Annotated in this window: 12 protein-coding genes (2 of these 12 running past the window's edge); all 12 read right to left on the minus strand. The window is 45.4% G+C overall.

The annotated features are described in order from the left end of the window. Window positions 1-15,167 carry the 5' portion of a right-handed parallel beta-helix repeat-containing protein gene (locus WC848_00865; GenBank protein MFA5961216.1) on the minus strand. 3,607 nt of this gene lie to the left of the window's left edge, so only the first 15,167 of its 18,774 coding nucleotides appear in the window; its start codon is at window positions 15,165-15,167; the stop codon falls past the left edge of the window. A 446-nt stretch (window positions 15,168-15,613) separates the two neighbouring features. After that, window positions 15,614-16,276, minus strand: a complete 663-nt coding sequence (locus WC848_00870) for a hypothetical protein (protein ID MFA5961217.1) — start codon at window positions 16,274-16,276, stop codon at window positions 15,614-15,616. A gap of 232 nt (window positions 16,277-16,508) precedes the next feature. After that, window positions 16,509-17,891: an ATP-binding protein gene (locus WC848_00875; GenBank protein MFA5961218.1), complete on the minus strand. Its 1,383-nt coding sequence runs from the start codon at window positions 17,889-17,891 to the stop codon at window positions 16,509-16,511. 503 nt (window positions 17,892-18,394) lie between these two features. Further along, entirely contained in the window at window positions 18,395-24,259 is a 5,865-nt protein-coding gene (locus tag WC848_00880) for a DUF2341 domain-containing protein (GenBank protein MFA5961219.1), read from the minus strand. A 57-nt stretch (window positions 24,260-24,316) separates the two neighbouring features. Next, window positions 24,317-24,706, minus strand: a complete 390-nt coding sequence (locus tag WC848_00885) for a GxxExxY protein (GenBank protein ID MFA5961220.1) — start codon at window positions 24,704-24,706, stop codon at window positions 24,317-24,319. Between the two features lie 96 nt (window positions 24,707-24,802). Then, window positions 24,803-30,121 carry a DUF2341 domain-containing protein gene (locus WC848_00890; protein ID MFA5961221.1) on the minus strand — a complete coding sequence of 1,773 codons (5,319 nt, stop codon included), beginning with the start codon at window positions 30,119-30,121 and terminating at the stop codon, window positions 24,803-24,805. Window positions 30,122-30,438: 317 nt separating this feature from the next. After that, window positions 30,439-31,737, minus strand: a complete 1,299-nt coding sequence (locus tag WC848_00895; GenBank protein MFA5961222.1) for an ATP-binding protein — start codon at window positions 31,735-31,737, stop codon at window positions 30,439-30,441. Between the two features lie 188 nt (window positions 31,738-31,925). Then, on the minus strand, window positions 31,926-37,385 hold the full coding sequence (locus WC848_00900) for a DUF2341 domain-containing protein (protein ID MFA5961223.1): 5,460 nt from the start codon (window positions 37,383-37,385) through the stop codon (window positions 31,926-31,928). Window positions 37,386-37,614: 229 nt separating this feature from the next. Beyond that, on the minus strand, window positions 37,615-38,901 hold the full coding sequence (locus tag WC848_00905; protein ID MFA5961224.1) for an ATP-binding protein: 1,287 nt from the start codon (window positions 38,899-38,901) through the stop codon (window positions 37,615-37,617). 86 nt (window positions 38,902-38,987) lie between these two features. Further along, window positions 38,988-44,177 (minus strand): DUF2341 domain-containing protein, encoded by a 5,190-nt coding sequence (locus WC848_00910; protein MFA5961225.1) that lies wholly within the window; start codon window positions 44,175-44,177, stop codon window positions 38,988-38,990. A 76-nt stretch (window positions 44,178-44,253) separates the two neighbouring features. Next, the gene (locus WC848_00915) at window positions 44,254-44,598 is read right to left on the minus strand and encodes a four helix bundle protein (protein MFA5961226.1); all 345 of its coding nucleotides are present in this window, start codon (window positions 44,596-44,598) and stop codon (window positions 44,254-44,256) included. 176 nt (window positions 44,599-44,774) lie between these two features. Then, a protein-coding gene (locus WC848_00920; GenBank protein MFA5961227.1) for a hypothetical protein crosses the window boundary here: on the minus strand, window positions 44,775-57,671 show its 3' portion. It continues 8,100 nt past the right edge of the window; 12,897 of the gene's 20,997 nt are visible here — the last part of the coding sequence; the start codon falls outside the window, past its right edge; the stop codon is at window positions 44,775-44,777.

Here is a 57,671-nt window from a genome sequence, read left to right on the forward strand (position 1 = left end):
CCGGTTTTATGATCCGTGGTATTTTGCCCGACAGAATAATAGACCGCAGTCGCGCCTTCGTCGGCGCCGATGTCAAAAGCGCCGGTGTGCGAGGAGGTTGAACGAGTGTGGCCGTCGATGTCGTTCGTAATTGCAAGATTAGCATCCGCCGAAAGATCCGCGCCCATGTTTCTGGCGGAAGTGTCAGTGGAGGCGAGGTGGAAGTCTTTGTTGGGTTCGTCGGCGAATGTGATAACTTTAGTATTTTGTGGATTCAATCCCGGCGCATCATTTTGTGTCGGGCCGGAGAGGTTGTTGGTGGAGGAAGCGTCAAAATTACCACTATAATTATCTACGTTATTATATGAAATATTATTCTTAAGTTTGATCTGGGTGGAATAATCAGAACCACCGACTCCAAACGTCCAGCCGATTATGCTATTATTATAGACTTGAAAATCTCTGACAAACCCATCGGTTTCGGCCAAGGCAAGTGCAATAGCGCCAACTGATCCTGATTGGACGGAATAAATAATATTGTTCCAAATTTTCCCTCTATTATTGGAACTATATGGCACTCCTATTCCGTAACCATAGCTTGTCAGTCCGGTAAAGTCTGCGACTGCCAAATTATTCGATAACTGAATGTCTGAATTGGCATTATTAGCATTAATATAGACAATTTCTGGATTAGAATTTCCGGCCGATACTCTTTTGATTTGCAAACCATCCACTCTCACAAACTCATTTGTAATTGTCATTGTTGACCACCAACCGCTAGTATTTGAAACTAAGCTATATTTCCCATCATCCCACTTTCCCTGATGCCTTTGGGAAAGATTCACCTCCGTCGCCGTATTGTTTGGTGTATAGATTTTAATATAGTTATTCGCTGCAGTTGTCCAGCCCTCGACGGCGACTGCCGTTGTGTCTGCTCCGGAATCATAGTAACAAGGAATATTTAGTTGATAGTTTCCGCTGGTGAGATCTTTCGTGTTGAGGTGCGTCGCGTCAAAAGCACCAGATGCTGTGTCAGCATCGACGGCGCCTTCGAGCGAAGCAAAAGCGTGCGTGATAGAAACCACGGCTGAGTCGGTGATATCGGCCGGGGTCGTGCCGGTGGCAGTTGCGACGCGCCAGACTGAGGTGGAAGTTTTGGCGGTGATGTAGGCCACGTCAGTGTTGTTATAGGTCACTTTATCCCCTACGCCCAGATTGGTCGCTGTTTGCGCTTCGGAAAAAGTCGCCACGCCGCTCGCGATTGACACGGTCGGATTCGTGCCAGTTTTGTGGTCATTCGTGTTTTGGCCAACACTGTAGTAGATGCCGATCGCGCCTTCGTCCGCGCCGATGTCCCAAGGAGTGGTGCGCGTTCCGCCGTCGATATCAGTAGTGAAAGGCAAATTAGTATCAACGGAAAGATCCGCGCCCATACTGTTTGCACTGGTATCTGTCGCGGATAGATGGAAATCCTTGTTGGCGACGTCGGCAAAATTAACCACTTTAGCATTTTGCGGATTCGATCCCGGCGCATCAGTTTGAGTAGGACCAGAGAGGTTGTTGGTGGAGGAGGCGTTGTATCCGTTCAAGTTAAAATTAATGGCATTATTATATGAAATATTATTCTTATAGGTCAAACCATTAACTCCATTAGTATAAAATCCCATAACACTACAGCCATAAACAGTATTATTATAGATATAGCTAGCCCTTTCTTGATAAGTATAAATACCTTCGTTGCAATTATAAATAATGTTGTTCCAAATATTGACACCGGTATTAGACCCGTAATTATTAACGATTCCGGTTCCGGAATTTTTTATGATATTATTTGATATGTTTGCTTGCCCACTCGAAGTATTCTGAATAGCAATTGCCCAATCGTTTGTCGCCACAGCCTGGACACCATCAATGCTAACGTTGGCATAAGCATCAATCGGCCGTCCACTGACCTCCATCCGAAACTTCGAATCATCCCACTTCCCGCTATGCCTCTGCGAAGTATTTGCTTCACTAGTTGTGTTGTATGGCGTATAAATTTTAATAAAATTCGTCGGCGCAGTCGTATAGCCATTAACAGTTACAGCAGTCGTGTCCGCTCCGGTGTCGTAGTAGCAGGGGAAATTCAACTGATAGTTGTTAGTGAGAAGATCGGACGTATTGAGTAGTGTCGCTCCGGTCGCACCTGCTTCGGCGGAACTTAGTGATGAGAATACACGTTTGATGGAATTGACTGTCGCATCTGTTACGATCGCTGGCAATGCACCGGTGTTCGTTTGGACATTCCAATTTGACTGATCAATTTTGGATACGATATAGGCTTTTTTATTATCACTGTCATAATCAATTACATCACCGACTCCGATGTTGCCGGTTTGCGGTGCGCTGAAAGTGGCGAGGCCAGCTGAATTAATACTAACTGTTCCGGTCACTTTTCTGTCCGTCGTCCCGTCTTGTCCGACGGAATAATAGACCGCCGTTGCCGCTTCGTCTGCGCCGATGTCCCAACCACGGCCGTTGATATTTCTCGTGTTGCCGTCAATATCTTTCGTGAAAGCAAAATTACTATCCGCACTTAAATCCGCACCGAAGTTTTTGGCGGCTGTGTCGGTGGAGGCGAGGTGAAAATCGGCGTTGGCAGAATCAACAAAAGTAACTGTTTTTGCATTTTGCGGATTAGTCCCCGGCGCATCCGTCTGCGTCGGACCGGAAAGGTTGTTAGTGGAGGATGCATCAAAGTAGGGTTCATAATAATTGTCATTATTGTTATAAACTATGTTATTTTTAATAACGTTAAGCCCATTACCAAGAGATATTCCATAACTATTATTGTAAATTGTATTATTAAGAACATATGTCGGATAAACATACGATGAATATAGTACAATCCCAAATGAATTAGCTACATTGAATCCATATATTATATTGTTATAAACTATTATATTGCAACCATATGAACCGCCGTCCGTATCAATTCCAGCTGCTTCACTGCCATTTGAAATATTTCCTCTAATTATATTATTTGATATTTTTGCGCCACCATCATGCTGAGGCCATGCTAAAATTCCCCTAAACCGACCAGATCCATTGTTAGCAGTTACGTCAATTTGTATCCCATCGATCACAATGTTTCCAGCGTTTCGCATATCAAAACCATAGCCCCAATCATTTGTGATTTTCATATTAAATTTTGTATCATCCCATTTACCCCAGTGCCTCTGTCTTGAATTGGCTTCGGTATTAATGTCAGTCGGAGTATAATATTTTATAAAATTCGACAAAGATGTGATCCATTGGCCAATATTGGCGCTGGTCGTGTCCGATCCTGAATCATAGTAGCATGGAAAATTCACTTGATAGTTATTAGTCGCTAAATCATACGTATTGAGATAACCAGCTCCAGTGGCATCATAAGTATCATAAATTCTAGAAAAAACATGTGCAATAGAAACCACTGGCGAATCGGTGATGTTTGCTGGAATTGTTCCTGTGGCCGTCCGCACTGTCCAAATACTCGTCGTTGTTTTGCCGGTGATGTAAGCGACGTCAGTACTGTTGTAAGTAACTTTATCGCCAATTCCCATATTCGTTGCCGTTTGGGCGACATCAAAAGTGGCCGTTCCACTAGCAATCGTCACCGTCGGCGAACCAGTCATATGATCCGTGATATTTTGCCCGACAGAATAATACACCGCTGTCGCGCCTTCGTCCGCGCCGATGTCGAAAGCGCCGGTGTGCGAGGAGGTTGAACGAGTGTGGCCGTCGATGTCGTTCGTAATTGCAAGATTAGCATCCGCCGAAAGATCCGCGCCCATGTTGCGGGCGGAAGTGTCAGTGGAGGCGAGGTGGAAGTCTTTGTTGGTCTCATCTGCGAATGTAATAACTTTAGCATTTTGCGGATTCAACCCCGGCGCATCAGTTTGAGTTGGGCCGGAGAGGTTGTTGGTGGAGGAGGCGGAAAAAGCATTAGCATAATTATCAGTGTTATTGTAAGAAATATTATTTTTTATTACACTATCACCTTGAGAATTAATGCCCACATTATTACCATACAGGGTATTATTATAACCATAACCCGTGCCCCAGCCAGTATGCGTAACATTTAATCCAGAGCCGGAAAAATTATATATAACATTGCTCCAAATTTTCGCGACTCTAGTGCCAGGTGTACTGAAATACGTAATTCTCACTCCGTCTTGACCGCTACTTGTTCCACTTATTGAGGCAGAAATAATGTTGTTGGAAATATCAATCGTTGTCCCATCATCAGGCTGTGACAAAATCGCATATCCACCAGTTCTATTATTCCAAATTCCTCTAACTTGAAGACCATCAATCCTTACATTTCCGTCATAAAGCACTATTACGGCAGAATGATCAACGGGTGCAGTAAACTCTAATCTGTATTTCCCATCATCCCACTTCCCCTGATGCCTCTGCGAAACACCAACCTCGGAAGAAAGAATCGGCGTATATGCCTTGATATAATTGGTTGGATATGTCGTCCAGCCATTAATCCATGCCTGCGCCGTATCCGCCGTCCCTCCATTCCCATAAGCCGCCAAATTATACTGCTGATTGCTGGCATAAATATCTTTCCCGCCGGAAATCGAGCGATCCACATCAAAATGCTCTAAATTATCCGCCACGCCGCTGTTTTCCGTGCCGGCTTCGGCGTTTGAAAGCGATGTATGCGCCCGGAAAATCGACCAATTCTGATCCGCCGAACTTGTAGGGACAGGGCTCGCCCCTGTCCGATCCTGCACGGAATAAATCGTCGATGATGTTCTCCCCGTAATGAAAGCAATCGCATCAATGGAATCATTTCCGTCGGAGTCATATTGCACAACATCACCAACACCAATATTGTCAGGAGTGGCATTGACCACTGTCATCGTCGTGCCAGAAATAGAAAGATTATTCGCATCCGCCGAACCAGTGTCGAGCGCCCCAGTCGCCGAAGGTGCCAGCGAACGATAAATCGGCACCGCCGCCTGATCCGCCCCGATGTCTACATTGGAAATTTGATCATTCGGATTTGTTTCAAAATTCAAAATTGGAAATTTGATATTTTGCCCATCAATGTCTTTGGTCACTGGCAGATTCTGATCTTTGGACAGATCTTTGCCAAATCCTCTGGCCCCGGTGTCAGCTGGCGAAAGATGGAAGTCTTTGTTGGTTGCATCGACGAATTGGACGGTGGTGGAGTTTTTGGAGTGGGGGCCGGGTGCGTCGGTAGCAAGATTAGATAGATTATAGTCAGAGGCAATATTAAAAGAACCATAATTACCGTTTACGCAATTCTGAGAAAGTGTATTTTTTAAATACATATTTGCAGCGACTCCACCGTCATTCCAATAACCAATAGTACAATTATATAAAGTTGTATTGCTAATACGCCAACGAGCAGTTGACGAGCTCAGTGCAATGCCATAACCATAATCTCCAGTAAAATCATAAATGATATTATTAGAAAAATAATTATCTATCGCAACACTAGAAGTTATTCTAGAGGCAGAATGATACAAGGTACTTGCCGTATTAGGACCTCTAATTATACAATTTCTAATATTAGTTCCACCTCCGTCTGTTATCCAAAAGCCATAAGCGTATTGAGAAACTGGCGCTTGACTGACAAAAATCTGTAGGCCGTCAATTTTAGTATAATTTTCTCTAATAAAGATAGCGCTACTATTTATTGGTGGATTGATGCGATATTTGCCATCATCCCACTTCCCCTGATGCCTCTGAGAAATCCCAACCTCGCTCACTAAATACGGTGCATAAACTTTAATAAAATTTTGTGGTGCCGTATTCCACCCATCAATTGTAACTGCCACCGTATCACTCGCCGTCCCATTCGCATAAGCCGCAATATTCCACTGCTCCGAACTGGCCGCAATATCTTTCCCACCTGACCAACTATCGAAGTTTCGCAAATTAGAATCAATCGCTGTGTTTTCTGTGCCGGCTTCTGCATTACTTAGCGAAGTGTAGGCCCGGAAAATCGACCAATAAGTATCGCCTGATCTGGCGACTGGCGCAGTGCCACTGGCGGTTTTGACAGTAAAGTTTCTTGAGTCGGTTCGCCCCGTGATAAACGCCAGCGTGTCACCAGCACCAATGGAGCCGTTGTTGTTGGAATCATATTGTAAAACATCCCCGACACCGATGTTGTCGGGTAATTCATTGGTGAAAGTGGCGAGAGATGTGGTGGCGCTAACAGTAAGTGAGTTAGCTTCACCAGTGGCAATGGCTGAGAGATTATTATCCGTATCATTGTCCGGCGCGACAGAGCGATAAATTTTAGTAATCACTTCATCCGCGCCGATATCGAACAATGTTCCGCGCGGACGAGTATTGCAATCATCCCCTGTAGAGACGAGGCACTGCCTCGTCTGTACATCATATCCAGTCGAATCAATGTCAGTATTCAAAGGCAAATCCAAATCATTAGAAAGATCCGCCCCAAAATTCCGCGCGCCGGTGTCGGAGGGGGCGAGGTGGAAATCTTTGTTGGCTTCGTCGACAAATGAGAAGGTTTGGGAAATTTTATCATGTGCGCCACCAGTGGTTGTAGTACCACCTGAAGAATTATAATCAGAATTAGAATTGAAAGTACTCCAAAACGAAGATGAAGTTGTTTTGACCAAATTATTTTTCGCTGTCACCCGACTTGTCCCAACAATACCCATAATATCTGGAGCAGAGGCAAAAATTGTATTATTATAAACAAATGCATATGAGCTTGATCCAGGAATGTTTATTCCGTAGCTCCAGCTCTGTGTCATCCCATAGATTATATTGTTATAAATATATGCAGTGCCATAAAGTGAAGAATTTTCTCCAACTCCTGTCATGTAAGAATCTAAAATATTATCAACCACATAGAGTGTTTTGTCTGTAGTTGTGCTATAGGCAATTTCTATGGCACCGCCATTTTCACTCCTAACCTGCAATCCTTCATACCTAATATTTTTTACAGCTGTTCTAATAGACTCACCAGAAACAACATCCAGCCTATATTTATTTACATCCCATTTTCCTTGATGCCTTTGACTGACTCCCACTTCGTCGGAATTAGTTGGTGTATAAATTTTGAGATAGTTATTAGGCGCCGTTGTCCAGTTATCATTGATTAATCCACCTACCGTATCCGCCGTTGTCCCATTGGCATAACAAGCCACATTCCACTGCTCATTCCCTGCAGTCAAATCTTTCCCTCCAGACCATGCATCAAAATTTGAAACCGCTGCGGCAATACCAGAATTCTCGGTTCCGCCGTTAGTATAGTCAGTGGCATTATTCAGACTCGTATACGCCCGATAAACCCCAAAATCCGCATCTGGCGCAATCGTAGCGACAGGGCTTGCCCCTGTCGAGGTGCGAACCGAAAAATGCGCGCTATCCCAACGCTTGGTGATGAAAACGACATGGTCGATCGAACCATTGTCGTCCGCGTCATATTGCACCGCGTCGCCTACTCCAACATTTTCCGGTAGTGGTCTCCAGAATGTCGCGACATAATCCGTGATTCTGGTGGTGGAGTCAGGCAGATAAGTTGGTTTGATTTCGAGGTTGCCGTAGTTACTGCTTCCGCCCACAGCTAAAGCAGTTGTGGCGGACGGGCCTACACTACGATAAATTTTCGCCACATTCTCATCCGCGCCGATGTCCCAGGTGCCGGCGCTGTCGAGGCGGGTATCGCCATCGATGTCGGTGGTGAAATTTAGATTAGCGTCATCGGATGAGTTGTATAATTTGATGCCTTGATTTTTTGCACCGGTGTCGGCCGAGTCCAGATGGAAATCATTGTTGGCTTCATCGGCGAAGTGGACAACTTGCGCGTTCCTCGGGTTAGTCCCTGGAGCGTCCGACTGATCAGGGCCGGAGAGGTTATTGGTAGATGAGGCGTTAAAGCTGTTTACATAATTATCAGTGTTATTATAAACAATATTATTTTTTGCAATAACATTACCTGCCGAGTCTAGTATTCCCTGGTCACAGTTTGTAATCGTATTATTATAAACATACTCCATCCATGTTCCGTTTGCATTAATTCCTCCTGAGGTTGAAAATCCATACACGATATTATTCCAAAATTTTCCAGTTCTCATCCCTGAGGCATTCCAGCCAAAGACAACCCCCCAATTATAATTTGCTCCGCTACCCAATGTCCCCTTGATAATATTATTAGAGATTTCAACACTACCACCGTCACCGGAAGCTAGATAAAGTGCATCGCCATAGGTTTCAGAAGTAACAATATTAAATTGAAGACCGTCAATTTTAATAAAATCTTCATTGACAAGCACCAAATCCTCACTTGGGTTCGTAGCGCTTAACTGATATTTCCCCTCATCCCAAACCCCTCCATGCCGATAGTGTTCCTCCGGATCCGTCCAAATCTTGATGTAGTTACTGGCCGATGTTGACCAACCGTCAACCGTCACTGCACTGGTGTCTGCTGAGCCAGTCGAAGCCCGACACTTCGCCACCGCAATCGCACTGTCTCCGCCGTTGGAAATGGTGAAATAGTTGGCACTGTTACAAGTGTTGTTGGTATACCACACATCCCCGCTCGTTTCCGTCGCACTGCCAGTGATGGCGTCAACAAGAATTTGCCCAGCAGTAGCATGCACGACTGTGCCGGAGTGCGTTTGATAGGCACCACCTCGACAAAGATAAACGGTCGCATTGTCCGCAATCGCTTGAGTGCGCGCCCCAGAAAAAACCTGTGTCGTCCCAACAGTCAGATCAGTTTGCACTCCAGTTTCCCAAGACGCCAAAGAAGTATAATCCGTGTCCGCGCCATTGCCGGTGTCGACGACCGAAACAAATTCGACCGGGGTTTGATCCGCTCCGATGTCCCACGCATCAGCCGAACTGGCCCCCGGACGAGAACCGCCATCAATGTCAGAAGCAAAAGCGAAATAGGGATCCGCGGCCAGGTTGGTGCCGAAACTTTTGGCGGCTGTGTCGGCTGAAGAGAGGTGATAATCCGCATTGGCCGAATCTTGGAAACTGAAAGTCTGGCTATAGCGATTACCTGTGCCGGCAGGGATGCCCGAGGATTGATTGGTGGTGTTGTAGGTAAAACTTGGAATGGTGCCACCCTCATTAACAAAGTCAGTCGTGTTTCCTAAAAATATATTATTGCTGACTTGAGACGGATTGTTCATCCAATTCAATCTAATACCAACTCCGTTATTAACCAATGTATTATTGTAAAAAGTGCAATCTGGACAATTTTGTGAGTTTACAGCATCCTCTGCTCCATAAATAATATTATTATACACTCGCCGACTACCCCCTAACGTCATCCCGACACTAAAATTCCTGATTATATTATTGCTTATTTCCGAAAAATTCTCATAGGAAATAATTCCGACATAACCATCGTCACTTTTGTCTATCTGTATTCCGTCGAATTTGGTATTCGGCACAGAAAATCTAATACCATGACCATAAGCTGCCTTCATCGCAAAAGCTGTTGATGTCCACTTACCCAAATGCCGCTGGCTCTGATTCGCTTCAGTCATAGTATTCGTCGGTGTATAGATTCTGATATAATTCGGAATAGCGGTCACAAAACCATTGACTTCCGTACCGATTCCTGAATCCGCTCCGGTGTCATAGTAGCAAGGAATATTCAATTGATAATTATTAGCATAAAGATCTTCAGTGTTTAAATGCGTCGCGTCAAACGCGCCAGTCGCCGTGTTCCCATCCACTGCGCCTTCAATTGAAGAAAATGGATGGGAGATAGATTGAACCGAAGTGGTTGTTCTATCAGGCGCTACTGTTCCTGTGGCGGTAACAACTCGCCACTCCGATGTGGAAATTTTTTGCGTAATATATGCTTCATTTAAAAAACCATTATAAACAATTTTATCGCCAACGCCCATATTAGTGGCGGTCTGGGGAATAGTGAACGTGGCTATGCCGTTGGAAATAGAAATGTTAGGCTCGCCAGTCCTATGGTCATTAGTATTTTGCCCGACGGAATAATACACCGCCGTCGCCCCTTCGTCGGCGCCGATGTCCCACGCTCCGGAATGTGATGCCACATTGCGCGTGTGCCCGTCGATATCTTGTAGAGACGCATTGAATGCGTCTCCGCTCAAATTCGCGCCCATGTTTCTAGCGGAAGTATCATTGGCGGCGAGGTGGAAATCTTTGTTGGTTTCGTCGGCGAATTGGACTGTCGCGTTGCGATAATATGCACCAAGAGCCGGAGCAGTGGCGTCTTTGGAAAGGTTGTTAGTGGAAGAGGAATCAAATGTGCCGGAGTAATCAGTTGTGTTATTGTAGGAAAGATTGTTTTTGGCAATAACCCTCCCGGTGCCCCTGATAATACCACGCTCACTACCGCTAATTGTATTATTATAGAGATAAGCATTTGAGCCATCGATAAAAATCGCGGCACTCGTACGCAATGCATTTAATGACAAATATCCGTAATATATATTATTTACGAATTTTTCATTGACCAAAGATCCATAGGGCTGATTGAACCCAGACGCACTAGAATTTCCTATAATTCCCGAAAAAACACCTTGAAAAATATTGTTAGATATAACAAGATTGGAATCTATTGAGTTTATAGTTGAATATATGGTATTGGCATAAAAATCACCCGAACTGGTGTGCTTGACCTGTATTCCATCTATCCGAACATGTCTTGAAACAATCGATATAACCCCCGTTCCGGTTCTTTCCATTCTATACCGCCCTTCATCCCACTTACCCTGATGCCTCTGCGATATTCCCACTTCGGTCGAAAGATTGGGCGTATAGATCTTAATATAATCTGTCGGATAAGTATTCCACCCGTCGATACTTACAGATGATGTATCCGCCGTCCCCCCATTCCCATACGCCGCCAAATTATACTGCTGATTGCTGGCGTAAATATCCTTCCCGCCCGTGATTGAGCGGTCGATATCAAAATGCTCCACCCCGTCCGCTATTTCGGTATTTTCTGTGCCGGCTTCGGCATCGCTTAGCGCAGTGTGTGCCCGGAAAATCGACCAATTCTGGTCATTGATCACCGGAACCGGCACGCCCCCTTCGCGGTTTTGGACGGAATATTGTGAAGAAGATGTCCGGCCAGTGATGAAAGCGATGGCATCAATGGAATCATTTCCGTCGGAGTCATATTGCACAACATCTCCCACGCCAATATTATCAGGAGTGGCATTGACCACTGTCATCGTCGTGCCAGAAATAGAAAGACTATTCGCATCCGCCGAACCAGTGTCAAGCGCCCCAGTCGCCGAAGGCGAAAGCGAACGATAAATCGGCATCGCTGCTTGATCAGCGCCAATGTCTGCATTGGAAATTTGATCATTCGGATTTGTTTCAAAATTCAAAATTGGAAATTTGAAATTCTGCCCGTCTATATCTTTTGTCACTGGCAGATTCTGATCCTTCGAAAGATCCTTCCCAAACCCCCGCGCCCCGGTATCACTCGGTAACAAATGAAAATCTTTATTGGTCGCGTCGACGAACGAGACAGTCGTGTCTAGCTTAGGATTTTTTCCCGGCGCGCCATAACTAGTGCCGAGACCAGAAAGATTATTTGTTGATTCGGTAACATTTGTAGAATTATAATATGCATAGGGAGAATTTTGTACAATATTGTTTTTCAAAACCGCCGTGCTTGCATAAATCGCAAACGCACCGCCAATTACGGTATTATTATAGGCATATCCGCTTGAAGCCAATGTTAAGACAAAGCTTCCTCCAAGATTTGTCGTATCAAAATCATAAAACAAATTATTCCAAACTTTTACTATAACGCTCGCGGGCATTGCGTTGCCAGAAATCCCCATTTCTCCATTTGTATTATTATGGCCTTTGTAAATGTTATTACTGACATTTATTTCTCCCGCTCCGCTTTGGCCAAAAATCATAGTTGCCATAGCATAGGTCGCATACACATTCGTAATTTGCAAACCATCGACTCGGACATAGTTATCCCAAATCCAAAGATTCATATCTTGACTAGTCACTTCAAGTCTGTATTTATTATCATCCCATTTCCCCTGATGCCTTTGACTTATCCCAACTTCAGTTGACAGGTAAGGTGTATAAATTTTAATAAAATTTTGTTTTCCCGTTGTCCAATCATTAATGTCAACTCTTGTCGTATCCGCTGTCGTCCCATTCGCATAGCAAGCAATGTTCCATTGTTCCGATGAGGCGGCAATATCTTTTCCATTTGCCCAACTGTCAAAGTTTTCTACTGTATCATTAAGGCCTGTGTTTTCAATTCCCGCTTCGGCATTGCTGAGCGATGTGTAGGCACGATAAATATACCAAGCTTGCGAGGCGCTGACTGCGGTTGGGATTCCTCCCGATGCACTGTTAACAGTGTAACGAGTGGCATCAATCCGTCCGCTGATGAAAGCGACGTAGTATGTTCCGCTAATGTTATATTGAACTACATCGCCAACGCCGATATTGTCAGGGACGGCTGATGAAAAAGTTGCCATTATTCCAGCAATGGTCACGGTATGGGACGAGCTTCCCGTATCAATCGCACTAATCGCTCCCGGCGCCACCGAACGATAAATTTTCGTAATCACTTCATCCGCACCGATGTCGAATAATGTCCCCCGCGGACGGGTATTACAATCATCCCCCGTAGAGACGAGGCACTGCCTCGTCTGTGCATCATATCCAGTCGAATCAATATCCGTGCCAATCGGCAAATCCAAATCATTAGAAAGATCCGCCCCAAAATTCCGCGCACCGGTGTCGGAAGGGGCAAGGTGGAAATCATCATTATCCAAATCAACAAATGAAAAAACTTGATCACCCCTATTTCCAATTCCGCCAAAATTATCAGCGGTACTATCAGCTGATGCAGAGTTGCTCATTATAAATGGATCGGTAAAATCCTCATAAATATTAGCGGCTAGGCAATTTTTCAAAACGTAAGACCCTGTTGCACCAGAATAATTCATAAACCCATAATCGTTATTGATTGTACTGATGTTATAACCCCACAAATTCTTGCCATCTCCTCCTGCCACAAATACACCGGCAAGGTTTGAATAAATCAATGTGTTCCAAATTTTTGCTCTCATTCCCGCACTATCAAGATTCACGCCATAATGATTATCCATGTCCCCCCTTATTATGCAATTACTAATCTGAATTTCATTTTCATCCTCAGTTAAATTATTGATCCAAATATCATCATACAACCCTCTATGAAAAATCTGTAAACCATCAATTCGCACATAATCACTGTCGAGTCCAATAGCGTCATTACTGTCTTCGGCTGTTTCAAGATAGAATTTACTCTCATCCCATTTCCCATTCTGTCGTTGCGTCGTCCCAACTTCATCCGCGTTAGTTGGTGTATATATTTTTAGGTAATTATGCGACGCTGTTCCCCAGCCATGGATTGTGAAAGCATCCGCATCAGGCATTCCGCCCTGCCCCGCATAACAAGCCACATTCCACTGCTCATTATTGGTCGTCAAATCTTTTCCGTCCGACCAAGTGTCATAGTTTTCGATTGTGTCGCTAAGCCCGGTGTTTTCTGTTCCTGCCTCCGCATTAAAAAGCGAAATATATGATCTGAAAACCCCAAAATCCGCATCCGGTGAAATTGTGGATGTCGGCGCTCCTCCGCTCGCCGTACGCACCGAAAAATGCGCACTGTCCCAGCGTTTAGTGATGAAAACGACATGGTCGATCGAACCATTGTCGTCCGCGTCATATTGCACAGCGTCACCCACGCCGACATTGTCCGGCAGTGGTCGCCAGAACGTGGCGACGTAGTCGGTGATTCTGGTGGTGGAGTCAGACAGATAGGTTGGTTTGATTTCTAAGTTGCCATAATTACTGGCTCCCCCTGTGGCCAGTGCACCTGTGGCGGACGGAGCGACCGAGCGATAAATCTTGGCCACATTCTCATCCGCCCCAATATCCCACGTCCCGGCACTGTCAAGCCGAGTATCACCATCGATGTCAGTGGTGAAATTTAAATTAGCATCGTCACTGGAATTATATAATTTGATACCTTGGTTTTTTGCTCCGGTGTCCGCCGAGTCCAGATGAAAATCATTGTTGGCTTCGTCGGCGAAATGGACAATCTGCGCGTTCCTCGGATTTAAGCCGGGGGCGTCGGTTTGGGTCGGGCCGGAGAGGTTATTGGTGGAACTTGAATCAATCCAACCGTCATAACCAATTACATTGTTATATGCAAGATTATTTTTAACTATAGACGGCCCATTAGCAGAATTTATACCTCTATAACAATTATAAAAAGTATTATTGTAAATATAACTATTATAATTTCCATTTGAAAAAATTGCAGTCGGATTTGTACCGACATTAAAATCATAGAAAATATTATTCCATATTTTAGAGTTTTTTGTCCCAGAAGCGCTCCATCGCAACATTATACCGTAAGGGTAATCACCTGAAACAAAATTGCCTTTAAAGATATTATCACCTATTTGAACTAATCCACCATCAGCGATATCCACGTCCATTATTATTGACGGGTTTCCTGCTGATTTTCCCAGCAATTGTAAGCCTTGGATTTTTACAAAATCTTCATTAACACTAATAACATCACCCACTCTAAACCTCCCTTCATCCCAAACCCCACTATGCCGATAATTCTCACTAGGATCTGTCCAAATCTTGATGTAATTCGTCGCCGAAGTTATCCAGCCATCGACTCCTATCGCATTAGTATCCGCCGACCCATTACTCGTACGACATTTAGCGACAGCGATGGCGGAATTACCGCCGTCAGTTACGGTGAAATAATTAGCACTGTTGCAAGTGTTATTCGTGTACCACACGTCTCCGCTCGTTTCCGTCGCACTGCCGGTGATCGCGTCAACAAGAATTTGCCCAGCCGTAGCATGGACGACTGTACCGGAATGGGATTGATAGGCTCCCCCTCGGCAAAGATAGACCGTCGCATTGTCGGCAATAGCGGCCGTGCGCGCCCCAGAAAAAACCTGCGTCGTCCCGGCAGTCAGATCAGTCTGCACACCGGTTTCCCAAGATGCCAATGAGGTATAATCCGTGTCCGCGCCGTTGCCGGTGTCGACGACAGCAGTAAACTCCGTTGCAGCAAAAGCACGACTAAAACAACCCAAAGAAAACAGGCCAGCAATGAGATAAATTGTGAATTTTTTTTTAACAGTCACTGAGGGGGTGGTAATTTGAAATTTTAAGTCCTTTTTTCTATCTTTATTTCTTCTAAATTATACCACAAATAATCCCAAAAAAGAAGCAACAAAAAACAGCGACAATCAGTCACGATTAGCCACTTACTTTGAGCGATTTATTGATTCACTTACCAGCGCAAACTGAGCTATTTTCAAATCCTAAATTCTTTCTCATTAATCCACGCTCAACCCTCGCGGGGCGGTTGGCCGTGATTAAATCACAAAACCGTCCAAATCTTCGGGGGAAATAAGTTGAAAAAGTTTGTCCATTATTTGCTCTTTGATAAGCCTTTTATACATAATATGCGTAATTTAGTGATTATGATTAACTACCTAGAGGTCAAGTGCCAGTCATGCACGCGTCACATCCACAAATTTTCCGGCAGGTTGCGATCACGCTCCCAACTTTCCGGATTGGTTTCGATTTACTCACGGATTTTGTTTAATGATTCGTCGTTACTAATGATGTGGTCGTGAAATGACCGTTGCCAAATTTTTGTAATATACGGCATGTTTCTCGATTTCATCAATTGAATATATTCAACCGTTGATTTTGATTTGAATATTTGTGCGAATCTGGATATCCCTGGCTTTTGTAATTTTCCTGAAATCCGGACAGACGCAAGGTCTGTCCCTACGGGGTTATTGTTTTGTAGGGACAAATCTTGTATTTGTCCTGCACCCGAAATTTGTCCTACACCCGGGTTTTGTCCTGCGCCCGGGTTTTGCGATTTCCCTATATTCTGTGATTTACCTGGTTTCCGGACAGACGCAAGGTTCCGGACAGACACAAGGTCTGTCCCTACGATTTCCGTTTTTGTGTGATTGTTATTTATTATTTCCAAAATCATGTGGGTATGATTAGGCATTATTACATATGCATCTAAAAATATATTTTCAAAATAATTCAACACGCCTATCAAATTTTTATCAACAATTCTACCTAATTCATTCAGAACCATATTTCCGTTTTCAATTTCTCCAAATAATTCCTGTCTGTCTTTCGTGCAAATGGTGATGAAATATAATCCGTTTTGGGAATAATCGTAATTTTGCAGGCGATTAGATTTGCGGTTTTTGTTTAGCATTTTTTTGTAGGGACAAATCTTGTATTTGTCCTCCCCTTGGATTTTGTTTGTCCTGAAATTTGTGTTTATCCTGATTCAAGGACAGACGCAAGGTCTGTCCCTACGATATTATGGGAAATTGAAAACGTGGATTGTTTTTGGGTTTGACTCCTCAAACCCCTACAAAATCCTGCCAATCATTCAACCCAGAAAACCACAGTTTCGGACAATCAATCCGCACTCATTGCATTGTCTATTTCAACATCCAAACCGGAACCAGCACTAAATCTTTGTGCACCATAAAATCGTTTTTGGTAACGACAACTAACTTGTTACCACTTTTTTTTGCCAACTTCGTGGCAAATTTAAATTTATTGAGCGCAATCTGCTCGCGATATTTCACTTCGACGTATTGATACGTTTTCGCGTCCAAAATATTATCCGTCGCTAAAAAATCCACTTCATCTTTCCGAACCCGCCGGAAAGAAACTGCGGAATAGCTTTTTTGCAAAAGTTGCAAACAATAATTCTCCACCAAAAACCCCATTTTGTAGTTCCCTTGCGCCTCATCTGACCAAGCATAGAACGCCGAAACAAAATTGGGACTACCCAGGTAGATTTTTTTACCCAAGCGCCGGGATTTTCTGGCCGATTTAGTGAAATTATAGACAAGCTGAATGAGAAAACTTTCAGCGAAATAGTTGAGGTATTTTTTGACCGTTTTTTCGTCGATGCCAATTTCGCGCGCGATGTTGCCCGTCTCAATCACCGATCCGATTTCACCGGCCAAAACTTGAAACAAAAATTTAAGTTCGTCCACTTTTTCCACTCCGAAAATTCGCACAATATCATATTCAATGGTTTTTTTGTAGATCGCATCGGTGAGATATTTTTTGACCACCGCTAGATTATTTTCCCCAACGATTTCCGGAAATTGACCATAGCGAAGATAGTGTTCAAATTCTTTTTCCATTTCCGCGCCGTATTTTTGGAAAAATTTTTCTTGTGTTGATGAATTTTTCAAGACGAGGCATTGCCTCGTCTCTACAGCGGATGACTGATAACCGGCAAGCAGTTCTTTTTTGACCTTTTTTAATTCCAAATATTCTTGAAAATCCAACACCGGCAAAGAAAATTCATAGATCCGACCCACCAGACTCTCGGTGGTCTTTTTGCGTAAAAACAAAGAGGAAGAACCACTGATAATGAATTTTATCCGCGCGTCAGTGTCATAATAGCGTTTCAAAATATGTTGCCATTTCGGGTTATATTGAATTTCATCAAGAAAAATATACAGCGAACCACTTTTTGGTGCGCTTTTTTCCAAGTACGCATTCAGGTAATCCGCAATAGTAATCTTTCCGGGAATAATCGCTTCGTCAAAAGTCAAAAAAAGAATCGCCTCCGGTTTCACTGTCACGAGCAGTTTTTCAATCAATTGTTTCAGGAGAATCGTTTTTCCCGTACGCCGGAGTCCGACAATGGAAATGATCTGTTTTTTGGCTAAATAGGGCAAAATTTCACCAAACAACTTCCGCTTATAGCTGATATTTTTCAACTCGGCCAAAAACTCATCCGGCGAATCCCAGTGTTTGTTCTGTCGATAAATTTCGGCTATAATAAAGGATTTTTTCATATTTTTACATTTATAGGTATTATTATTACCAATAATGTAACATCTATTAGGATGAGTGTCAATTTAGATGTATTTTGCCAATCATTCAATCCAGAAAATCATGGTTTCGGACAGCTAATCCACACTCAACCCTTGCGGGGCTATTGGCCGTGATTAAATCACAAAACCGTCCAAATCTTCGGGCGAAATAAGTTGAAAAAGTTTGTCCTTTATTTGCTCTTTGATAAGCCTTTTATACATAATAGGCGTAATTTAGTGATTATGATTACTATTTTACGCCTAACTATCTAGATGTTAAGCGCTTGAGCGTTACCATTGCCCCGAAAACACCTATAAATATTGCGTTTGATTTTTATGTTTTTTATTACCCCGTAGAGACGAGGCAGTGCCTCGTCTAGACGCCATAGGATTGCGCCATAACGTTTTTAGTCTTAGACGTGGCAGTGCCACGTCTCTACAATAAAATCATGTCAATCCTTTAATCAGAAAAATCATAGTTCAGACTACTGAAAATTCAACGCACTAGAATTATTATACAATTGCTTCACTTGTTCGGCGGTGAGGGCGTAGTTGAAAATTTTGACTTCGTCGATTTGGCCGGAGAAGGGATATGACGGATTCATAGATCCTACTGATACATCACCAGCGTGAAGGTTCCAGTATTTATCTTCTGACGCCATAAATGCTCCATTTTTATATAAATAAACATCTACGCCGTCATAAACAGCAACAACATGGGTCCAAGTGTTCAAGGGTTGAGTGCCAAAAGATGTGGGATAATAATCATCACCATAGCTTATAACTCCCAGATAATCATTATCATTAATGGCAATTCCAAATATACCAGCATACCCGGTTTCCCCATACCAAGCCAATGCTTCAGTATAATTCTGGTCAGCGGTTCTATTAAACCATAATGACATAGTTCTTGGAGCAAAACCTATAGGCAAGTTACTTCCTGATGCTGTCACATAATCATCCCCCCCATCAAAATTCAAACTGGCGCCGTATTTTCCGGTTCGGCCGTTGTACCAGGGGGTGTTGGCGTTGGCGGAGCAGGTGCCGGCGGTGGTTTGGCCGGAAGCGCCAAGATTAATCGTGCCATCGTTGCCGTTGCCGGATTCGTCGTGCACTGTGCTTCCCTGACATTCATTAAACCGCCACGCCGCGACCGGTTTGCCTTGATTATATTCCCAAGCAATCTGCGCCGGTGTGCGGGCGTAGTCATAGATGCGGACTTGGTCGATTTGGCCAGGGAAATAATAAGAACTGCCAAGAGAGTTTCCAAAACGCACCGGATAACCTCCAGTATCAAGCGTTTCCGTCGCACTGCCGGCACTTTTTCCATCAACATAGATTTTTTGCGCGTTACTCGTGCTAGTAAAAGCGACATAGTGCCATTTATTATCCAGCACATCAATGCTGGAAGTCGCACTGCCAGAAGAATCCCCATCAGCAATACAAGTGATTGTGTTTCCGCTATACCCAGCTATGCAAGATACGCCAAGCTTACTAACAGTTCCTCCGTATGCGCCGGGCGATCCCTTAAGCCAGAAAGAATATGTTGCACCGTTTACAAAAGCAAAATTGTTAGCAGACTCAATATAATCATCCACCCCATCAAACGCGCAAGCTGAGCCGTATTTGCCTTGGGCGGCGCAGTTCATTCCGGTGGCATTGGCCCCATAATGCGTCGTGCCGTTGTTGCCGTTTCCGCTGGTGTCATAGATCGTTTGATTGTCGCCAGCCACTTTTTCATCCATCTTCCATTCCCCCACCGGCGTGGCGCAAGCGGTTGTGTCGCCCGGGACACAATATTTTCCGCTCGAGGCATTAGTCGGCGCGCCGGTCGTCGAGACCGATCCGCCAGCGCCCATCTGCGCCGACACTCCGGAGTTGTAGTCGGTTTTGATTTCGTCTTCGGTGAGAGCGTAGGGGTAGATTTTGAGATCGTCGAGTTCACCGTTAAAATAATAGATCGGAACAGCTTCGGAGCTATCTCTTCCAATACTCAAAGGCATCGCTGAATAACTTAGCGCTTGCCCCGGGCCATAGCCATTGGCAGTATATATCATTGAAGTTTCTTTTCCATCCAGATACGCTTTTGCATCTGAAGAATTTCCATTTGTCGGAGAAAATGTCACGACAAGATGGTGCCAAACGCTATCGGTCACTGAACCAGTCGGCAAGTCCCAATAGGGATAGGCTGATCCTGTCATAATTTCAAATCGCGCATGACCATCATTCATCACGAGCAGTGAATAACTTTTATTAGAGCTTGTATCCACCGGCTTGTTTACAATTATGCCCGAATCATTTGGAGCCCTTTTTAGCCAGGTAGAAATTGTCAGCGAACTTGGTCGAAGCGCTGTGCTATCTGACACGTTCACATAATCATTCCCATCAAAACTAAGCGCCTTGCCATTTTTGCCGTCATTGGTCCAAGTTGGCGAGGATGAGCCGACGCCTAGGTTTCCGGCCAAACTTGTTCCGCCAAAACCGGAATTATGCGCCAAAGAGCCGTAGCCTTCGTTGAAATCATACACAGCGACTGGGTTGTGTTCGCCATTGTTCATGTCCTCCAAAATCTGCTGTTGCGTGCGGGCATAGTTGTAGATGCGGAAATCATCAATAGCGCCATCAAAATACCTACTTCCAAATTGCGCACCAATTTGCATACTACTACCATCATCAACCGTCCCCGCCACCTGGCTATTTTGAAAAACTCCATCAACATAAAGACTGTTGTTAGTACCCGCATGCAGAAATTCTATGTGATGCCAGTTTCCACCACCCACAGCCACATTGGAGACAAGATCACTTCCACCGGGTATAGCAAAAGCAATTTTATTGCCATAGCCCATGGAAGAATTTAAAACTGCATAGAAATACCAGCCTCTAGTAAATAGCACCGAATTGACTGTTGTATCTTTGCTTTTTGTCCAGAACGAAATTGAAAAATTAGGTTCCAAGGAAAATGCCGGAATATCCACAACATCATCCACCCCATTAAAGCTCAGCGCCGTGCCGTATTTCCCTGATACAAATGGCGCTGTTACATTCTCAACATTTCCGCCTTCCCAATCATCAATCCGTCCGCTAGTTCCGTACAGTAAAACAAAACCTGACGAACCGCTGGTCAAATTGCTGTCGACATAACTAGTTTTTTCCACGCCGTTGATATAGCCTTTGAGTGTATTCCCCACGACTGCGAACTTAAAGATATCACCATTGGCCGGCGCAGATATGACCACATTTGCAAGTGTCGAATTGGAACCGCCAAGTGAGCGACCAAGTATCATCCTCCAACTTCCATCATAAAAAACAAATGCGTAGTAAGTATTTTGAGTAGACCCATCTGATCGACTCAGGAGACTATATTCCGTGTCGGCATTAACTGTATCTAGTTTTATCTGGGAATATTGATCGGCATTTAAGCTATTAGCATTCCAAATAAAAACACTCGCGTCACTAGTCGCAGTCTGCCCAACCGTCGTGCTGGAAATAATCTGCGCTGCGCCGCCGTTATAGACTTCAGTCCAGTTAGAACCAAGTGTTGGTCCGGCTCGATTGAAATCATCCGTCGCAACTGACGTGTAAGAATATGTGACGTCTGAGCCTTGATAATTTCCATCGTTGCCATTTTCGCTCGAATCGCTTATGGTTGTTCCATTGTGATCATCCATTTTCCAGTGGCCGACCGGGCCGGGTGCCCACTGATAGAGACGCTCCACCTCATCGGCGGACAAGGCGCGGTTGTAGATGCGGGTTTCGTCGATCGAGCCATTAAATGGATAGGCACCATTGCTACTATGCGCTCCGATTCGAAGAGGATAATCATTGGCTCCGATTCCGCCAGCATATATCGTTGGCGTGCCAACAGGCGAGCCATTGGCATAAAATTTGATAGTAGCACCATCATATGTTAAAGCTACATTAGTCCACACTCCATCCGGAACGAGATAGCCACTACTTAAATCACTTGAATCTGAGGCGGGCGAAGAGTTTCCTAAAAAACATCCCAGATTATTGTCTATAAGATCAAGAAAATAATTACTTTCATCATTATTTCCATATCCTTTATTAACTATCATAGCATAACCGGGGTTATTGCCATTTCTTTTTATCCAAGCGGAAATCGTAATATTTGACGGATCCAAACTCCCATTGGCCGGGTCGCCCGCATCTATATATTTACCATTCGTTCCAGTGAAAACTCCCCCATTACCAAATTTTCCTCCGGCGGTCGTCGCTCCTCCAGCGGATGTTCCGTTATTGTTGTTGCCACTAGCATCTTTCACTTCTCCGCTCGTGCCGTTCCAACTCGCTTCGTCCATTTTCCAATAGCCAACTAGACCATCGGTCATCCACTTGTCGGAACTGCCCCCGAAAGTAGCGCTCGCTCCGGTTTTGGCTTGACCCATACCAGCGAGCCCAGCATTGTAGTCGGCTAAAATTTGCGCTTGCGTGCGGGCGTAGGGGTAGATTTTTGGTTCGTCGATGGAACCAGTGAAATAATTGCCACCGCCACTATAACCACCAACCGTAAAATAAGTATCATTATACAGTGTAGCTGGAATTGTTCCGGTATAATTAATACTGACTTGAGTTCCGTTTTTATACAATTTTAAGCGCCCAGAATTTCCTGATTGCGTGCCATCAAAAACCATCGTCAAATAAATCCATTGGTTGTCTTCCAAGATATTTGAATCCGACCAGCCATAGTTATTTCCATCCGAGAATAATAACACATCATCTTCCCCACCTTCACCAGCGTAAGATGTTTCTATTCCCATTCCAGTGGATGAACCAAGATATGAACCCAAAATCAGCTTAAACTCGCCGGGATTATTCGGTTTCACCCATGCAGACATCGAAACATAAGAATCTCCCGACAGCGGAGCATTCCAAGATGTAGTTACAATACTGCTTGTCCCATCAAACCCCAAACACTTCCCACTCACACACTCGCTCTCCGGCTTCCAGGTTGCGCCGGTGATGGTGCCGTCGTTTCTGTTTGAAGTTTCGTCGTGCGCAGTTGCGCCTTGGCCTTCGTCAAATGACCAATAGCCGACCGGAGCTGGCGATATTTCTTCGGTGCCTAGCGCGCCGACGGAGTAGGTTGACGCTTCAGTGGAAAAATTGGTGGGGAAGATTGTGTAGGTATAATTAGACTCGTCATTGCGATTAAATCCAGTTTCTTCACTGACCCAATTGAAAGTCGATCCGTTTTGGGTTGAAGTAATTGTCGCGCCGGTGGTGGAGGGGGTGAGGACTTGCCGAATGTAAAGATTATCTATATAAACAGTTCCTGTACAAATCCACCCGTTGGCCGTTCTAACATAAGTGCCCGTATTTGTTAGATATGCGTTATATGTCGTCCAATTACCTCCACCAGCAAACTGATACCATCCGCTTGAATCCCAGTCAGAATCAATAAATTGAAAATAGCAATTTTCGCCACTAGCTGTTCTAGCATCAAATGTCGCTGAATATAGAGCACCAGTTGTTGCTGGAACATCGCTTGAATAAGCATATAAATAATCAATACCCAGAGAAATAGCATAACTCCCAACATGCTGAGCTCCTCCGCCGACAATACCAATAGCTCCCCCAGCATCCACATACCAAGAACCATAAGTATTGGCTTCTGTCTGCTGATCGCTTGCCGCCGTATTGTTGGACGATATATCACTTCCATATGTCTCCCCACTTCCCGCCGCTTTAACGTAGCCGGTCAACTTTAATCCCGCATGATCAGCAATAATTAATTTGCTATTCAAATTATTAGTGAGCACATTCGCTGCGGAGAAATCGACAAAAGCTGTGCCGTTGACAATCGACAGTTTCATATTAGCTTGTGTCACTGCCCCGGTCTGCGTCTGAGCAAAACCATTTTCCGCGCTGGTATTGCCATAATACTGCCAAATGGCTTGCTGGCCAGCAGGGAAAGAGTCAAAGCTGACATAGACGGAAGTATTGGCTGTTCCGCAGCCGGAAACAATCAGATAGGGCATAATTTTGCCATCATTCTTGGTGAAACGTAAATCTCCGCAATCGGCTTGGAATTTGGTGGTGTCCGAAGTGTCCACGGTGAGAGCCACATAGACATTTGTTTGCACACTACCACTGTTGGTCAGTTGGATCGATTTACGAAAAGCCCATTTTTCATCCCACCAAGAAGCTTCGGTTTTTCGGCCGGAGAACCAGAAGTAAATTGGTAAAATTATGATGACAAGCAGAATGGCCAGGGCGAGGGTTTTGATTTTTTTGGAACGGAAAATTCTTTTGCCAAATTTGGCAAATCTAAATAGGCCACGGAGAATGGTTAGCAGTGTGCGTTGGAATTTTTGTTTCAACTTTGGCATATGTCTGAACCACTGATTCGCACGTGATTTTCCTGATTACACGTGATTAAGAGGAACTTACTTAATATATCTTCTAACTTCCAAACTTTTTGCTCCGAAATTAATCAATAGTCCTACTTTAACTTTATAGGCTTCAATGTAATTTATCAACTGAGCAACATTTACTTCTTCCAGTTTTGTGATGGCTTTTAGTTCTACCATGATGTCACCATCAACTAGGAAATCGACTCTTCTTTTACCAATCATCGCGGATTCGTAAAAGATATCCATTTCTTTCTCTCTTTCAAATTTCAAATCTTCTTTGCTAAATTCTATTTCCAGTGCGCGTTGGTAGATTACCTCTTGAAATCCATTGCCTAGATACTGATGAACTTTTTGCGCACAGCCGATAATCTTTCCGGTTATGTCGGATTTGTAGTATTTATTGTTGGCATATGTCTGAACCACATGATTAGCACGTGATTTTCCTGATTACACGTGATTTAATTTAAGATTTCCCCAATCAGTGAAATCAGCGTAATCAGTGATAATCAGTGGTTCAGACTACTGGAAATTCAACGCGCTAGAATTATTATACAGTTGCTTGACTTGTTCGGCGGTGAGGGCGTAGTTGAAAATTTTGACTTCGTCGATTTGGCCGGGGAAAAAATAGCCATTATTTGAACTACCTAAATAAAGAGGAACTGAATCGCTGGATACAATATTGCCAGTAGCAGCGGCATGATTTCTTGCGATGCCATCAACATAAATATAGACATTCGCTCCATCATAAATTCCCGTAATAAAATGCCAACTATTGTCCCAAACAATATTTCCTGAATCACCAGAAATAACTCCTCCGCTATTCGTAGTATGGACTCCGAACTGTAAATTTCCCGCACTTCCGGTGTACAATAAGTACCCATAGCTCAAAGGAGCATCGCTTTTCCACACTAACCCTTCCCAATTTCCTGGGCTACTACTTTTTGCCCACATTGATACTGTCATACTATTCCCTGTTATGTTCAAACTTGAACTATTGCTCACCAATGCCCAATCATCCCCCCCATCAAAATTCAAACTGGCGGCGTATTTTCCGGTTCTTCCATTATACCACGGTGTATTAGCATTGGCACTACAGGTGCCGGTGGTGGTTTGGCCGGAGGCGCCGAGATTTAATGTGCCGGTGTTGCCATTGCCACTGTCATCATGAATCGCCGTTCCCTGACACTCATTCATCCGCCACTCGGCAATCGGCCGCCCTTGATTATATTCCCAAGCAATTTGTGCCGGCGTGCGGGCGTAGTTGTAGATGCGGACTTGGTCGATCTGGCCGCCATAAGGATGCTCCCCGATCTGGCTATTGCCGATAGCGAGACCATAGCCGGTTACTGGAGTTCCGGTGTTTGAAGATCCTGACTGGGCGCCGTTTATATATAAGGTTCCTGTACCATTGCTTAAGCGCACTCCACAAACATACTGCCAAGTATTCAAATTTAAAGTTTTATCCGAAATTACAGCGCTAGATCCGTCATCGCTAGTTAAAGCCAAATTAGCTCCGTGATTATAGCTCATGAAAACAAATCTTGAGTTGCTGACTATCCCATCAAAAACATTCTTGCCCTGTGGTTTTATCCAGGCGCAAACAGTGACGGTGTTGGTGGAAATCAGATCAGTTCCGAGAGCCGCATAATCATCCACCCCATCAAACGTGCAGGCTTTGCCGACTTTTCCCGGTTGGGTGCAATCCATCCCGGTGTTGTTGGCGCCGTCAACGGTTGTGCCGTTGTTGCCGTTGCCGGAAGTGTCGTTGAGGTTTTTAGCGTCGCCAGATACTTTTTCATCCATCAGCCATTCCCCCACCGGTGCTGAGCATGTCGAAGTGTCGCCCGGCACGCAATACTGGCGTGAGTCGGAATTGCTAGGAGCGCCAGCCGAAGTCGTCCCGGAACTCCCCACCACTGCTGAGTAGCCGGAGTTGTAGTCGGATTTGACTTCGTCTTCGGTGAGGGCATAATTATATAATTTGACATCATCAAAAACCCCGCCAGCGTAGGCTGGTGAATTATCGAGCGATCTTCCACCAATAATTATTTTTTGGGCTGTTAGGGATTCAATGTCTCCCGAAAGAGCAAGGCTCGCTTCCAATTTTCCATTAATAAATATTTTTTTAGTATCACTACTGTCAAAAGAAAATACAAAATGATACCATTGTCCGCTTTGCATAACTGTTGTCCCAGTAGTATCGTGATAACTACCAATCCAATCACTGAAATGAGCTTTATGATCAGGATCTACAGCAACGACCCACTCACCACCCCAATCACCGCCATTAAAATATTTTGATATTTCACATGATTCCCCTGCGGTCGGCTTGCACCAATAGGAAACGGAAAATTCCGGACGAGCGCCATATGTTCCTGCATCGACATAATCATTCGTCCCATCAAAACTAAGCGCCTTGCCGTTTTTGCCGTCATTAGTCCAAGTCGGCGCGGATGATCCGACACCTAAGTTTCCAGCTAAACTTGCACCGCCATAACCGGAATTATGTGCTACAGAGCCGTAGCCTTCGTTGAAATTGTAATTGGCGATTGGTTGACTATTGCCTCCTCCGCCTGCTGGCTCCGGCGTGCCAAGCATATCATCCAAAATCTGCTGTTGGGTGCGGGCGTAGTTATATACACGGACGTCGTCGATTAATCCTAGAAAAGGATCCTCGGAAGGACCACTCGCGATATAAAGATCATAGCTAGTATTACCCACCGCCAAATAACTGCCCCAATCATAAGTGTAGGTATTTACACCGTCTACATAATAGACAACCTTATAGCCATCATAGGTGGCAGAAACAAAATGCCATTTTCCATCCGTCACAACAGTTGGCGCATTTTGCGCTCTGAACGTTCCGCCGGAAAGAATATACAAATACAACCTGCCCAGAGTATCCGTTCCAAACCACCAGCCATTGTCGTTATAGAGTTGCTTTTTGGCAAATAAATTCCAACCTGCGTGAGAACTATTAATCCACATGCCGACCGACACGGTGCCGGAACTTTGCAAGCTGGAACCATTGCCACAATTTATCCAATCATCCACCCCATCAAAATTGCAAGCTGAACCAAACTTGCCCGGCACAGTGCAATCCATTCCAGTGGTGTTGGCGCCGTAGTGGGTGGTGCCGTTATTGCCATAAGTCGAATCATCAGCAATCGTTTTTGCGTCCCCTTGTACTTTTTCATCCATCTTAAGATGCAAGACCGGCCCGGGTGCCCATTCGTAGAGTTTTTTAATTTCAGAAGGAGAAAGCGCGCGGTTGTAGATACGGGTTTCGTCGATTTTTCCCGGAAAATAATAATTACCTCCACCAATATATTCCCCCATTCTAACATTTGGGGTGAGTAAAGATAACGTAGCCGAAGTTTGATTATTTTTTTCGCCGTTTAGGTACATAATCAGATTCTTTCCCGAAAAATCATACACTATTGAAAAATGATACCAAGTATTCTGGGTAATTGTTCCGGTGCTTGAAAGATATAATCCATCAGCGGGGTCTTGAAAGTTTAACTGATTTGAAGTAATATGAATTTGTTTTTGAAAATCTAAATCAATAATATGATCTTCGGAAGTATCATTAACATTTCGATAGAACCAGCCAGAAATCGAAAAACTATTGTCGAATGCTGTTGCATCATTTAAAGCACCTACATTTACATAATCATCCCCCCCATCAAAACTCCCCCCATTGCCAAATTTTCCTCCCGCAGTCGTAACGCCTCCGGCGGATGTTCCGTTATTATTGTTGTCACTAGCGTCTTTCACTTCCCCGCTCGTGCCGCTCCAACTCGCTTCGTCCATTTTCCAATAACCGACCAGGCCGTCGGTGAGCCATTTTGTTGATTCGGAGCCAAAGGCAGCCGACGCGCCTTGGGGGGCGCTTTGGCTTGCCAAGCCGGCGTTATAATCCTGCAAAATCTGCGCTTGCGTGCGGGCGTAGGGGTAGATTTTTGGTTCGTCGATGGAGCCTTGAAACAATGAATCTGTATTAACTGCTCCACCACCAAACCAAGCGCCTATCCGCAATTTATCACCTGTAGGAATTGAAGCAGAACTGGAATCTGTCCCTTTACTCACACCGTCTAAATACATTTCAAAGTCGTTGCCACTCCGGGTTAAAATGATGTGATGCCATTGATTAGTGGATGGGTCAACTCCGAGAGAAAAATACAACTGGCCTATTCCGCTGGTTCCAAACCAAAACTCCATGGCCGAATCTCCGCTATTATAAAACCATTCCCAGTCCATACTACCATATTCATCCCGCTTGCTCATCAATGTTTTATATGCGGATCCCGTTGTCCATGTTTTAGAATTAAACCAAAGAGAAAGAGTAAAATCTCCTGTCATATCAAGACTGCTATCGTTGCCCATATCCACATAATCACTCGTCCCATTAAACGAAAGACACTTCCCACTCACACAATCACTCTCCGGCTTCCACGTCGCCCCGGTGATGCTGCCGTCATTTTTGTTGGCACTTTCATCGTGCGCGACCGCGCCTTGACCTTCATCGAATGACCAATAGGCGACCGGGGCTGGCGATATTTCTTCGGTTCCCAGCGCGCCAACAGAATAGGTTGACGCTTCGGTGGAGAAATTGGTGGGGAAAATTGTGTAGGTATAGTTAGAAGTATCATTGCGATTGAAACCACTTTCCTCACTCGTCCAATTGAATGTCGAGCCATTTTGGGTCGAAGTGATGGTGGTGCCGGTAACAGAGGGAGAAATAATCTGCCTAGCAGAGGCATCATCCACTCTAAAACTCTTGCCGACTGGTGAGATGGGGCTCCACCAGTTTGGATCAATGCCTTGAGCTATATCTGCTTTTGTCCTGTACCCACCACAACTAGTCCAGGCTGTATCGCCACTGTCAATAGAACATAAGTTATAATAATCAAAAGTTTGGAAAAGACAAGCACCATCTGTTTGATCAACATTGCGCAGCCAGATACTCATATAGTAAAGTGCACCGGACGTAAATATGATATCCGATGAGGCCCCTGCCGTATTGCCAGTTGCCAAAACATTCAACGAATACGCTCCTGAGCTCCCCGGCCTCGGATCAGTCACTCGACTGAGTGTCGCGTACCAGGCATGCCAATCGGAAGGCGGATCGCCAGTTTCAAATCCGGGATTTAATACTAATTCGCTTCCCAGCGACTCCCCTGACCCCGCCGCCTTGATATAGCCAATCAATTCTAATCCTGCATTATCGGCAATAAACAGTTTGCTATTCAAATTATTAGTGAGAACGTTGGCAGCAGAAAAATCGACAAAAGCGGTGCCGTTAACAATGGATAGTTTCATATTCGCTTGCGTCACTGCTCCCGTCTGCGTCTGAGTAAAACCATTTTCCGCACCGGGGTTGCCATAATATTCCCAAATGGCTTGCTCACCTGCCGGGAAAGTTTCAAAGCTGACATAGACCGAAGTATTGGCCGTTCCGCAACCGGAAACAATCAGATAGGGCATAACCTTGCCGTCATTCTTGGTGAAACGCAAATCTCCGCAATCGGCTTGGAATTTAGTCGTGTCGGAAGTGTCCACGGTGAGCGCGACATAGACATTCGTTTGCACTGCTCCGCTGTTGGTCAGTTGGATTGATTTGCGAAAGGCCCATTTTTCATCCCACCAGGAAGCTTCGGTGCTTCTGCCAGAAAGCCAGAAGTAAATTGGTAAAATTATTATCACTAATAAAATGGCCAGGGCGAGGGTTTTGGCTTTTTTGGATTGAAAAATTCTTTTCAAAAATTTGGCGAATTTAAACAGGCCACGGATGAGGTGGAGCATTAGGCGTTGGAATTTTTGTTTGAGGGTTGGCATTTTCAAATTTTATTATTCCCCCGTAGAGACGAGGCACTGCCTCGTCTTGGGCATTATTTTTCACCTCGTCTTGGGTTAAATTTTTCTGCGTTTTGCTGTTGTTGGTTTGCGCATTGACGTTGTTAGTTCTAGACGTGGCAATGCCACGTCTCTACAATTAGAATATAACGTATTAGAATATGCATATATTATACCGTAATTTTCACTATTTTACAAAACAAAAAATCCTTAAAAAACAGGTTTTCAAATAAAAATTGGGCGTGGTAATTCGGGCGGTTTGAGTTTGCTTTTTTTGCTGTTAATTGAGCGCGCTAAAATTATTTTAAATCTAAAAGCCATTTCCAAACCGGAACTATTTTGATTTTTTTGCCTTTTATCTCTCGCTTCTCTTCCTGATTCTCGGTGATAATCAGTCCATTTTTAAGCTTAAACTTTTCCATCGCTTCCAAGAGTCCCGCCAATTCCCTTTTTTCGTTATTATTATCCAACACCTTCGTCACCTGAATCGCTTCTGTTATTTTTCGTCCTTCTCTGACGACAAAATCACATTCATGTTTTTCAAAATGGTAATAGATTTCTTTTCCCGCTTCTAAAAGGCCCAAAAAAACTGTGTTTTCCAAAAAACGGCCAAAATTTTCACTAAACGAAAATGAGACTGCACTGATAAAGCTATTGTCGATCGCATAGGCTTTTTTGGGATAATTTTCCTGCTTTTTAAGCGAGTATTGATAGTTAGACAGTTCGAACAAGAGAAAAGATTTTTCAAAAAATCCGATATATTCCTTGACGGTCTTATCATTCATCTGCAAAAAATCCGCTAGTGCGTTATAGCTGTACTTTTGGCCGATGTTGGAAAAAAGGTAGAGCAAAAGATTTTCGATTTCCCGAGTTTTTTTCACTTCAAAGCGCGGAACAATATCTTGATAGAGAATGTTTTTGTAATAATTGATTAGAATTTCTTGCCTGATTTCCTTCTTCTTTTCCAGGACTATTTCCGGAAAACCGCCAACTTTCAAGTATTCTCCGAAAACTTTTTTTAATTTTCCTTCGTTTCTTATCTGCTCCACCGCGCTACGCACTTCAATTTTTCTGGCGTCCGCTATTTCCGCCAAATTAAACGGGTAGATCTTTTTGGCAATCGATCGGCCGGAAAGTAGTGTAGCCATCTCTGCCGAAAGCAGCCGAGAATTTGATCCGGTAATAAAAAATTTTACCCCGCCTTTCTCATAGAGACTTTTGACAAAAACTTGCCAATCGGAAAAAAACTGAACTTCATCCAGAAAAACAAACACTTTGCCCTTTGGTTCGACCAGCGCCAAATATTCCTCGAAAATTTTCGCAAGATTTCCCGGATCATTCTTGAAGCGATTAAGCAAGGGCGATTCCAAATTAAGTAGCAAGATATTTTTTGGTTTGACCTTTTTTTCTTGTATCAAAAATTCGATCAATTGCCTGGCAACGGTTGATTTCCCGCTTCTTCGGACGCCCACCAAAGCCACAATTTGCCTGATATTGAGATATTTGACAAGTTCCACGAGAATTGCCCGCGGAAAGCCAACCTCCAGCGCTGTGCCCGCCCAATGCCTATTTTGCTCAACGATAAATTTTTCAAACATACGATTCTATTACGAATTAACCACTGTTTATTCGTATTGTATTACGAATAGATTGAGATGTCAATTTAATCTATTTTCCCCTGAATGTTGTTGTTTTGCGCGTTGCTGTTTTCAGGTCTAGACGAGGCAATGCCTCGTCTCTACAGGAATCATGCCAATCATTTAATCAGAAAAATCATAGTTTCGGACTACTGGAAGTTGAGCGCGCTAGAATTATTATACAATTGTTTCACTTGCTCGGCGGTGAGGGCGTAGTTGAAGATTTTGACTTCGTCGATTTTTCCTCCAAACGGATAACTAGAATATGTATTATCACCCATAAAAACATCGCCTGACGAATCATCAATCCTGGTGCCGCTTCCCCTGTTAGTATATGCAGCTACTATCTCTTCTCCGTTTATAAATAAATGAACACTATTAGCGCCTATCCCGCCGGAATAGACACCACAAACATACTGCCAGCTATTAAAGACTATTAAATTATCTGGCGTTTCCCTTAAAGCAATATAGTCACTCGTCGTATTTGCAATTGACATGCCTAAGTGATTAGTATTCCAGATATACAAATCCCACCCAAAATAAGAGAGGCCATGTTTTGCAACAATCAAGGCATCAGTTTTAGTCGGATAAATCCAGGCGCAAGCTGAAAATGTTGCCATATTATCCAATGCTACTGGCGATCCCGCATTCACATAATCCCCCACCCCATCAAAATTCAAACTGGCGCCGTATTTTCCGGTTCGTCCGTTGTACCAGGGGGTGTCGGCGTTGGCACTGCAAGTGCCGGCGGTTGTTTGACCAGAGGCGCCCAGATTGATCGTCCCGTCATTACGATTCAAACTTTCATCATGCACCGTCGCGCCTTGGCATTCATCAAAATTCCACTGCGCCACCGGTTGCCCTTGGTTATATTCCCAAGCAATTTGCGCCGGAGTGCGGGCGTAGTTGTAGATGCGGACTTGGTCGATTTGGCCGGTCCAATAATCTGCGCTAGTCGCTGGATCTTTTCCAACCGTAAGATTATAAACACCCGAAACGACATCTAGGGTTTGGGCGACCGGAGTGGCCGCGGATATGCCATCAACATAAATTCTAAGATAACTGCCATCAAATGTTCCAGCAACGTAGTGCCACGAATTATCATTGTAGCCATTTTTATCGCTCACAATATATATATAGCTACTTGAATCATGTAATTGCAAAGCAAAATCACCGGGATTATCACCATTGGCAAATAACATATATCCATTTCTGTCAGTATCCCAGTTAGCATTTCCGACTATTGCTGGCCAATTTACTGTACTAGTAGTAAATTTAACCCAAGCCGAAACTGTTCCAGTGTGGGTCAGCTGGATTGATGGATCATTTCCCAGATCCGCATAATCGTCCACCCCATCAAAGCTACACGCTGTCCCCGCTTTTCCCGGTACACTACAATCCATTCCGGTTGTATTGGCGCCGTAATGTGTTGTGCCGTTGTTGCCGTTGCCTGATGTGTCATAAATCGTTTTTGCATCGCCTTTGACTTTTTCTTCCATCTTCCATTCCCCCACCGGCGCGGCGCAAGCGGTTGTGTCGCCCGGCACGCAATATTCTCCTCCGGCGGAATTGGTCGGCGCGCCAGTCGAAGCGGCCGTGCCCGCCGAACCCCACTGCGCCGAAGCACCGGAGTTGTAATCGGTTTTAATTTCGTCTTCGGTGAGAGCGTAGGGGTAGATTTTGACGTCGTCAAGCTGTCCACCGAAATAATTTATCGGAGGATCATATGAGTTATTTCTGCCAATATTTAAATCATCCGATGAATATTGTAATGAACCTCCTGCCCCATAACCATTTGCCGAATAAATTGTTGCGATTTCCTTACCATCAATATATGTTTTTGAATCTGAAGCATCTCCCCGCACTGGAGAAAATGTCACCACCAGATGGTGCCAATTATTATCTGGATATGGGAGTGTGCCGCATGGCGTTTCCCAATAGGGATAACCGTTGTTTGTTTGTATTTCAAAATGCGTTCCTCCTGCATATAGACACGTAGTGGAGAAAGAATAACTCTTTCCTGAAGTAGTGCCGTAGGCCTTATTTATCATCGTTCCACCCCCCCCATTTTGTTTTATCCAAGTAGAAAGTGTAAGTGCAGCCGGACGTAGGGCTGTACTATCCGGCACGCTGACATAATCATTCACCCCATCAAAACTCAAAGCCTTGCCATTTTTGCCGTCATTAGTCCAAGTCGGCGCGGATGAGCCGACGCCCAGATTTGCATTCGTAGAGACGCATTGCGATGCGTCTCTACAACCCAGCCCGGAATTATGCGCCACAGAGCCGTAGCCTTCGTTGAAATCATAATTTACAATTGGTTGGCCATTGCCACCTCCGCCTGCTGGCTCCGGCGTGCCAAGCATATCCTCTAAAATCTGCTGTTGGGTGCGGGCGTAGTTGTAGATTCTCACATCATCCATTTTTCCTTTGAGCGCTTCATCCCAACTTGAGGTGCCAAAAACAAAACCGGCATTATCATTAGCAATTGGCGCTTCATTGCCCGTACCGCTAACCCAGCTTCCACTTACCGGGTTTCCATTCAAAAAAGCCTTGATGGAACTGCCTTGCCCGAAAGTATATTCGAGGGTGAGATACGACCACTCATTCAATGGCACACCAGCACTAGCTACCTGCCACGACGACCAATCAGAATTATCCACTCGACGATAATAAAGAGTCGGATAAGCTCCAATTAGCGCAAAGCCATAGTTTTCATTCAATGTGGCTCCTTTGAAAATAAGATTGCTCTCACCGGCATATGCTTCGGGATTGACCCAAAGGGAAATTGTAATCGTTTTGCCCAATTGGAAATCATAGGGGCTGTTAGTGCCGGAATCAGGAAAATTCGCTTCATCGGGAACGCTACTGTCGAAAACTAGTGCACTGCCATATTTTCCCGTTGTCCAAACCGGGTCCTCGGCTTCGGCGGAACTGGTCGTACCCAAAACTCCTTCTCCAGTCGGTTGCTCGGAATTATAGAAATTCTGACCGGTTTTTTCATCAAATTTCCAATAGGCTACCGGGCCGGGTGCCCACTGGTAGAGTTTTTTAATTTCAGCGGGCGAAAGCGCGCGGTTGTAGATGCGGGTTTCGTCGATTTGGCCATCAAAAAAATAAGTAGTCATTTGGCCAATTTGAGCGCCGTTTCCCGAATCAGCTCCAGTATTTATATCTGGAACACCTGTTGAAATTCTTGTACCCTGACTCACGCCATTAACAAAAACTTCTTGCAATTTCGTATTACGTTTAAATGTGGCAACAATATGATACCAAGTATCTGCTTCCATTAACTTAACATTATCAAAATCATCACCATAAAAACCAAAGGTTAGATTATTACTATTACCTCTAATCCCTAATGAAACGCGCCTATCAGTGCCATTTGCATCGCCTATGTCAAAAAACCATTGATATCTATCAAGAGTATCTATTTTAATCCATGATTCAATTGAAAAATCGCCCGTATCAAAAGTATTAATATATGGTGCTTGCACATAATCATCCACCCCATCAAAACTCCCCCCATTCCCAAATTTTCCTCCGGCGGTCGTGACGCCTCCGGCGGATGTTCCGTTATTATTGTTGCCACTGGCATCTTTCACTTCTCCGCTCGTGCCGTTCCAACTCGCTTCGTCCATTTTCCAATAGCCGACCAGGCCGTCGGTCAGCCATTTTGTTGACTCTGAACCGAAAGCAGCCGACGCGCCTTGGGGGGCGCTTTGGCTTGCCAAGCCTGCATTATAATCCTGCAAAATCTGCGCTTGCGTGCGGGCGTAGGGGTAGATTTTAACTTCATCGATATAGCCGGGAAAAAATTCGTGGTAAGAGCCACTTGAATAATAGGCTCCGATGATGACCTGCTGATCATTGACAACATTTATACCCCCGCCATATGATCCATTATATTGAGAATCAAACTTGCCATTAATATAAAGCTTCTGATAACCAGTCGTCGCATCGTATGTTGCAGACATATAGTACCACTTATTAATTTCCAGTGTCCCACCGACTAAATAGTCTCCGGTTATTACTGGCTGCTCTGTTTCATCCAGAGTGGTATAATAATTGAAAGTATCCAATCCTTTATTTACAACAGTCTTAAAATTCGCATTATCCGCTGTCAATTTGATCCAATGACTGACAGTATAGCCATTGGGTGAATCCAGTGAATTACTATCTGGAATTGTCGCATAAGCGCTGGTTCCGTTGAAATATAGACACCCTCCACTCACACACTCACTCTCCGGCTTCCACGTCGCACCGGTGATGGTGCCGTTGTTTTTGTTTGATGTTTCGTCGTGCGCCGTTGTGCCTTGGCCTTCGTCGAATGACCAATAGCCGACCGGTCCGCCGGGGCTAGTTTCCTGCTTTCCCGAAACAGTCAAAAACGCCAATGGATTATTCTGATTAGCATATTCCGTGGCGATCCATTCGGGGTTGCGGACAGTGTTGGAAATTTTAACTTCTTCAATGCTTCCTGGAAATTGACTTGTATAACCCTGCCTCGCTCCAATAACAAACCCGTTACCAATGTGCCAAGGATCATCAATATCAGTCGGTCCCGCAACAAGATTGCCATTGATATATAACTTTGCCATATTATCAACGTCTATTGTCGCACAAACATATTGCCACTGGTCAAGTATGATACTGCCATTTGCACTATTTAGAACGCCTCGATTATTATAAATGTTTAAATAATAAACCCCACCATCATTACCCATATTAAACTCGAAATCAGCATCACCAATAAATTGAGACATCCAACTATCATCCGCTTGTGGCTTTATCCAAGCGCAACCCGTTATCGGATAATCATCCAAGTCAACAGCTGTATCCACATAATCATCCCCCCCATCAAAATCCAACCCTTTCCCCACTTTCGCGTCAACCGAATCCCCACTCGTCATTGTGCCATTACTTGTTCCATTGTTCGCGTTAGCGGTGGAGTCCAGCATTTGCGGAGCCGTGCCCGAAGGATCCTGGTTCATATGTTGGACCATTTTGTAGTTTCCATCCCACACATTCATTTTGTCTTGTTGGCTAGTGGCGGTAGCATTGCCATAGTAAAGATAAATTTCCGTATCTTTGGCTTGAGTGAGATTGGGTAATTTTACCCAAGCAATGAGGGCGCCAGTGCCGGAGGTGTAGGATTCGATTTCGTGCGAGAGTTTTTTTCCGGTGGAATCGGTGAATACCAAATCATCGCCGTCTGTTTGAGCACCGGTGATGAGATTGGTGTCCGTGATGGAAACTAGCACCGGAAAGTTTTGCAACTCCCCTGCCACTTGGGATTTATTGATGGTGATTTTTTTGCGAAATCCCCAAGTGTCGTTCCACCAGGAGGCTTGGGTGTTTCTTCCTGAGAAGAAAAAATAGATGGGTAAAATTATGAGGACGAGAAGAATGGCAAGGGCTACTTGCCTGTAAGCCACCCAGTGGCGCAAGCTTGCGCCACCGGGTGGCTTCGGAGAACCGGAAGTTAAGGTCGGACCTTTTGGGTGCCTAAGGTCCGACCTTAGTTTTTTCAAAAATCTGGCAAATTTAAACAGGCCACGGAGGATGGTTAGCATTGTGCGTTGGAATTTTTGTTTTAGGGTTGGCATTTTTGAATTTTTTGTTTCCCTGTAGAGACGAGGCACTGCCTCGTCTTAGGTTAATATTTTCACCTCGTCTTGGACATTATTTTTCATCTCGTCTTGGGTTAATATTTTCACCTCATCTTGATGTTAATTTTTCTGCGTTTTGTTGTTGTTATTATTGGTTTGTACGTCGACGTGGTTCTTTTCCTAGACGCCCCAACGGGGCGTCTCTACAGAATCCGAATAATCGGGCTCAGACGGTTTCCAAAATCCACCGCCAGGCCGGAATAATTCGAATTTTTTTGCCCTTGATTTTGATTTCCTCTTCCTGATCCATCGTGATGATTGTTCCGGTTTTCAATTTGAATTTCTCCAGCGCTTCAAGAAGACCATCAATTTCTCGTTGGTGATTCTTTTCATTTAGATTATAACACACTTGGTAGGCTTTTTTTATCTTCAAGCCGTCTTTCACCACAAAATCACATTCATGCTTTTCGCTGTAATAGAAAATTTCTTGTCCGCTTCGCAGGAGTTCCAAAAAAACCAGGTTTTCCAAATAGCATCCGCTATTTTCTGAAAAAGCAAAACCGATCTTGCCGACCAGTCCGCTATCAACGCAATAGATCTTGCGCCGGTTGGCATTTTGCTTGTGCAGGGAATAATCAAACTTTTTCAAGTCATAAAACAAATGGGCCTCTTTCAAAAGTTCCACATATTCTTTGGCGGTATGCTCATGGATATGAAGCATCTTAGCCAAACTGTTGTAGCTAAAAAGGCGAGCGGTGTTGCTGATTAAAAAATAGGCGGCTTGCTTGAGATTGTATGAATCCCTGATTTCATTATTATCAATGACGTCTTTTAGGATTATCGTTTGATAGTAGGCCTCGAGGACTGCGGCATCACCTGTCATGACCGCTACCGGAAAACCTCCTTGACGCAAATATTGCTCAAACAAATTAGCCAGCTTATTTTTGAATGCGAAGTTTTTGGCATAGGAGGAAAAGAATTCTTGTTTTTTCGCCGTCAAAAATTCCTTGTAGGAAAAAGGAAAGACTGTTTGGGCAAAGTAACGTCCGGACAGGCGCGAAATATATTTTCCGGCAAGCAAATTCGCGTTAGAACCGGTAATGAAAATTTTTTGGAAAACCCGCGCGTCATATTTCGCCTTAACCCATTTTTCCCAAAACTGGATATTTTGCACTTCGTCCAGAAACAGATACTTGATTTTTTTGCCGGTTAGCGTTTCAGCTATTTCGATTATTTCGTCTAATTTTTCCGCTTTTTTATAGAAAGATAAAAAGACCGGGTTATCAAAATTAACCAGCAGGATTTCTTCGGGATGAGTTTTGCACTTAGCCACCAGCTCACTGATCAATAAATTAAAAATTACCGACTTCCCACTTCTTCTCACACCGGCAATCACTTCAATAAAATCGCTCTTCAGTCTGACTTTTTCCGTGGCCGCTCGAAAAACATAGCCCGCTTCCGCTTGTGTTCGCCAATGGCTGTTTTGCTCTAAAATTATATTTTTTAAGTCCATAATATATTATGTAATTTATTATATAATTGCATTATATACTATGCAATTTATAATGTCAACCGCGTCCGAAAAATCATTGTTTCAGACTACTGGAAATTGAGCGCGCTGGAATTATTATACAATTGCTTCACTTGTTCGGCGGTGAGGGCGTAGTTGAAAATTTTGATGTCGTCGATTTGGCCGTTCATTGCATTACCAAATTTTAAATGATCAGGAGAATTTCCGACAGAAGAAGGCCCCATGTCTAATTCACTTGTTAGTGCCTTATCGACACCGTCAATGTAAACATGATTTATAGTTGGACTGCCAGCTTTCCATGTCCAAGTAAAATGAACCCATTTCTCCTTTTCCCATGTATAATCCGTAACCCAGTAATAAGAGGCAACCGCACTGCTTGTTTGTCGAACTGCAACATACGGATGGTTTCCCGTAAAGGATGTGATTATATAACTAGGATTTGTCTCCCACTTTTCCAGGGGCGTTATTGCTAATGTTGCTCCCGAGCTCAAAAAATACCAAAAAGAAATCGTCAATGAGGTTGCTCCATCTAATAACGAAACATCGCCAATATCTGCATAATCATCCCCCCCATCAAAATTCAAACTTGCGGCGTATTTTCCGGTTCTTCCATTATACCATGGCGTGTTGGCGTTGGCACTGCAGGTGCCGGTCGTTGTTTGACCGGAGGCGCCAAGGTTGATTGTGCCGTTGTTGCCGTTGCCGGAATTATCGTGCACGGTTCCACCTTGGCATTCGTCAAATTTCCATTCGGCAATCGGTTTGCCTTGATTATATTCCCAAGCGATTTGCGCCGGTGTGCGGGCGTAGTTGTAGATGCGGACTTGGTCAATAGAACCGTTTAAAAATGAACCAGAATTAGTGTTGTGGCCAATTTGTATGGGTAAATTGTTTAGCGATGCATTGCAACCACCGGCTCCATCTCCTTTATCTAATAATCCGTTCAAATAAAATTTCGTACTACTCGGAGTCTCCACTATCGAAAAATGTGTCCACTGATTATTAGGAATTGTATTATTTCCCAAAACCCAGCCGGTGACATCGGAATAAAATATCAAGCGACCGTCATCATGATTCGTCGCCAGATACCATCGTTGGCCACTGCCTGATTGTTGATTGATAAAATAGTTATTTTGTGACCTTATTGCCGCTTTAATCCAACCGCTGACTGTAAAACTAGAACTGCCTATGCTGAAATTTCCTGTGTCTGTAGCATCATCCACCCCATCAAACGAACAAGCGCTACCGACTTTTCCTGGGACGGTGCAATCCATTCCGGTGTTGTTGGCGCCGTCGTTGGTGGTGCCGTTGTTTCCGTTGCCGGAGGTGTCATAGATCGTTTGGGCATCGCCCGCCACTTTTTTATCCATCAGCCATTCCCCCACCGGTGCCGCACAAGGCTCAGTCGAACCCGGCACGCAATAGACGCCAGAAGTTGAATTGGTCGGTGAGCCAGTCGTTGCAACTGTCCCCGCCGAACCCCACTGCGCCGAAGCACCGGAGTTGTAGTCAGTTTTAATTTCGTCTTCGGTGAGAGCGTAGGGGTAGATTTTGACGTCGTCGAAAAGCGCGTTAGTATAATATGAATTTGCATTACTATTGGCTATGCGCAAGCTTCTTCCAGCATTATTCACACTCACTGTCCCAATGCTAGTCGTTTTTTTGTTTTTCCCATCTACATATAGTTTCAGATTTGTGCCTTCCCGTAAGCCAACCACATGATACCAATTATTTAGAGAATGAGTGTCTGGATCGACAACTGTATAGCTTGTTGATCCACTTTCAATTGCGAAAAAAAATTTATCAGTCTCCCCGTCTGAACAAAGATTTATTACCCATTCATTATTTCCCGGTGAAGATCCGGTATCCCATTTATTAACTCCCCAAACATTATTCCAATTAGAACAAGCTGATTTTTTATTAACCCAAAAAGAGACCGAAAAATCATTGGCGCCAAAATCTAAAAGAGCATTGTCCGGCACTTCCGCATAATCATCATCCCCATCAAACTCCACGGCTTTGCCATTTTTTCCATTTTTCTCCCACATTAAAGCTACGCTATTATTAGCGCCGCCTCCAGCGATTAGGTTGGCATTTAATACTGCTCCGCCATAACCAAAATTATGCGCCACTGAGCCGTAGCCTTCGTTGAAATTGTAATGGGCGATTGGCTGACCATTGCCTCCTCCGCCTGCTGGCTCCGGCGTGCCAAGCATATCCTCCAAAATCTGCTGTTGCGTGCGAGCGTAGTTGTAGATGCGGACGTCATCGATTTGGCCACCGCAATAACCACCCCAATCATCCCGTCCAATTCTTAATTCTTGGCCACTATCGGAAACATATGCACCGACACCATTTTGTTGGGATTGATAACCAGTCACTTTTGTGCCATCAAGATAAATCGATACACCCGAAACATCATCTCCTCCTAAAAAAGACACCGCCACAAAATGAGATTTTCCATCTCCAGGAATTACCGAGTTAGTTACGATCCTTAAATCCGTATCACGGTTAATCCCGAATTGAATACGGCCTGCTTCATCTGCTGTAAGGTACCACGAAACATTATTCGAAGCTCCTTTGGTTAAAAAAGGAACGTAATCGGTGCTATTCTTTACCCAGGCACTAGCGGAAAAAGTTTTTTGTGACAAATCAATCATCGCCACTGGGTTGGGAACAGAAACATAATCATCCACCCCATCAAAGTTACAGGATGAGCCAAACTTCCCCGGCGTGGTGCAATCCATTCCGGTGGTGTTAGCGCCGTAGTGGGTGGTGCCGTTGTTGCCATAGGTGGAATCATCGGCGAGGGTTTTTGCGTCGCCTTGAACTTTTTCATCCATCTTGAGGTGCAAGACCGGACCGGGTGCCCACTCGTAGAGTTTTTTAATTTCATCAGGCGAAAGCGCGCGGTTGTAGATGCGGGTTTCGTCGATTTGGCCATTGAAATCATATGGCGCATTATCACTTATTCCACCTATTTGAAATCGTGAGTCGCCCTCCCAATTCAGCGCTCCAACACTATTACTATTATCATACTGCCCATTAATATAAAGTTTCTGACTAGTAGAATCTGACACTAAAACTACATGGGTCCATTTTCCTACAATGTTACCCGATGTAATTGAATTCAGATTATGATTTGAACCATCATAAATATTTGATACTACTACTCCGGACGATGTAATACCTACCCACGCATCTGATGAAGCCACATTCACTGCTCTATTATTAGAAACGCCGCTGGGTGCTACGGACGGCTTTATCCAGGTAGATATTGTTATATTAGGGAAAAGCGCCGGGCTCATTGGATTTTTTATTACATAATCATCCACCCCATCAAAACTCCCCCCATTCCCAAACTTTCCCCCGGCGGTTGTGGCGCCTCCGGCAGATGTTCCGTTATTATTGTTACCGCTAGCATCAATCACTTCCCCACTCGTGCCGTTCCAAAGACTCTCGTCCATTTTCCAATAACCGACCAGGCCGTCGGTGAGCCATTTGCTTGACTCTGAACCGAAAGCAGCCGACGCGCCTTGGGGGGCGCTTTGGCTTGCCAAGCCTGCATTATAATCCTGCAAAATCTGCGCTTGCGTGCGGGCGTAGGGGTAGATTTTTGGTTCGTCAATGGAGCCGGAAAAGAAATCATAATATCCGCCCTGATCATCCGCGCCGACAACAACCTTATTAGAATTAGAAATAATGGCACCACTAGGATTTCCGGTATTAACATCCTGTTTTCCATTAATATACATCTTGCACATTGATCCATCGTAAGTCGCCATTATATGATACCAAGTATTTACCGATAATGCAGTAGCGGAAGTTATATAAACTGTCCAGCCACCCTCTGATGTTTTTAAAAGAAATAAAACATTTCCATCGGAATTTATGTCTATTTTATATTCTTGCTCTTTGCCAGCAATTACATAAATATTTCCTAGCGAAGGAGTTGCATTTATTTTTACCCAAGCTCCAATAGTAAGGGTAGAAAGTCCACTTAAGCCAGTTGCATTACCCATATCCACATAATCACTCGTCCCATCAAATCCCAAACACTTCCCACTCACACACTCACTCTCCGGCTTCCACGTTGCACCGGTGATGGTGCCGTCGTTACTGCTTGAACTTTCATCGTGGGCAGTCGTTCCTTGGCCTTCGTCGAATGACCAATAGCCAACCGGTCCGCCGGGACTTTGTTCCACTTTTCCACTGACCGACAAAAACGCCGAAGGGTTGTTTTGATTGGCATATTCGGTGGCGATCCATTCGGGGGTGCGGACGGAATTGGAAATTTTTACTTCTTCAATATTTCCTGGAAATTGACTTGTATAACCCTGCCTCGCTCCAATAACAAACCCGTTGCCAGCGTGCCAAGGATCATCAATATCAGTCGGCCCCGCAACAAGACCGCCATTGATATATAACTTTGCCATATTATCAACGTCTATTGTCGCACAAACATATTGCCACTGATCAAGTATGATGCTGCCAAATGCACTATTTAGACCGCCTCGATTATTATAAATGCTTAAATAATAAGCCCCACTATCATTACCCATATTAAACTCGAAATCAGCATCACCAATAAATTGAGACATCCAATTATCATCCGTTTGTGGCTTTATCCAGGCACAACCCGTAATCGGATAATCATCCAAGTCAACAGTCGTATCAACATAATCATCCGTCCCATCAAAATCCAACCCCTTCCCCACTTTCGCGTCAACCAAATCCCCACTCGTCATTGTTCCGCCCGAAGTTCCATTATTAGCATTGCTCGTCGAATCAGTCATCTGCGGAGCAGTGCCCGAAGGATCCTGATTCATATGTTGCACCATCTTGAAATTTCCATCCCACACATTTGTTTTGTCTTGCTGGCTCGTCGCCGTAGCATTGCCGTAATAAAGATAAATTTCCGTGTCTTTGGCTTTGGTTAAATTTGGCAATTTTACCCAAGCAACCAGAGCGCCCGTGCCGGAAGTATAAGATTCAATTTCGTGCGACAGTTTTTTGCCGGTGGAATCCGTGAACACCAAATCATCGCCGTCGGTTTGTGCGCCGGTGATGAGGTTGGTGTCGGTGATGGAAACGAGGACAGGAAAGTTTTGCAGTTCGCCCGCCACCTGAGATTTGTTGATGGTGATTTTTTTTCTGTAGCCCCAGGTGTCGTTCCACCAGGAGGCTTCGGTGTTTCGGCCGGAGAAGAAAAAATAGATGGGTAAAATTATGAGGACAATTAAAACAAGCGACAACAAAGCACGCTTTTTGCGAGGAGAGAAAAGACGGCGGGTGTAATTTTTAATTTTGAATTTTGAATTTTGAAACAAGTCTTTAATCTTTTAATTTTGAAACAATTTTACCGAATATCAAGGTTAGCTCTTGGCATTCTTTCCAAACATTTTTGAGTTCTTCTTTTTTACTTGGTTCGCATTCTGCTAGCATGCGCAACCAGTGTTTTGTTTCTTGCGTTTCTTTTTTGGAGATAAAAATTTTATTTCTAAAATCTTTTTTCGAACTAGCCGCGTTGGCTTCCATATAGTTAGCACCAATACTAGTTGCGGAACGAACTATTTGATTGATAATTGGCTTATTAATGGAATCTTGTTTTATATTTTTGCATAACTTGATGACTTCTAGGCCAAATTTTGCCGTACGCTCTTCTAAATCATATACCATAAATTTAAATCTTAATTTTGAATTTTTAAGCTCGAATTTTGAAATAATTTTTTAATTTTCAAATGTTTCAAAATTAATTCATTCGAGTTTGTTTCAAAATTAAGAATTCGAAATTCAAAATTAACTTAGTTTATTCGAGTTTGTTTCAAAATTCAAAATTCGAAATTCAAAATTAACTACTTCTCCTCCACAATCCACCAGTTGACTTTCACGCTGCCGATGATCGGGTCGGAACATTTGATTTTGAATCCGGTGTACTCGCCGGTGACAACGTCGGTTTGTTTTTCCACCCAGACGCGTCCGCCGGCGTCGCCTTCGGGGGTGATAAAAATCTTGGTCGTCGCGCTAACGGCGGTCGTATCAATCTTTACGGTCTTGCCATCTGACGCGGATATGATTTCCTCCTCGGTGACCGGCACATCGCAAATTCCGTTTTTCATAATCTTTCCGGCTTCACAAATCACCACATCACCTAAGGTTTTCTTGGCCGCATCCACGATTTTCACGCTGAACGCTCCCGCCACGACGCTTTCCGCTTCCAGTTGGCCATTGAGAAGGATCGAATTGGCCGTGATACTGCCAGCCGTAATTTTTCCGTTCACAAAACTTAGATTAATTTCCCCTGTTTCCTTGTTAATATCCAGCGCATCGGCAAAATCCATTACGCCTTGCGCTTGCACTTTCAGATCATCCATCTGCGTCTGGAGAGCCAGAAGGTCGCCAGATTGTTGGCTCAACTGCGCCTGCAAGTCTGCGATTTGCTGCGTCTGAGTTTCCAGATTCTGTGTGTCGGCAGTGATGCTGGAAAGTGTCTCCCCGATCAGTTGTAGTTTATTATCCACACTCAAAGATTGATCAGCCAGTTGACCGGTCAATTGGGCGACGATCTGGTTTTGATTTTGGGTGATGCTGGCAATCTGGGTTTCTTGCTGTTTAACTTGGCTGGAAAGGGCAATTGGATTATTTATTCCACCGATCTGACCGAGCAGATATTTGGTCACTTCATTGATGGAAGAAACGGAAGCCGACAGATCGCGCTCTCCATTGGAAGCTAAAATGAAATCGCTCAGCTTGGAGTGATCAAGCTGATTGGTCGAATCATTTTCGTCATACTCCCCATCCGGCAAACGTTGCATCGACAGCACTGCTTCGTAAGCCTGGTCGAGCGTTTTTGGATAAGCGGTGCGGTCAGTGATGGTGAGGGCGGACAGATTGGCGGTGGTATAGATGTCACCGACGACATAGAGCTTGGAAGTTGGATCAGTTGTGCCGATGCCGACGTTGCCGGTTACTGTATCAATCCGCATTTTCTCTACTGAAGAAATATCATTAATAGTGACCAAACCTGCTTTCAAACTCATTATATAGTCAGACGTATTGCTAAAAGTCAATGAGCCAACATCTTCGGCGCCGGGATATCCAAAATAGATTCCGGAACTGTAATATTGCTGAGAAGTCAGCATCAACTCAGCATATCCATTGTAATTTGCAACTTGTACCTTTGCCATTGGATTCGTCGTCCCAATTCCCACATTTCCACTTGCATTAACATTAAAGCGTGAGCCGTTGATTTGGATGTCATCGTTGATGATTACTTCGCCCAAGTTGGCTGCAGACAGCGTCAGGTCAAGATTTTGCCAAGACGAATCAGTGGCGATATTGCCCGGGCCTTGGAACAGCAGATTGCCAGTATCTTCATTGGTGAGTAATAGATCATTGGCAAAGGAAACGTTGCCAGCCGAAGCAAACGACACGGGATTGGAGAAGGTTGTTTGTGCGCCACTGACCGTCATCACGTCTGTGCCGGCATAATCCAGTGTGAGTAGATTGCCCAGGCCATCACTGCGAATATATAGTCCGCCGGCGGATGCGGTGGTGGCGGAGTTATAGAAAGAACTGAGATAGCTATCGACTGATCCGGCTAGTTGCAGTTTGTAGCTTGGCGCGGTGGTGCCGATGCCGACGTTGCCAGCTATTAATGTTCCTATCGAATTCCCCTGAGTTCCATTTCCAATTGCCAGTACACCGCTAGATAATCGAGAAAGTCCAATATCTAATGTTCCCGCGTAACCGCCTTGCGACCAAGCAATTGAACTTGTGCTTGAAAGCTGTATTCCATTAGAATCAAGGTTCGCAGCAGAACCGCCATTTACGCTAGCGGCGTATAAATTTCCACTGGCGTTAAAATAGGTAACGACAGATCCGGTATTATTTTTAATCTCCAATAAATTCGTACTGCTCTGTCCAATCCCGGCTTGTACGATAAAAGTAGTAGCACCGGTTTGATTCTCAATTCTAGAATTACCATTCACATCCAAAGCATACCCCGGATTCGTCGTTCCAATCCCCACATTCCCACTTCCCGTAATCAAAGCGAAATTATTATCCGCGCCTGACGCACTGAAATATCCGCCAATCGCAGTCGATGTTCCGCCGGTGTCGCCGGTGACGTTGGAATAGATGCCGTAGGAATTAATTGTTCCGCCGGTGGCTCCGGTTCTGGAAAGGGCTTGATAGAGTCCGTAAGTTGTGTCGACTCCGGTGGTGACAATGCCGGTGTTACTCAATGTTTGATAGATGCCATAGTTTGTTCCCGGGGCGGTGGTGCCGATGTTTAGGTTGTTTTGCAAAGTGTCATCGACAACCACAAATCCGTCGTTGGCGGCTGAGAGCGTCAAGTTGAGATTTTGCCAGCTGGATTCCGTGACAACATAACCCGGACCTTTGAAGCGGATATTGCCGGCGGTTGCATTGGTAAGAAGTAAGTCATTTGATAGCGACACATTGCCGGCCGAAGCAAACGAGACGGGATTGGAGAAAGTTGTTTGTGCGCCAGTGACCGTCATCACGTCCGATCCGGCATAGTTTAAAGTCAAAAGACTGCCGAGGCCATCGCCACGGACATAGAGACCACCAGCCGAGTTTCCGGTGTTGGAATTGTAGAGATAACTCAAGTAGTTGTCGGTTGAACCGGTGACGTGAAGTTTGTAGGTTGGTGCGGTAGTGCCGATTCCGATGTTGCCGGAAGCATCAATGCGCATTCTTTCTGATCCGGATGTGTCTAAATTAATAAATCCATCATTGTGCGTAGTGTTATCTCCAGAACTTATGAACCACGAATAAGCACCATTAGGTGTCTGACCCCCAGAGCCGATACCACCTAACGCAGGATCAGAAATATAAAAGCCAGTATTGTCAATGGAATAAGTTGAACCAAGTCTAATGCTTGTTGCGAGTATTGAACCATTCACATCTAGCTTCGCTCCCGGATCCGTCGTCCCGATGCCGACGTTGCCATTTGCCAAAATTCTCATTCTTTCAAGATATTGCGTCACGAATGACATTACCCCTACAGATGTTATGTTCAGCGAGTCATCTATGCCACTATTATTTTGATAAAGTATACTGCCCCGAGTTGGAGAAGTTGGCGAGCCGAAATATGAACCTGATACATATCCACCATCACCAGCAATAAATTGCATCAGGGCTGAATTTGGATTATTTATTACGAATTGATACCCTGGCGCAGTCGTCCCAATTCCCACATTGCCATTTCCCGTAATCAAGGCGAAATTGTTGTCGGCGCCTGACGCGCTGAAGTATCCACCGATCGCTGTCGATGTTCCGCCGGTGTCGCCGGTCACATTGGAATAGACACCGTAGGAATTGATTGTTCCACCAGTCGCTCCGGTTCTGGACAGGGCTTGATAGAGGCCATAAGTCGTGTCAACTCCGGTGGTCACAATGCCGGTGTTGTTCAATGTTTGATAGATGCCATAGTTCGTGCCCGGGGCGGTAGAGCCGATGTTCAAATTGTTTTGCAATGTGTCGGCCACCACCACAAAGCCGTCATTGGCGGCGGACAATGTTAGGTCAAGATTTTGCCAGCCGGATTCGGTGACCACATAGCCAGCGCCTTGGAAGCGGATATTTCCGGCGGTCGAGTTGGTCAAAACCAAATCATTCGAGAAAGCCACATTGCCGGCTGAAGCAAACGACACAGGATTGGAGAAAGTGGTTTGCGCGCCACTCACCGTCATCACGTCCGTGCCGGCATAGTTCAAAGTCAAAAGATTTCCCAGGCCATCGCCACGGACATAAAGGCCCCCAGCGGAATTTCCGGTGTTGGAATTATATAGATATGATAGATAGTTATCAGTTGAACCGGTGACGTGGAGTTTGTAGCCGGGAGCGGTGGTGCCGATGCCGACGTTGCCAGCTGCATTGATTAACATTGAATAATTACTACTATCACCATTTGTTGCAAAAGCAACATTGCCTCCTACGCCAGAATAAAGCTCGATTGAATTGTCTATGGCGTGGTCAAAGATAAGCCCCCCATCGCTTACTGAATTGTTAAATAATCCCGCTGCCCCACCTGCCATAAATAAGTTTCCGCTTCTAATATAACCATTAGTATAAACTCCCACGTCGCTATCTGATGCTGTTACAATATCTAATTTTCGTGTTGGATTCGTCGTTCCGATGCCGACGTTGCCGGAAGAGTTTATAACCATCTGAAGGGAAGCCATGTTAGTAGTTGAAAAGCCTAAAGAATTTCCACTTGTTAGAATAGGGCTATTGCCTCCGAGCATTGTTCCCCATGTTAAACTACCATATCCATTGATACCAAAAGCATTGCCAGCTGATACATTTCCACTGGCCGATATATTTCCGGTTACACTTAATTTTTCAGTCGGATTCGTTGTCCCAATTCCCACATTTCCATTTCCTGTAATCAAAGCGAAATTATTGTCGGCTCCTGATGCGCTGAAGTATCCGCCAATCGCGGTGGAGGTTCCGGTGCCGGCGTTGTCGGCGGTAACATTAGAATAAATTCCATAAGAATTGATCGTTCCGCCGGTGGCTCCGGTGCGAGACAGGGCTTGATAGAGTCCGTAAGTTGTGTCAACTCCGGTGGTTACAATTCCAGTGTTGTTCAGAGTTTGATAGATGCCATAATTTGTTCCCGGTGCGGTGGAGCCGATGTTGAGGTTGTTTTGCAATGTGTCGGAAACGATGACGTAGCCATTGTTGGCGGCGCTAAGGTTGAGATTGAGATCTTCCCAGCCGGATTCGGTGGCGATATAGCCCTGACTGCTAAAGCGGATATTGCCCGCCATTGGATTGGCCATCACCAAATCATTGGCCAGCGTCACATTGCCAGCCGAAGCAAACGACACGGGATTAGAGAAAGTCGTTTGCGCTCCGCTGACTGTGAACACGTCTGTGCCGGCATAATTCAAAGTGAACAGATTGCCCAAGCCATCGCCACGAACATAGAGGCCACCAGCGGAGTTTCCGGTGTTGGAATTGTAGAGATAACTCAAATAGTTGTCGGTTGAGCCGGTGACGTGGAGTTTGTAACCGGGTGCGGTGGTGCCGATGCCAATGTTGCCAGCATTGCTAACGAAGAGTCCATTTCCTGTTCCTCCATAAATATAAGCATTGCCTCCCGCGGCAGTTTCTCCCTGCAATCCAATTCCATTAGTTGCTTTAAGATATCCCTGAACTCCTCCGCTTTGTTTGAAAACAAGCACGTTAGGATCCGTTCCTTTGCCATCAAAACTCCCAGTGCCATATACATCCAATTTGTACCCCGGATTCGTCGTCCCGATGCCGACGTTACCACCAAGTCCTAAAACTGTGGCCGAATTAGCATATCGCCCAAATATTTCCAGCGCATTTGATGTTATTGAAAAAGGATGAGTGGCATCGTAATTCACCGCAAACGTTGCATAATAACCTGCGCTAGAAGAACTAACTACTCCCATAGCTGGATTAGCTACTCCGCCTATTTCGAGTTGTCTGGTCGGATTCGTCGTCCCGATGCCAACGTTGCCGGTGGAAGATATGAACATTCTATCACTTCCGGCGGTCATAAAACTTATGAATTGCGATCCACTATCACTTCCCTGGATACCAGTTCCAGTTGCTCCAAAATACAAATAGTTGCTATAGCCGAGGAATAAATTTGACCTTATACGAGATTGTCCATCCACATCCAATATATACTGCGGACTTGTCATTCCAATTCCCACATTCGTCCCATCGTTATATAGATTGCTCGTCGCGGTCCAGGTTCCGGCGTTGCTGTAGAGTGTTTGGCCGGTGATGCCGGTCGGCAGTGAACCTCCGCCAGTGAGATTGATGCCGTTCCAGAGCAAATTGCCCCCGACGTTATAGAGCCGGTCGGTGGTTGGAGTTGGCGCCGTCGTCTGCGCCAAGTGCAGTCGGCCATTGACATCTAAAATTTCCACCGGAGCGGTGGTGCCGATGCCGATGTTTCCGGAAGAATTAATAACTAAATCTGAAGTAGGAGTTTGCCCAGAAGCATTTACATTTGTTAATCGACCAAATGATAAAATACCTGCAGATACATTATTCATTAATACGCGACCCATTATTCCTCTTGTAATGAATGTATCCCCATTCGCACCCTGCTCACCATTGAAAACTAAATACGGATAGCCACTGCTATAAGTAGAGCCAATAGCACTTCCATATCCTGCTGCATTAGGATGTCCAAATTCCAATCCATTTCCCGTGCCCCGCGCAGAAATTAATGTGATAGATTGGGAGTTCCCTCCAATATCCAATCTTACTCCCGGACTCGTCGTGCCAATTCCAACATTTCCCGCCGCAGTGACTACAAAAGCGTTTGCGCCAGAGTTATTCACTTGCAAAAGTTGTGACGGCGCGGTTGTCCCGATGCCGACGAAACCGTTGGCGTCGATAATCATTGCGGTGGTGCCGGAACCCATTGTGACTTTGGAGTTGGCGGCGCTGAGGCGCAATAGTTCTTGACTATTGCCCAGGCCATTAGCACCGATGAACACAAAATCTCCGCCGGTGATGTTGGAGAAAACGGTCGAGTTGGCGCCGAGCGCTCCGACAGTCGGCGTGCCAACAATGAGGCCACTGACCGCCGTGTTGGCAGTGACCGGCGTCGCGCGGTGGGTAATGATCGAATCATTGGAATCACCCAGGGTAAAATATTGATCATCTTTCATCGAGAACGCTCCGGTCACCGTGAGGCCGGCAAAACTTGGTGAGCTGGTCGTCAAAAGATGCTGATTGAGATTCGCGTCTCCCGTGAGGTTTAGGGTGTAAGTGCTAAGTCCCAGTGTTCCGCTTCCACTGGAAATCGTGTTGCCATTCACTTTCACCGCCGTCACCTCGCCCAAGGCATTGACTTGGAATTGAGAAGTGGCGCCGACGGAAAGCAGAGCCAATGGATTCGTCGTTCCGATTCCCACATTCCCGCCATTAGCAATCCACATCCGATCTGCATTGGCGGTTCTGAAATATAGACTGCTACCAGCGCCGGTTCCGCTCCAATTAATACTCTCCGTGCCATTAGAATTAACGATGTCTAGGTTTGATGAACGCATGTATAGTCCTGCACCAGATGCAAAGACTCGCAAATTTCCTACTATATCCAAAGCCACTCCCGGAGCAGTCGTCCCAATTCCCACATTCCCCGCCGAAGTCACATTCAAACCGTTTGTTCCGCCGGCGATGAGGGAAAGGATGTCTGCATCAGCTGTTCCAACTCCGGTATTTTGATCAGCAAAGAAAGTAAAACCAGGGATTGTTCCCGAAGGAGTTGCGTGTAGGATCGCTGCACCATTGGTAACATTAGAATGGATAAAGCTGGAACTTATGCTCCACGCGCCACCTCCATTTAAATTTATCATCAAACTATCATCTGCATCTTCATAAATCCCACTATCCCCGTCGCCAAAAGCCAAGCCAGTCGCCAAACTGCCGACTCCGCCGTTGAGGTGGAGGATGGCTAGCGGATTGGTGGTGCCGATGCCGACTTGGCCCGCCGAAGTAACAACGAAGGAGGCCGTTGCCGAACTATTAACTTGAAAAAGTTGCACTGGCGAGACAGTACCAATTCCCACATTGCCACCATTAAAATAACTATTTCCCGAACCGGTCACAGCAAGAAGGCCTCCCATTGATAAATTTCCAGCAGTATCCATTACGATAAGAGGAGCTGAGCCAGTGGCGGTGGTTGGGTTTCCGGTAGCACTGTATTTCGGATTCCATCCTCCCGCCAAGAGCGGAGGTGTAGCGCCAGTCGTGTTGGAATACCATATATTAGTAGAATTATCCGGTCCGATACCATCAATACTCATGTCACCGGCATAACTGCCAATATACCAGGTATTGTCCCCGCTTGACCACCAGATATACCAGGTGACCCCGAATTGGTAATAATTTTTCCCATTATGTTGCCCCATATATACATATGTCCCATTGGGGCTACCCATTGTGCCTCCGCCATTACCGCTCACCACTATTGGGACAACAACAGTTTGTCCAATTGTTGCCGACTGAGAGACTAAAGCTCCCATGGAAGACACTGTAAATTGATTGTCTGCTACTGCCAGTAACTGCGTTGGATTCGTCGTCCCAATCCCGACATTCGTACCATCGTCATACAGCACCCCTGTCGAAAGATTATTGGCTCCTGTCCAGCGGGCGACATAGTTTTGGGTACCGGTGCCCAGGGCGAATGTTCCAGTGGCATCGGGCAATGTATAGGTCTGCACGGCGGTAAGATTAGCAATCGTCAATTGTCCTCGGCCATCGGCGTCATAGAAATAGAGTTGGGTGCCGGCGGTGCCGGTTGCAGTGAAGGCGTCGCCGGAAGTGACGTTGCCAATGCCGGTGATGTCACCGATTCCGCCTGTTCCTGCCGCAGACCAACTCATGGCACCGTCTATGGCCGAAGTGAGAACATAACCTGATCCGCCGGGATAGCTACCAGGCAGAGTATAGGTGATGTCCGCTGTTTGATCGGCGCCTTGAAGAATTGTGTAGTATTGAGGAGTTGATCCACCTTCCAAGATTCCCATTGTTCCGGCGATGGAGAGTTTTTGGAGAGGGTTCGTGGTGCCGATGCCTAAATTACCATCTGTAGTAAGTCTCATTTTCTCCAAAGTTGTGCCTCCCACGGCAAAATATAAATTTTCACCGGCATTTGAAGCAATTTGGCCAGAATTATTGCCGATAACAAGACCATTCAAGTAAATCGCATCTCCCCCGATGTTTCCATTTACATGTAATTTATAGAGGGGATTCGTCGTTCCGATGCCAACGTTGCCGGAAGAATTGATTCGCATCGCCTCTGCTCCGACCGTAGAAAATCCTAATGCATTGTTAGAGCCAGTAAGAAACAAGCCTGTTGATTGTCCATTGGAAAAAGTATAGCTTGGCGATGCAGGGCCACCATTAGCATTCATAATGTAGGAATTTACCGTAAGATTTGAATTTATAAAAGTAGCGCCACCTACATGCAATTTATACGTTGGATCAGTCGTCCCAATACCAATGTTGCCATTGCTTAAAATAACCATGCTTCTTGTCGGGATATAATCAACACCACTGGTTAGACCAGAGTTGTTCCAAAATTCAGTTCCTCCATTTTGATTAAAGTTAATTCCAGATGCCGCTGAATAATTTGGTGTAAAGTTTAGATTTGAATGATAGTAGGCATTGTTTCCAATAAAACTTCCAACGCTATCATACACAGAGCCAATCCATAATTGCTGCAATGAGTTTGTGTTCCAAAGACGCAGTTGTTTGTAGTCCGTGTTTTGGAGGTCTAATCTTGTTGCTGGACTCGTCGTCCCAATTCCCACATTCGTCCCATTGTCATACAGCACCCCAGTGGAAAGATTATTCGCTCCTGTCCAGCGGGCGACATAATTTTGCGTGCCGGTGCCGAGGGCCACTGTGCCGTCGGCGTTTGGCAAGGTGTAGGTTCTGGCTTGAGTAAGATCAGCAATTGTCAGTTGACCTCTACCATCGGCGTCGTAGAAATAGAGTTGGGTGCCAGCTGTGCCGGAAGCGGTGAAGGCGTCGCCTCCTGTTACATTGCCAATGGCGGTGATATCGCCTGCTCCGCTGATGCCGTTTACGGTTTTCCATTCCAAAACGCCACTTCCATTGGAAACCAAAACTTGATCAGGATCACCGTCATTGACCGGAAAAGTGTAGATCGTATTTTGCGTCATTGAGGCGCTGGGTTGCAAGGTCAAAGTATAGTCCGTCGCACCGACTTCGCTGTAGAGCGCGAGGCTTCCTGTGATTCCAGCGTTGCCGATTTGCATGCGCGCTGTGCTCGTGTCGATGCCAAAAATTGAATTAGCCAAAGTTGTTCCGCCGATAGCAAAGTCGCTGGCGGTGTCCGTGAGATAGGAAAGGCTCGGCGTACCAACCACGCGCGTCCAATCGCTTGATCCGGCAGTGGCTTCCGCCCAGCGCGGATTGACGCCGACACCTCTGGTTTGGAGATAATAACCGTCTGTTCCGGCGGGCAAATTGACCCAGCTCGTTCCGTTGTAATAAAGCACATCGCCTTGCGCGGGAGTGCTTGGCGCGACGAGATAGCTATTAGTATCAAAGCCCATCACTCCGCCACTGGTCATGCTCAAAAGATAGGTGGCAATGGGTTCGTCGGAAGGCAGATAGAAATGGGCGGAAGAAGTCATCGCACTGTTGGGGGAAAGGGTGGCGGAATAATCCAAGGCGCCTTGTTCGCTATAGAAACTTAAAGCTCCACTGGTGCCAGCCATTCCCAATGTCGGCGTGTGGGTAATTGACCAAGTGCCGGCGGTGAGCATCGGCATACCGCTGGAAGATGCCGTGTCGATGCCAGTGCCTCCGCGCGATGTGGCCAGTTGCGGTTCAGCGGTGAGGGCGTTGGCTCCGCTCCAATAAGCAACCGATCCGGCAGTGCCTGATCCGGAAATAGCTCCCGCCGCGCCCCAAGTAGTAATGCAGCTGGTGCCATTGCCGAGGCACAGTCCCGCAAATTCGCCATAACCGGCGGTCACGACTTTGTCATAAGTAGAAATTCCACCAGTGATGCGTAAATTTCCGACTGTGCCGGCATCGGAAAAAGAAGCCAAAAGATTGGTACCATCGGTCAATTCAAGATTACCGGAAGTACCGTTATAGCTGGTCGAAAAATTACCATCTGCGCCATAACGCAAAGCTGTGTTGTCCGCGAGCGTCCAAACTCCGCTGATGTTTTCGCTGTCTGCATCGAAGATATAGGCTTCGATTTTGTTTTCCAAATTCGCTTCCGTCGCTACGCCCGTGCCTCCAGTTGCGACGCCAAGAGTGGCATTGATTGACCAAGTTCCACTAGAAAGCGTCGGCACGCCGGTCGCACTGCCGGTGTTGAGGCCCGTTCCGCCATTGCCCGCACCCAAAAGTCCCGTCACATCCGTGGCCAGATCAATCGCATTTCTGGTGAGCACTTGATTACCATCAAGGGTGATGTAGTCCAGTGTTCCCGCGAGTGTAAGCGCGGTGTGGATGTCGGTGGTGTAGGCCACTGTTCCGCCTTCGTTTTTGAACACGATGTCACGATCAGCGGTCGGATTGGTGATGATGAAGCGCGTTTCAAAATTATCATCCGCTCCCGAACCTTCAAAGGTGATTGTTTGCGTATCGGAGTAGTTGGCATCGGCCAGGTTGAAATAGAAAGCGGAAGAATTGACCGCGCTTCCGCCAATCATTAGGCTGTCTGCGGTATCGGTAAGAAAAGTAAAGGCGCCTCCGTCTGACCATTTCGACCCCCCACTTCCTCCATCATTCACAATCCAAGTAAACCCACCACCAGAATTATAGCTCAAAACATAACCGGCTGTTGGGCCGTTGGTGGCGCTCAAATCCGCTTCGGCAATCGTGCTGTCGCTGATTTCTGAGGAACCGATGGCATCTGATTGAATCGTGGCGACACCTAAGTTACTGATGAGCATATCTCCGCTCATAGAACGGAAAGTTGGCACACCAGTCGCTCCGGCAATGAGCAGTTGGGCGTCGGTGCCGGCCGTCGTCATTCCGACTGCACTGGCTCCCAGACCATAAAGGACACCGTTCGTGGTGAGCGTGGAGCGACCGGTTCCGCCATCAGCCACGGAAATGTCGGTGCCACCGGCGCGGTAGATGTAGCTCGAACCGATGGTTACGGCGGTTGGGATGTCAGTGGCAATCGAAGGCACGCCCGATCCGTTAGTCACGAGTAGTCCATTATTGCCGGAAGTCACGCCAGAAAGGGCGTTAGTGCCAGACCAATAGGCCAGTTGATTAGCCACGCCGGTGCCCAGAGCGACTGAGCCTGTGGCATTGGGGAAAGTGTAAGTTTGATTGGCGCTGAGATCTGCCACGTCTAATGTTCCATAAAAAGTATCACCGGTGGATTCCATAATTTGCAGTTCACTGCCGGCATTAGCGAGCACAATGTCAAAGGCGCCGGCTTGCGTCCAATTGGAAGTCAAACTGCCTAAAGCCAAGGTGAGTGTCGCACCTTCGCTGCCGCCGTTGGCGCCGGTGATTCCATTGCCGTTAGTGAGCGTTGCCACGTAGTTGCCGGTGGTATCGGTGGTCAGTGCGACAGAATTAGATTGAATTGTGGCGGTGCCAGTGTCAGTCAGATTTATGTCTCCACTAACTGATTGGAAAGTCGGTGTTCCGGTTGCTCCGGCAATGAGGATTTGTCCGCTCGTACCGGCGCTGGTCATTCCCACGGCACTCGAACCGAGGCCATAAATAACGCCGTTATTGGTGAGAGTCGAGCGACCGGTTCCGCCGTTACTCACCGGTAGTGTGCCTGTGACATCAGTTGTGAGATCAATCGCTCCGCGCGTAAGCACTTGATTACTGTCCAGCGTGAGATAGTCCAGTGTTCCGGCCAGGGTGACGGAATTGTGGAGATCAGTTGTGAGAGCGATGGTGCCGGAGGCGTTGGGGAAATTAATCGCTCGATCAGCGGTTGGATCAAGCACACCGACGGTTGTTTCATAAGCGTCCGGAGTGGCTCCTTCGAAAGTGAACGTAGAAGCGCTAATATCAAAGAAAAATCCAGTATCTGCCGTGCTTCCGCCGATAAGCAGGTTATTTGTCGTCGCAGTAAGATAGGTAAAACCACTGCCGGAATCAGTCCATTTCGACCCCCCACTTCCTCCATCATTCACAATCCAAGTAAACCCACCACCAGAATTATAGCTCAAAACATAACCGGCTGTTGGGCCGTTGGTGGCGCT

Source organism: Parcubacteria group bacterium (assembly GCA_041659505.1).
Classification (GTDB): Bacteria; Patescibacteriota; Minisyncoccia; order Moranbacterales; family UBA2206; genus UBA9630.

Bases quoted from the DNA above. Each gene is read 5' to 3' on its own strand.
- WC848_00870 (MFA5961217.1), bottom strand. From the start codon at position 16,276: ATGCTAAACAAAAACCGCAAATCTAATCGCCTGCAAAATTACGATTAT.
- WC848_00875 (MFA5961218.1), bottom strand. From the start codon at position 17,891: ATGAAAAAATCCTTTATTATAGCCGAAATTTATCGACAGAACAAACAC.
- WC848_00880 (MFA5961219.1), bottom strand. From the start codon at position 24,259: ATGCCAAAGTTGAAACAAAAATTCCAACGCACACTGCTAACCATTCTC.
- WC848_00890 (MFA5961221.1), bottom strand. From the start codon at position 30,121: ATGCCAACCCTCAAACAAAAATTCCAACGCCTAATGCTCCACCTCATC.
- WC848_00895 (MFA5961222.1), bottom strand. From the start codon at position 31,737: ATGTTTGAAAAATTTATCGTTGAGCAAAATAGGCATTGGGCGGGCACA.
- WC848_00900 (MFA5961223.1), bottom strand. From the start codon at position 37,385: ATGCCAACCCTAAAACAAAAATTCCAACGCACAATGCTAACCATCCTC.
- WC848_00905 (MFA5961224.1), bottom strand. From the start codon at position 38,901: ATGGACTTAAAAAATATAATTTTAGAGCAAAACAGCCATTGGCGAACA.
- WC848_00915 (MFA5961226.1), bottom strand. From the start codon at position 44,598: ATGGTATATGATTTAGAAGAGCGTACGGCAAAATTTGGCCTAGAAGTC.